The organism is Spongiibacter thalassae (genome assembly GCF_012272835.1).
In the GTDB taxonomy this organism is placed as follows: Bacteria; Pseudomonadota; Gammaproteobacteria; order Pseudomonadales; family Spongiibacteraceae; genus Spongiibacter; species Spongiibacter thalassae.
This window is the reverse complement of the sequence record NZ_JAAWWK010000004.1, coordinates 1-57671: the sequence shown is the minus strand read 5'-3', so window position 1 is coordinate 57671 and position 57671 is coordinate 1. Positions and strand designations below refer to the sequence as shown.

Genomic DNA, 57671 nt, shown 5'->3' with positions numbered 1-57671 from the left:
GTCCTGATATTCATCCACCAGCATGTAGCGGATCTTGTGCTGCCACTTGTCGAGAATCTCCGGGTGATTTTCAAATAGCAGGGCCGGCAGCAGAATCAGGTCGTCGAAATCGAGGGCGTTATAGGCTTTCAGTGCCTTTTGATAGCGCAGGTAGGCTTGGGAACAGAGGATGTCGGCGGGGGTTTCCGCTTCCTGCACCGCCTGTTCCGGCAGAATAAATTCGTTTTTCCAGTGGGAAATGCGGTGCTGAATCTTATCGGCCTGGTCGCCATCGCTACCGTGTTCCTGAATCAGCAGGTCGCGGATCAGCGCCTGGGCATCCTGGGCGTCAAAAATGGAAAACCCGGATTTGTACTTCAGCGCCGCGTACTCCCGGCGCAGAATATTCATGCCCAGGTTATGAAAGGTCGACACCGTCAGGCCGCGGGCTTCCTTGCCCTTTACCAGTGCGCTGACCCGCTCCTTCATCTCCCGGGCCGCTTTGTTGGTAAAGGTCACCGCGGCGATATGGCGTGCGGGTATGCCGCATTTTTCAATCAGGTAGGCCATTTTGCGGGTGATTACACTGGTCTTGCCACTGCCAGCACCGGCCAACACCAGCATGGGGCCGTCGATATAAAGCACCGCTTCGCGCTGTCGGTCGTTCAGTTTGCTCACAAGGGGCCTGCGGGGTGATGGGGATTTCGGGGCGGCAAATTGTACCAGTCGCAGCGGCTAAACAGAACTTGACCCGCAAATAGACAAATAAAGTGTGCCGAATTTTTCGGCGCTTGAGCTAGTCTAAAGGGGAAGCGATCACACAGGTAGTCAAACAGTGAAAATCCCGGAGACCCTTTCATCTATTGCCCCCTTTGACTGGCACGCTATTGGTTCGGCGGTGCTGTGCGGCGCAATCATCGGCCTTGAGCGCCAGCTGCGGGGCAAGCCCGTGGGCATTCGTACCTCGTCGCTGATCGTGCTCGGCACCTATGTGTTTATCGTCATTTCCATGGAGGTCAGCAACGCGGCGGCAGACCCCTCGCGCATTATTGGTCAGGTGGTTACCGGCGTCGGCTTTCTGGGAGCTGGCGTAATGCTTGCAAAAGACGGTGTAGTAGTGGGGGTGACCTCGGCGGCGACCATCTGGGTGCTGGCGGCCATTGGCTGCTGTATTCCGGTGGTTGGCGGGACTGTGGCGATAAAACTGTCCCTGCTGGTGGTGGCAATTCTATGTGGGGTTGATCTGCTGGAAGAGTATTCCACCACTTTTTCCCGTGGTGTGCACGGCCGCTATAGTGACTGGAGGGGCAAGAACTAGCGCCGCGGAGCAATAGCCACCAGAGCAAGAAACAATGGCGCTGTCGCTACCTACTGCGAATTTGATCGTCTGACCATCAACTGCGAGCGCGGCAGCCAGTGAGCTGCGCCAGGAGGCCAAAGCATTATGCTCCCCACGACACCCAAGCCCATGCACCCCAGGGTTATCGAGGTCACCGAACGTATTGCCGATCGCAGTCGCAGCAGTCGCGCCGCCTACCTCGATAAAATTCGCCGTGCTCGCCAGCCGGGTGTGTCTCGTCAGCATTTGTCCTGCGGCAATCTCGCCCATGGTTTTGCCGCCTCAGATGCCCACGACAAGTCGATGCTGGCGGTGGATCGCGCGGCCAACTTCGCCATTGTGTCGTCCTATAACGACATGCTGTCCGCCCATCAGCCCCTGCAAGACTACCCTGCAATTATCAAGCGCGCGGCGCGCGAGATCGGAGCGGTGGCTCAGTTTGCCGGAGGGGTGCCGGCGATGTGTGACGGAGTGACCCAGGGGCGCGAGGGGATGGAGCTGTCGTTGTTCAGTCGCGATACCATCGCAATGGCCACTGCGGTCGCTATGTCCCACGATATGTTTGACGGCATGCTCTGTCTGGGGGTGTGTGACAAAATTGTGCCGGGCCTGTTGATCGGAGCCTTGTCCTTTGGTCATTTGCCCTGTGTGTTTGTGCCTGCCGGGCCGATGCTCAGCGGCCTGTCGAACGCGGAAAAGGTGCGTGTGCGGCAACTCTACGCCGAGGGCAAGGTCGGGCGCGATGCCCTGCTGGAGGCGGAAAGCCAGTCCTACCACAGCCCGGGCACCTGCACCTTTTACGGCACGGCGAACAGCAACCAGATGCTGGTCGAAATAATGGGGCTGCAGCTGCCCGGCAGTTCATTTATCAACCCCGGCACGCCACTGCGGGAGGCGCTTACCGTGGCAGCGGTAGAGCAGCTTGACCGAATATCAACCCTGTCTCCCGGCTACCAGCCTCTGGGGGAAATTATCGACGAAAAAGCCATCGTCAACGGTATTATCGGTTTACTGGCCACGGGGGGCTCAACCAATCACACCATCCACCTGATCGCCATTGCCAGAGCGGCGGGCATCGTTATCGACTGGCAGGACATGGCGGATTTGTCCGATGTTGTGCCCCTGCTGTGCCGGATTTACCCCAATGGTAGTGCCGACGTAAACCATTTTCAGGCGGCCGGGGGCATGGCCTTGTTGATTCGCGAACTGCTGGACAACGGCCTGCTGCACAACGAGGTGCAGACGATTCTCGGCGAGGGTGGGATGCGTCGATTCTGTGAGGAACCCCATCTCGAACAGGGGCGAGCACGCTGGCGCGCTGGCGTGGAGTCGAGCCTGGACGGCGACATTATCAGCACCTGCGCTGCGCCGTTCAGCCGCGAGGGTGGTCTGAAACTATTGCGTGGCAACCTTGGTCGGGCGGTGATTAAAACCTCGGCGGTCAAACCGGAATACCGCAGGGTGTGCGCGCCGGCGGTGGTGTTTGAGCATCAGGATGAAATCAAACAGCGCTTTGATGCCGGTGAGCTGGAGCGGGACTTTATTGCGGTGGTGCGCTTTCAGGGGCCAAAGGCTAACGGCATGCCCGAGCTGCACAAGTTGACCCCGGTACTGGGGGTGTTGCAGGACCGGGGCTTTCACGTTGCGCTGGTCACCGATGGCCGAATGTCCGGGGCCTCGGGTAAGGTGCCCGCTGCGATCCACCTCAGCCCGGAAGCGCTTGATGGTGGTCCGATGGCGTGTATACAGGACGGCGACATGCTGGAGCTGGATGCTGACAAGGGGGTATTGCGGACCCTCAACGTCGAGGCCTTGAACCGAGCGGCGGCGGTATTCTCCGGCTCCGGTCAGCAAGGTATGGGGCGAGAGCTGTTTAGCGGTTTTCGGCAGTTGGTCACCAGCGCGGAGGAGGGGGCAACGGTCTTCCCCCTGGCTACGCAGTAGCGGCCCATGTCAGCTACAACCGGGAGGAAACCTATGGCAGAACCCTTTGATATCGTGATTTTCGGCGGTTCCGGCGACCTGGCCTTTCGCAAGATCGTGCCCGCGCTCTACCGTGCCTTTGGTGAGGCAAAACTGCCTGAGGGTTCGCGGGTGGTGCCCTGCTATCGCGGCGCGCTGACGGCCAGCGAATACATTGCCGAGGCAGATGCTGCGCTGCGCGAACATTTGTTGGAGGGGGAGTACGATCAGGCTCAGGCCAGCGAGTTCAGTAGCTACCTTACTCCGTGCGCACTGGATATCAAAACCGCCGATGCGCGCTGGCAGACCCTGGCAGATTTGCTGAATACCGCAGCTGATCGGGTGAGGGTGTTTTATCTTGCCATTCCTCCGGCGATCTTTGGCGTGTGCTGTCAGCACCTGTCTGAATATGGACTCGTTTCAGCCAACAGCCGTCTGGTGGTGGAAAAACCCCTTGGCTATAACGCGGCCTCCGCGAATGCCATCAACGATGAAATCGCGCGTTACTTCGATGAAACGGCGATCTATCGCATCGACCATTATCTGGGTAAGGAGACGGTGCAGAACCTGATGGCGCTGCGCTTTACCAATGTGATTTTCGAGCAGTTGTGGGACGCTAAATCCATCGATCACGTGCAGATCAGTATATCTGAAACCGTGGGCCTTGAAGGCCGCGCCGGGTTTTATAACGAGGCCGGTGCGCTGCGGGATATGGTGCAGAATCACCTGCTGCAACTGTTGTGTCTGGTGGCGATGGAGTCTCCCCACAAAATGAAGGCGAGCAGCATTCGCGCGGAAAAGGTAAAAGTACTCGAAGCCTTGCGCCCCATGGTGGGGGATGAGGTGTTCAAGCATACCGTTCGGGGGCAGTATGTGGCGGGCAACCACAATGGCAAGCTGGTGCCGGGGTATCTGGAAGAACTGGGGGAGCCCAACTCCTCCACCGAAACCTTTGTGGCCCTGCGCGCCTATGTGGATAACTGGCGTTGGGCGCGGGTGCCGTTTTATCTGCGTACCGGCAAGCGCATGAAGCAGCGCAGCGCCGAAATAGTGATTCAGTTCAAAGGGGTGTCACATCGGGTCTACGAGCCGTCGGCGGGGCCCTTATTGCCGAACCGCCTGGTGATTCGCCTGCAGCCGGAGGAGACCATACAGCTGATAATGATGTCCAAGGACTTGAATACTCTGGACATGCAATTGCAGCCCGCCAGCCTCAACCTGAATTTTTCCGAAAGCTATAAACACGTCAAAAGTGATGCCTATAAGCGCCTGATCCTCGACGCGGTCGCGGCGAATTCCAGCTTGTTTATCCACCGCGATGAAGTGGCCAACGCCTGGGCATGGATCGACCCGATTATCGAAGCCTGGCAGCAGGCCAGTCAGCCACCCCATCTGTATCGGGCCGGAACCTGGGGGCCAGATGAATCCGACGAGCTGCTGGCGGAGGACGGTTTTTCCTGGTTTAACAGTGGCGAGGCGTTGAAATGACAATAACCGAGCAGTTTTTTGCCGATCGTGATGCCATGTTCCAGACCCTGTCGCAAAGCGCAGAGGTACTGCTCAGGGAGGCGTTGAGCAGTGGCTTGCACGCGAGTTTATTGGTGTCGGGAGGCTCGACCCCGGAGCCCCTGTACCGCTCGCTGTCGGCGCTGCCTCTTGATTGGGAAAAGGTGGATGTCGGCCTGGTAGACGAGCGCTGGGTTGCGCCTGACCACCCCGCCAGTAACGAGGCCTTTATTCGTCGTAGCCTGTTGAAGAACAGGGCGGCCACAGCGCGATTTATCGGTATGAAAAATTCGGCGGTCTCGGCGCTGCTTGGCCAACCTGCCTGTAATGAAGCCTACTTCGACCTTAAGCTACCCTACGATCTGACCATACTGGGCATGGGGAGTGATGGCCACACGGCATCCCTGTTTCCCTTCGCTGAAGGCCTGGACACCGCCCTCGACCTCGACAATAGGGCGTTCTGCGCCCCGATTATGGCTCAGCCCAGTGAGGTAACCGGCGACAATCTTGAGCGTATGAGCCTGACGCTGTCGGCACTGCTGCAGTCGCGTCAAATCTGGTTGCTACTGACCGGTGACGACAAGCGTGAGGTTTACGAACGGGCCAAGCTCAACGACAACCGCAGGGCAGTGCCGGTCAGCGCCCTGCTTCACCAGGAGAGAGTCTCCGTTAGTGTATTTTGGGCGCCCTGAGCAGGAGTAACCTATGTGGAATATGGAAAGAGTGATGAGCGCCAGTCCGGTTATACCGGTGATTGTGATCGACGATCTCGACGACGCCGTGCCCATTGCCGAGGCACTGTTGGATGGCGGACTGCATGTGCTGGAGATCACCCTGCGCACGGAGTTTGGTCTGGCCGCCATCAGCATTATCAACCAGACCTTTCCCGAGGCGATTATCGCCGCCGGAACGGTGACGACCCCGGAGGAGGTCGTTAATGCCCAGGCGGCGGGGGCGGAATTTCTGGTCAGCCCCGGGTGCACGCCGCGCCTGCTGGACGCGGCCATTGCGGCGAACCTGCCGTTGCTGCCCGGTGTCAATACCCCCAGCGAGGCTATGTTGTTACGCGAGCGGGGGGTCAAGTATATGAAGTTTTTTCCTGCCGAAGCTGCGGGGGGCGTAGCCATGCTCAAGTCGATGGCCGGGCCCCTGCCCGAGCTGCGCTTTTGTCCGACCGGGGGAGTTAATCTGGATAACGCAGCGGACTATCTCGGCCTGCCCAATGTGCTCTGTGTGGGCGGCAGTTGGATGCTCGACAAAACGGCGATTCGGGAAAAGGACTGGGGGGCGGTCGCAGCGCTGGCTCAGCAGGCGGCGAAACTGGGTAAACGGTGACCGCTATAGACGCAAATACAGGCGCGAAGCTGGTCGCGGATATTGGCGGTACCCACGCGCGGTTTGCCTATTTTGTCGGCGACCAGGGGCCGTTACAGGGGCTTGAAAAATACCGCTGCGACCGCTTTGCAGACCTTGCCGACGCGCTGCGTACCTACATGGCTCAGCATCAATTATTGCGCTTTACCCGAATCTGTCTGGCGGTGGCAGGGCCGGTTGAGCAGAGTGATATTCGCCTGCCGAACAGCACCTGGCGGGTAAATCCGTCGATGCTCAGCCGTGAGTTGACGATTCCGGTGGAGGTTATCAACGATTTCAGTGCGCAGGTGCTCAGTATTGACGGGCTCGGCCCTGATCAATTTCTATGGGTTGGCGATGTTCGCCCCACGATCGTGCGCAGATACCCCCTTGCGGTGCTCGGTGCGGGTACCGGCCTCGGAGTGGCAGCACTCACTCCGGACGGGTACATTCTGCCCTCCGAGGGTGGCCACGTGAGCTTTGCGCCTGCCAATGGCCATCAGGCTCAACTGCTCGAGCAGTTGTGGCAACGCTTTCCCCGTGTGTCCGCAGAGCGACTGCTGTCTGGCATGGGACTTGCGAATTTGTATTGGGCAAATTGCCGATTGGCCGGGGTGCAGGGCGAACTGAGTGCGGCGGAGGTGACGGCCGGGGCGCGAGCGGGGGACCCGCACTGTTTGCGCGCCGTTGCCGACTTCAGTGCGGTAATGGGCGCAGTGGCGGGGGATGCGGCACTGACGTTCGGCGCCTTGGACGGCGTTTATCTCTCCGGGGGCATTTTGCCGCAGATGCTTGATATACTCGACATTAAAGCGCTGTATCGCGGCTTTACCGCCAAGGGGCGCTTTCAGGCTTACTGCGAAAAAATACCCCTTGCGGTAGTGTTGGCTGAGGAACCGGGGCTGATCGGCTGCGCCCGGGCACTGAGCCGTAATTCAATGGCGTAGCGAAAAATCCATCGGCAGGGCACTGAGCGACGTAAAACCCGAGTGCGGATTTGCGAGGCGCGGCTATGGAGCGCCGGAACGCACGAAAAATGAAAATGCCGAGGAATAACGGCTTAAGCACGGACACGCGGCGTGACAGGGCTGCGGAATATAAACAAGGACATCATAATGACGATGGCGAATCTCACTGATTCCACGGTTTGGCAACAGCTTGCCGCCCATCAGCAGGAACTGGCAACACGTACGATGACGGCAATGTTCGCCGAAGACGCGACACGCTTCGACCGTTTTTCCTTACAGGCCTGTGGCCTGTTCCTCGACTACTCGAAAAACCGGTTGGATGAGCGGGGACTGTCGTTGTTGCTGGAACTGGCCCGGAGGACCGGGCTCGAAGCGGGCAGAGATGCCATGTTCGCCGGAGAGGAAATCAACTGCACCGAAAAGCGGGCAGTCTTGCATACCGCCTTGCGCAATGTTTCCGGAAACCCGGTGCGGGTCAATGGCCACGATGTGATGCCTGAGGTGCGTGACGTATTGGCGCGCATGGGGGTGTTCTGCAACGCCGTGCGCAGTGGCGAGTGGCGCGGTCACACCGGCAAGGCAATACGCAGCGTGGTGAATATCGGCATTGGCGGTTCCGACCTCGGCCCGGTCATGGTCACCCGGGCGCTGCAGGCCTACCAGTCGCCAGAGCTGAGCAGCTATTTTATTTCCAATATCGACGGCGCCCACAGCAAGGATATTCTAGCGACCCTCGACCCCGAGACAACGCTGTTCGTCGTCGCCTCGAAAACCTTTACCACCCAGGAAACCCTGACCAATGCCAGAACAGCCCGGCGTTGGTTGTTGGCGGCCTTAAAGGATCAGAGCGCAGTGGCCAGCCATTTTGTTGCGGTGAGCAGCAAGCCTGAGTTGGCGGCGGAATTTGGCATTGATCCGCAGAATGTATTCGGCTTTTGGGACTGGGTTGGTGGGCGCTACTCACTGTGGTCGGCGGTGGGGCTACCGATTGCCCTGGCGGTGGGAATGGATAATTTTACCGCCCTGTTGCAGGGTGCCCACGACATGGATGAGCATTTTCGCACTGCCCCTCTTGAGGAAAACATGCCGGTGCTAATGGCCTTGCTGGGTATTTGGTACCGCAATTTCTTCGGTGCCAACAGCTACGCGATTCTGCCCTACAGCCAACGCCTTGACCGACTGCCTGCCTTTTTGCAGCAGCTCGATATGGAAAGCAATGGTAAATCGGTGCAGCGGGATGGTCGCCCTTGCGATTATGCCACCGGGCCGATTATCTGGGGCGAGCCGGGCACCAATGGCCAACACGCTTTTTACCAGTTGCTGCACCAGAGTCAGGAATTGATTCCCTGCGACTTCCTCGTGGCCGCCCGTGCGGACGACCTCGACCCCGAGCACCATAATATTCTGTTGGCCAATGTCATTGCCCAGAGCGAAGCGTTAATGACCGGTAAATCCGATGAGCAGCTCAGGGCTGAGTTGCAAAGTGCCGGCATCGAAGGAGCGGAACAGGAACGCCTTTTCGCCCATAAAAGCTTTCCCGGCAATCGTCCGAGTAATACCCTGGTCTATGCCTCACTGACTCCCGGAGTACTGGGGAGTCTTATCGCCCTGTACGAGCACAAAGTATTTTGTCAGGGGCATATCTGGAACATCAATTCCTTCGACCAATGGGGTGTGGAGCTGGGTAAGCAGCTGGCATCGCTTATTTTGCCGGAGTTGGCCCCAGGGGCGCCGGTGGGCTGCCACGATGGCTCCACCCAAGGCCTGCTGGCCCTGGTGAAGAGTTTATCGAAGTGAGTGAGCGGGGGGTTACTGGCCCTCCGCTGAAAAATGCTCAAACACCTGTTGCCCGGTCAGCTTTTCGGTCTGGTTGCTAAATTCGTAGTAGGACGGCTTTTCGTCGATGAAAACCTCTGTAGCCAGCTCAAAGCCCTGATCCTGGAACAGGCCTGCGGGTAGAATATAGTCGTTGTTCGGAAGCAAGTGGTAAAACAAGTGGGTGCCGCAGTTAGGGCAAAAACCCCGTTCAGCCCAGTCTGATGAGCTGTACCGAGTGGGAGTGCTTCCGTGAAAGTTTACGTCTGCGCCGCAATGGACCGCGAACATTGGCCCACCAGACCAGCGCCGACACATCGAACAATGGCAAAGGGCCAGATCGGGGGTGTCAGCCGCTTCGACTTCAATATTCCCACACAGACATTTTCCTTTCATGGCTCTCTCCTTGAATGAACATGGGCGAATTACGGTTCGCCGGGTGGCAATGGGTATAGCGTACGCCTTGTTTCCATGTCGTCAAGGTTAACGTGGGGCTCGCCCATATTTGTGTCGGTCGCCTTGCGACCGGGATGTGCTTTCACGGACATCACGCGATCTCCAGATCCCGGTCAATGGCGTTCTCCACATCGCGGTAACTCACCTGGGTGGTGTTGAAGTTGAGATCGACAAATAATCGGCAGTAGTAGTCGCCGTGGCGCCAGGCCATGGCGACGCTGCTGTCGTTGGAATAATTCAATTCAAAGTGGCCATCGAAGGCCGGGTAGCTGCAACGAAAACGCATCAGGGTAAGTAGTCGCTGTACTACCGGGGTTTGCACCGCGTCGGCGACCTCCTGCAAGCTGTAATAGTGACGGTTGATGTCGCGCAGTTCGCCGGTTGCGGCCATAAGTTCGTTGTCGTTACAGCCAGCCAGCAAGCCCACGTAGTACACCTGGGGAATACCGGGGGCGAAAAACTGTATGGCGCGGGCGGCGATATAGGCATCGTCGTTTTGCATCAATGCGTCGTAGAAGGTGCAGGTGAGTTGGTAAATGGCGCCGACACTGTGAATATTTGCCGCCGAACGCCGCAGTATCGGATCGGCACTGCGGGCGTCGATATTGTCGATCAGTATGCGAATCCGGTCGTCGGGTAAGACGCCCTCGACATCGGGAATACAAATGCCATCGTGGGTGTCGAGTACGGTCACCATATTGCGCGGACACATACGCAGCCAGTTTTTCAAATAGACACTGTTGGCATCGAGTAGGGAGTACAGCAGGAGCGGCGGCAGGGCGAAGCCGTAGCAATACATATTGCGTCGGCTGATGGCGTATTGATAGCTGGTGTGGTCGTGAACTTCGGGCAAACACTCGGCACCGTATTTAAAGGCGACTTCGTTGATCCACTCCAGATTTCGATACACCTGAGGCTCGACCAGAAAGCAGCTGGTGCCAATTTCCTTGGTGGTATACCCAAAAGCGTCCAGGCGCAGCAACTTTACCCCGTGGCTGGTTAGCGTGCGTATATAACTTTCAAGCAAAGTGTAGGTTAGCGGTGAGTCGTAATTCAGGTCGATCTGGTTTTCGGTAAAGGTGCACCACACACGGCAACTGCCGCCGCTGGCAAAGTTGACGGTGCGGAAGGGTTCCTTCTCCTTGCGGATATGGATCTTTGCCATGTTGTCGGGGCTGATGTCGCCAAACCTGTCAACGTTGACGAATAGGTCGGCGTATTCCGAAGCAAAGCCCTTGGCGACGAAGTCGCTAAACTCCGGGGACGCATCGGAGATATGGTTCACGGTGAGGTCGGCGCAAATATCATACTTCGCGGCGATGCGTTCGATGTCATCCCAGTCGCCGTAAACGGGATCGACTTCGTGGTGAGTCAGCGGTGAAAAACCCGCGTCGGCGTTTGACGGGTAGAAGGGCAAAATATGCACACCGCCCACGGCGTCGTGAAAATGAGTTTCGAGCACGGTGTAAAGATCCGCCAGATTGTCGCCGAGGCGGTTGGGATAACAGATAAGCTGAATAGTGTTACGCAGTGACATAGTGGCCTCTTTGATGGTGTTGGCAAGGGGCTGTGGCAAGCCCCTTGTCGATACTGTGGCAGGAGCCTGCTCGATCCCCGCGTAGCTTAAGCAACCTGTTTGTTGTTCGTGGCCGCTGGACTGGTGGCGGCGTCGAGGCCATCGGCACAGCGCTGTACCGAGTCGAGAAAGTCGTTGGCCCAATAGGCGATGTCATAGCGTTTTACGATGTCGAAACCCTCGGCCAGTCGGCTTCTGGCCTCATCGCGGCTTATCGACAGCGCGAAATAGCAGGTGTTGGCCAGTTCCCGTGGGTCGTGGGGGTTGGCCAAAATCGCGCCGCGAAGCTCTGCGGCGGCACCGGCGAATTCCGAGAGCACCAACACACCGCACCCCTGGGTAAGGCCCTGTGTGGCGATGTACTCCTTGGCGACCAGATTAAGACCATCCCGCAGGGGGGTAATCCACATCACGTCAGCCATGGCGTAATACGTGACCAGATCATTAAAGGGCAGGGCGCGAAAGAAGAATTGCACTGGCGTCCAGCCCATGGTGGCAAAACGTCCATTGATGCGCCCAACCGTCTGTTCGATCTGCACCTGTAGCTCTTCGTAGATCGTCATGCCCCGGGCGGCGGGAACGCAGATCATCATCAGCGTCACCTTCTCCCTTAATTCGCCGTGGTCGGTGAGCAGGCGTTCAAAGGCCCCCAGCTTTTCCAGTATGCCCTTGGTGAAGTCGAGTCGCTCCACTGACAACACCAGTCGCTTGCCTTGCAGCTCGTTGCGCAGGGTGGACATGCGCTGCTGTGCATCGGGTTGGCCCAATACGTTTTCGACGCGCTGAATGTCCAAGCCGACCGGATGGGCACCGAGGCCGATAATGCGGTCGTTGACCTTGATCCGGGTCGACATTTCGTCGAGACCAACGGCGCAGCCGTAGGTGAAAAAGCGCGGTGCGCAGTTCATGCGCTCCACGATTTCAATGGGCATGACACCCCGGGCAACATCGACAAAATTCTCTGCCTGCCGCGGTATATGAAAGCCAATGTAGTCACATTGCAGCAGGCTGCCGACGATTTCCCGTCGCCAGGGCAGTACATTGAACACATCCGCTGAGGGGAAGTAGGTGTGGTGGAAAAAGGCGATGGTGACGTCGGGGCGAAGCTCGCGCAAATAAGCGGGCACCATCCACAGGTTGTAATCGTGGATCCATACCGTGGCACTCTCGGCGGCTTCTGCGGCGGTGCGTTCGGCGAATTTGCGATTCACCTCCAGAAACACTTCCCAGTGTTCTTCGTGAAAGGTTGCCCGCTCCCAAAAGGTATGCAGTGTCGGCCAGAAGGCTTCCTTGGAAAATTTCTTGTAGAAAATATCCACCTCAGTGGCAGAGAGTGGCACCCGTGCGGCGCTCAAATTGGGGTAGGCATCGCGGTCAACGTCGGTGTGTATTTCAAAGCTGTCTTCGTCAGCATCGTGTTGTGACCAGGCTACCCAGGAGCCCTTTTGGTTGTCAGCGAAAAAACTCAGCAGGGTTGGAATGATGCCGTTGGGGGACCGGGGGCGCCGCCGCCGAATGATGCCCTTGTCGTCGTATTCTTCATAGGGCAGGCGGTGGTATACAATCACCAGGTCGGACTTGCCGGTTTCACTGGCTTCACCTATTTCATTGGCGATGCTGACGGGGCCGAGATAGCCGAAATAGGAAATCGCTTCGAGAATGCCACTGCAACCCGGGCCAGTGGCATGATAGGTGCGGGGCAAGTCGGTAGTGGCGGAAAGTAGCAGCGATTCCGACTCACCCACGCATACGCCGTTAAAATTCTGCTGGAACATGGACAGGTCGTTGAGGGTGTCGCCGGCGACCAGTACCCGTTCGCGCTCGATGTTCAGAAAGTCGACCAGGGCGGTGAGTGTTCGGCCTTTGTTGATGCCCCTGGGCAGCACGTCCAGGTAATGCCCTGCGGAGTAAAGCAGGTCGCAATCGAGATTTTCGACAATGGCGCGTACCTCGTTGGTAACCGCGCCGGGATCACAGAAATAGGAACAACGCCGCTCCTGAGGCACCTCTTGCCGGGAAATATTCGGAATATGTTGCAGGGCTTTTTCTACTACATGTTCACCCGGCCAGCGTTTATCTATGGCAGTGTGCAGTGTGTGGATGGGCTGCAGGCTTTCGCCATCGACAACGGTGCAGCCCACGTCGCAAATGATATAGCTTGGTTTGGGAATAGAGGGGTCGGAGAGCAGTGGCATTACCGACTCCAATCCCCTGCCGGTGACAAATACCAGATCGATTTCCGGGTGCGAGGCGATAAGTTGATACAGTGTGGCGCGGCTGTCGGCGTCCCCTGCGAGAAAAGTACCATCGAGATCGGTGGCGAGTAACATTCATGGCTCCCTGTGGTGATGTGAGCCTCCGGCACAGCGTGATAGCACCAGCCGGATGGCCCTTGATTCTGCGAGATCCAGTGACCCTGACCCAGCAGGGCCACGCTCGCATTGCCAATCAACCACTTCGGAGTGAAGGTTTAGCGTACCGTCCAGGAAACAGCACATGCACTGAAGTGCCTGTTGACGTTTTTTTTCCTGTACTCGAGTGAACGCAAGATGTGTACCAGTGATATTCATCGGCGCGCCAGGGGAGAAAGCACGTGTTGGCCTGTCCTTGTGCACAGCTTTGAGGCCAGTTATTGCCTGATGCACTAAAATGGCGAGAGGGCAGGGTTCACCATGAGGGCAAGCAATAATGAGAAGAAGTGTGGTTGGGTTGGTGTCACTGTTGTTGGCGGGGTGCCTGGGTATGCCTGAGGGTGTCACCCCGGTGAAGGGCTTCGATATTCATCGCTATATGGGCAAGTGGTATGAAATCGCCCGGTTGGATCACTCCTTCGAGCGGGGGCTTGAGCAGGTAACGGCCGAATACACGCTGGGCAGCGGCGGGAGGGTTGAGGTAGTGAATCGCGGCTATTCTGCGGCGGACCAGCAGTGGCAAAGTGCCGAGGGCAAGGCCTTTTTGGTTGATAAGGCCGACGAGGGATATTTGAAAGTGTCCTTCTTCGGCCCGTTCTATGGTTCCTATGTTGTGTTTGAGCTGGAGCGGGAGAACTACGACTACGCTTTTGTCTCCGGGCCAAACACAAATTATTTGTGGCTGTTGTCGCGTACGCCGAGTGTGCCGCCGGAGGTGATCGAACGGTTCAGGATGTCGGCGGGGGAGCTGGGCTTCGATACACGGGGGTTGATTTTTGTCGAGCACAGCAACGCGGCCTTGCACTGACCCGCCGCGCTGCGCATTCATCTGCTAAATAACAGAGGGTCGTTAAATAAATTAGGATGAAAAATTCGTCGGCGGTATGGTGGCCAATGCCCCATTATCATTCGCAAAAGTATCGGGAGTGCTATGTCTGAAAAACGTGTGTTTATAACCGGTGGCGCCTCCGGGCTGGGCAAAGCCCTGGCGGAATGTTTCGCCAAAGAAGGTTACGCCGTATGTATCGGCGATATCAACGACGAGCGCGGCCTGGAGGCCGAAACGGAGTTGTTGCAACTCGGCAAAGCCAAGTATCTCCATTGCAATGTCCAGCAGGAGAGCGACCTGCAAAGTGCCGCTGACTGGCTTAAGCAGGAATGGGGGGGTGTCGATATTGTCATCAACAACGCGGGGGTGGCTACCGCGGGCACTATCGACGGCTTCTCTCTGGATGACTGGCAGTGGGTAATGGATATCAATGTGCTGGGGGTAGTGCGCGGCTGCAAGGTGTTCACCCCGTTATTACGGGAGCAGGGGGGTGGTCAGTTGGTGAATATCGCCTCGTTGGCGGGTTTGATCCATCCGCCAAAGATGTCTTCTTACTGCGCGACCAAGGCCGCAGTTGTGGCCTTGTCGGAAACCCTGAGCATTGAGCTGGATCGCGATAATATCGCTGTGTCGGTGGTCTGTCCGAGTTTTTTCCGCACGAATCTGGCGGAATCGGTGCGGGCTTCGGATGCCGGCAGCGAATTGATGACGCGCAAGCTGGTGAACAAGGCAAAGCTTGGCGCGGAGGAAATTGCTCGCAGAGTTTACAAGGGAGTGGTGCGCAGGGACTTTCATATTCTGCCCCACGCCGATAGTCGTCGGCTGTTTCGACTGAAGCGTTTGTTGCCGTTCCGGCACTATCGGGCACTGATGCTTAAACAGACACAGGGCATGATGCGCGACCGCAGTTGAGGCCGCGCAGCCGGGGGGTTATACCACGGCCAGTAAACCACGCACCGCGAGCACTGTGAGGGCGATGCTGCTGATTAGAAACACACTGAAGCGCGCCATAACAATATTGCTGGTGCAGTGGATCAGGCTGTGGACGACGCGGCAGCCAACGTAGAACCAGGCGAGGTAGAGGTTCAGGCCACTGTCCTGTCCGATGACGATCAGCGCAAGACAGGTGGCATAGAAAATAGTGGGTTGCTCCATCAGGTGGTTATAGTTATCCGCCTTCCACTGTATGCGCTTGTCGAGAAGATTGCCCAGTTCGCTGGTGCGCTCTCCGGCGGTGGGGCCGAGGCGAGCTTTTTTAATGGCCGGTAGTCGCACGGTGGCCATCCAGACCAGTACCACCAGGCTCCAGATAACCAGAGTGAAAATCGGGGCGATCATTGCTGAGTTCGACATGGTGAATCTCCTGCTTTTATTGGTGTGTTGATGCTAGGCGGGATTGGCGATGAAAAGCAACTGGAACACTATTTTTAATAACGGGGAAGACATGTTCAGAAAAGCCATTTATCGCAAGAATATATTAATTACCGGTGCCAGCTCTGGTCTGGGCGAGGGTATGGCCAGAGCCTTTGCCGCCAAGGGCTGCAATCTTGCTCTGTGCGCTCGGCGCACCGACAACCTTCAGCGCATAAAGGCTGACATAGAAGCGGCCCATCCCTCGGTGACGGTGTTGGTAAAGGAATTGGATGTCTGCAATTACGAGCAGGTGTTTCAGGTGTTTGGCGAGTTCCGTGACGAGCTGGGAAGCCTTGATCGGGTGATTGTCAATGCGGGGATGGGTAAGGGGGCGTCTATGGGCACCGGCCACTTCAAAGCCAACCTGCGTACCGCTGAAACCAATTTCGTTGCTGCCCTGGCGCAATGTGAGGCGGCGATGGAGATCCTTCGCGCGCAAAACAGTGGCCACCTGGTCACCATTTCGTCGATGAGTGCCCTGCGCGGTATGCCCCGCTCGATTAATATCTACGCGGCAACCAAGGCGGGTTTGCGCACTCTGACCGAGGGGCTGCGTGCCGACGTCCTCGGCACGCCCATTGCGGTGAGCTGTATGTTGCCCGGCTTTATCCTTACCGACATCAATCGCGATTTAAAGCGCGCGCCGCTGCGGGTTGATCTCGATACCGGTTGTCGAGCGCTGATCAAGGCCATTGAGCGGGAGCCCGGTGAGGCAATGGTACCCGCTTGGCCCTGGGTGCTAATGGGTGGCCTGATGAAAGTCCTGCCGCTGTCGGTGGTGGCCAAAATGACCTGAGCCAGAGGTGCACTACCGCTGAATGAAGCGGTCGATGTACTCGGCAAAACGATCATTGATAATCGCTTCACTCAAGCCAAACTCCTCCAGCGAGTAGCGGTGCACGCCAAAGCGGCCCTGCTCATTGGTATTGTGCCACTGGGCCATTGCCGTGGCCGCCGCGGGCGTTATGTTGCGCCCGGCGCGTTGGTAGACCCGCTCGACGATACTCATAGGATTGCTGCGGACATCTTCGTAGCGGGCATCGACAATGCGCTCATCCAGTTGCAGACGTCGCCGTGAGTCCAGGTATCGATCCATTGCCATTCCCCAGTAGCGCAACACTTCCTGACCCACGCGCTCCTTGTCGATGGGGTCACCGCGCATTGCCCACATTGCGCTGACAAACTTGGCCCAGGAGGGAATGGTTTGCAGCGGGTCGCGATGGGTATGCAGGAGAGTGGCGCGGGGGTAGCAGGCCATCAGTGGCTCCATGTCAGCGAGGTAGCCAACGGCCTTCATCACCCAGGGGCGATCCTGTTTGCCACCATCCTGCCATTGCAGATACTGGAGCAGTGATTTGACATAGGCAAAGGGTTGCTCACGGGGTCGCTGTCGAACCCAGTCGAAGTATTCCGGCATAAACAGCAGTTGGTTCCATATCCAGTCGTCGAAGGTGAGCGTATACAGCAGCCATTCTTCATCGACTTCTTTCTCTTCCATATGGTGGGCGGCGTGAATATTCGGGTCGTCGGTGGCGACCAGATTGGAGGTGCCCGCAGCGGCAATTCGCGGGTCAGCACTGGCTGAGTGCGCATTGTTGCCCGGAAAGCGAGCGGGGTTCCATAAACGCCAAAACAGGGCCTTTTGAACATTGTCGGGGGAGGAAAGAATCTTCTGCATTTTGGTGGTCCCGGAGCGACCGAGGCCCAGCACGATAATGGGATCTTCCACATCCTCGTCGAGAATCTCCGGGTGGGTGGTGAGGTCGGCCTGAAAACGCAGGCGATTGACCAGACAACGGACGATATCTGCCTGGATACTGGCCAGCCCCTCCGGGTGGGGAGTCATCCCAAGGGGTACACACTCCAGCAACTTTTTCAGGGGCTCGTAAAACTCGTTACTGCCGAAATCATTGAGACCTGCCAGTTGCCGGGCCTCGGCGATGAGCGCGTCGGCGCTCAGGGCCTGGGTCAATTCCACCGATGGTGCATTCATAGTCAAACTCCGTTTATGCAATTTCAGGTATTCAATTTCAAGTGAGTGCGCTCGGGCTGAGGGGGCGGTACTTCCACAATTCGGTGATGCCGGGTGCGGCGGCGATAACATCCGGTGTGCGGTTGAACAGGCTGCTGGCCGAGGCCATGTGAGACACCTCGCGGGTGACGCGGACCTCCATGCTGGGCTTGCCTTGAACCTTCCACGCCATGTGCTCGGCTTCACCCTCCTTGAAGTCTCTGTACTCCAGGCAGGCGTTTACGGTAATGCCTTGACGAGTGGCAATGTCCACTTTCATTCGCGTCCCCACTACGGTGCCGGCGCGTAGGGTTTTCTCCAGCCAATGGCTGTAGTGATCCTCGTCCCACACGATGGCTTCCACCTGTTCGTCGATCCGGGTGACCTCCAGTCCAAGGGCATCGACGACACAGAGCGGGGGGATGGTGGCGATGCCGCCCAAACCGCCGGCACCGGCAACGTCGCTGCGGGCAAACTCCTCTAGCGACAGGCCCGCACCGCAAAAGCGAAGCAAGTGCACGCCCTGGCGGCCAATGTCGGTATGAGAGGTATGGGTCATCGACTCGATATGGGTATTGGGGCCGACCGACAGAATGCCCGCCCAGATCCGCGTCATGTCCCAGATGCCTCCGCCGGTGAAGGTCACGCCCTTGGCCAGTGCCAGAGCTTGAATCTGCTGGGCGATCTCTTGGTTGCAGCGAAAGGGGTTACAGGACTCGGCGCCGTGGCAAAGAATGTTGGCACCGCTGCCCATCAAGCGCTGGTAGGCGGGAAGGTTAACCTCCAGCCGGTCAGATACCGCGACAAAGGCGACGTCGGCATTCAGTCGGCTGTAGTCGGCGAGGTCGCAGTCTTCAACCTGTAATCCTATTGCCTCGCGACCCAACAAGCGTCCCAGATCTTGCCCGACTTTGTCTCCGGCGCGGTTATAGGCGCCGACGATCGGCCAGCCGCGGTCCAGCGCAAAGCCGGCCAGTTGCTGGCCGACAAAGCCAAGCCCATAGATGGCGATGCGCGGCGAAATTTCTGATGAATTCATGGTAGTATTTCCCGGTGGTTTTCGTTGATATAACTATTAATAAAAAAGGCTGAAAACAGGCATGTACGACAAAAATGACACCGTTGAACAGCACGAACTGATTCGCCCCAGTGAGGCCATGCGCCGTAGACCCAAGCAGGACAGGTCGAAAAAAGTTGTCGATGCCATTGTCGATGCGGCCCATCAGATTTTGCTGGAGCACGGTCGCAGTGGTCTGTCGACAACCTCTCTTGAACTGGTTTCCGGCATACCCAAGTCGTCTATTTATCAATACTTTCCCAATCTCGATGCCATCGTATTTGAGGTCTATCGAGTGGTTATTCGAGACATGCACATTAAAGGTTATCGGGAATTTCCCGGCGAGCAGGAGCATACGGTCAAGTCCTTTGTGTATTGGCTGCTCGACTGGTCGATAGAGATTCATCGGCGAGTTCTCGAAATTGATCGCACGCTGCTGCTCGAGCACAAGGGCTTCTGGGACGCATGGCAAGAGCTGGATAACAATCTGGCACCGAACGACTCCACTGAAAAATTTATCTACGACAGGCTAAAGTCCTGCTCTGATTTTATTCCGTCTGCGCACGACATGATGCATGTACATGCCCTCGGTCGCGCTGCGCAACTCATGGTGTACTCGCTGGTCTCCGATAATGCCGATTTCATTGACGACGATAGCTTTCGTGAAATGCTGGCAAGAATGTGTTGCGCAATTTTTTCGGTAGAAGGCTAACTCTGCTCATTCTTGTTTTGTATTTATCGATAACTTACTCAATATAAAATCGCAAATCCAGTCGCAAAGTGCCAATGCTTAATGGAAAGCTTCGATTTTTCCGCTTCGGTATCATTAAAAATATAAACGCTGATTTTAATCTCCATAAAAATCGTTTTTATTCAATTGCTTGCGATGATTTTTCGGGGGTTTCAAAGCTGACCTGAATCTCCTTGTTGTCATCGGTATGCTGCTGCAATATTTAGTGGTGTACAGGGACTGAAAGTATTTGCTGACGTAGCGGCGCCAGCGCGCGCCAATAATCCCTGTTTGAATTTTTATAAAAATATTTCCTACTACTAACGATAACGATGGAATTAGCTATGACAAATAATGCTGAACAGGTAGCTGTTGACGCAATGCCGGAACCCATTCCCTTTTACGTTGATGATCTGATGGCGGCGGCCACTGACGCCACCGGGCTCAGCGACTTTGGTGACCTGGGTTTTGTTAATGGATTGGAAGTGCTCGCGGCCTCGTTGCGCGAAGAGGCGAATTTGCACGAAGGCGGTGTCATTGGTCAGTCGCAGGAAATTCTCCGCCTGCTGGTGAACCGACTGCGCTATATCGACGATGTAAAAAAACACCCGGAAATTCGCGATGAAAAAATCGTGGCTCCGATTGTTGTGGTGGGATTACCCCGCACCGGTACCTCCAAGCTGCAGCGAGTGATGTCCGGCGACCCCGGTGTACAGCGTCTGGAAGTCTGGCGCTTGTTGAACCCGGCACCTTTTCCCGATGAAATTCCGGGCAAGCCTGAGGGCCGTATCGCCTTTGCCAAAGTGGTGGAAGACACCTTCAGAACCCAGTTTCCCGGTTGGATGGCCAGACATCCCATGGAAGCGGAAGAGCCGGACGAAGAGCTGTTCATTATGGAGATGTCCTTCGAAAGTTCGGTGTCGGCGATGCTCGCCCGCGCGCCGACCTTCCGTGAATTCTCCATGTCCTGTGATCCTCGGCCCACCTATAAAATTCTGTTTGAAATGATGCAGTACCTGCAGTGGCAGGATGGCGGAGCGCGGGGCCGCCCCTGGATTATGAAATCGCCGGTACATGTTGGCTATCTCGACACCCTGTTTGAGTTCTTCCCCGACGCCACAGTAGTGCATTGCCATCGCGATCCGGTGAAAACGGTGCCGTCCTTTGCAACCACGATTCACGAGCTGCGCCGGACCACCACCGACGAAATCGACCCGGTTGAGGTAGGCCGCGAATGGTTTGACTACTGGGCGCGATTGACCGATCGGTACTTGCAAGTGCGCGACACGCTGCCGCTGGATCAAATCGTTAATGCCACCTTTGAGGAAATCTGTGCTGACCCCATCGCGGTTATTGGCAGAGTTTATGAAAAGGCCGGTCGGGAGCTTACCGAAGATGCGATTGCCGGATGTCGGGATTACGACAATCGACGCCCGGCCAATCACTGGGGGGCCTATGACTACACCCTGGAGGAGTATGGTCTGGAGGCTGGGGAGATCCGTCGGCGCTTTGCCGAATACCTGAAATTGTTCGGTTAACAGGTGGGCTGACCATGACAAACACAATATTGGCGGCGTGGCAGAATACGCCTGCCGTAAGCGGTCACACCCCTGAAATCTGGCGGGCATTGAGTCAGGCGGTCAGCGAGCTGGAAGGCATTGTGTGGGCTGACCCCAGAGTGACTGACGACCTGACCCGCGCCGAAGGTGTGCGCTATTTAACCCGGCTGATCGCCGGGGCGATTCCGATGACGATGGAGTGCTGGGATGTGGAATACCCGACACTGTTCAAATTCCTGTCGTCGCGTATTCAATATGGCCTGCCCGCGGCTGACGCCCTGTATCAGTGGGCGCCGGTTCACGGTGACTATGTTTATCGCATCAAGGGGCGGCGTGGCTCAGCCCATATGCTGGATATTGAAACCCGTGTCGGCCACTTCGCCCATATCGGTGATTGGCAAATTTACGACCGCTGCGGCGATTTTGCCGTCGACGACGATGGCACTATCGAGATCGTCCTGAGCCACCGGGAACAGCCGGGAAACTGGGTAAAAATTCCCCAAGGTTACGGCGATATTATTTTCCGGCAGTACTTCTACGACTGGGCCACGGAATCGCCCGCTGAGGTGATTATCAGCAGGGATCACGCGCGCTATCCGGCGCCACCCTGTACAGCTGAAAGTCTGGCGCTGCGCAGCCGTTTGTTGCTTGACTGGCTGAGAAATTTGCCGGATTTCTTTGCTGAACAGGTGAAGAGTTATTACGCCAATCCCGGCAATACGATGGTCTTTGATGAGGTATCTATCGGTTGGGCTGAACTGCGTTATGGAAAAATGGCCTATGAGTGTGCCGAAGATGAGGCTTTGATCATCGAAGTAGTGCCGCCGAAGGCTGAGTATTGGAGCGTACAGCTATACAGCCATTACTGGGACGCCAGAGACTGGGCTCTGCGCCAGACCTCGATCAACGGCCACCAGGCGGTGCTCGATAGCGAGGGCGTGTTTCGCGCAGTACTTAGCCATCGCGACCCGGGTGTGGACAATTGGCTTGATCTGGCGGGGCATGTGACTGGGCTGCTGTCGGCGCGTTACTTCCGAGCGAAGACGGTACCTGTGCCTAGTGTGAAGCGGGTAAAACTGGCTGACATCGCTGAATATTTTTCCGAACACGAACGGAGCATTTCCGCTGAGCAGCGCAGTGAACAGTTGCGTCGTCGGCACGAGTCGGTGATTCGACGCGGCTGTTTATAAGCAGACTCAATTAATGAGCAGGTAATAAAGTCAGGCCGTGAATAGTCACCGCGGCGACTTCTGCCGAAACACAATAACGTTAAAACCAAAGGAACATGACATGTCATACTTAAACGAACTGTTTAGCAATGAGGGCAAAGTTGCCCTGGTCACCGGGTCTGGTAGTGGAATGGGGGTCGCCTTTGCACACGCACTGGCAAAATCCGGGGCGAAGGTGATTTGCGCCGCGCGGCGTGTTGAGCATATTGAAAAAGTTGCTGCGGAGATTGTGGCGGCGGGCGGAGAGGCGGTTGCTCTGGCGCTGGATATCGGCGACACCGAAAGTGTTCATAATGTGTTTGAACAGGCCGCTGAAATATACGGCGGTGTGGATATTTTGGTGAACAACGCCGGACAGATTCAATTCAAGCCCTTCCCCGATGTCGAGGATGATGAGTGGAATAATCTGGTGAACGTCAACCTCACCGGCACCATGCGCATGTCCAGGGAGTTTGCCAAGCGGCGCATAGCGGCGGGCAAAACCGGCAGCATCGTCAATGTCACCTCCATCACCGGTATGCAGACACTGAAAAATGTGCCCTGTTACGGCAGCGTGAAAGCAGCGCTGAATCAGCTGACCAAGCAAGTTGCCGCGGACCTGTTTGGCACCGGCATTCGCTGCAATGCGATCGCGCCGGGTTATTTTATGACCGAAATGGTGGATTGGTATTTTGAGACGGAGCAGGGCAAGGCGGAAGTAGCGCGGCTACCCTCCCAGCGCATCGGTGATGTCAAAGAGCTTGAGGGGGCGCTGTTGCTGCTGTGCAGTGAGGCCTCAAGTTTTATCAACGGTGCTGTGCTCCCCGTCGATTACGGCCACAATATTATGTTGGCTTAAGCTCAACGGCTCGGACAGCCGGAATGTGACGCCGGTTGCCCGGGCTCGTCGCGGAGAATGTTATCTGCGCAAACACTGGCCGAATGAACAATAAACCGTCATAATTCATACCTATTTAAATGGGTAGGGGTATTTCGGTCATGAATTTGTCGCGCATCGATCTCAATCTTCTGGTTTATCTCGATGTGCTGCTGCGGGAGAAGAATGTGACCCGTGCGGCGGAGCAATTGGGTATTACCCAGCCAGCATTGAGCAACGGCCTGCGCCGACTGCGGGATTTGTTCAATGATCCGCTGTTGGTGCGTACCAGCGAGGGCATGACGCCGACGGAGCGGGCGCTGGAATTGCAGCCCCAGGTCCGCAATATTCTGGCCTCGGTGGAGCAGGCGGTATTGCCGGTGTCGGACTTTGAGGTGACGGAAAGCAGCCGAGTATTTCGCATTATGGCCAGTGACTATGCGGAATCCACGTTATTGACCCGGCTGTTGTTCAAGCTGCGGGACGAGGCCCCCAATATTACCCTGGATATTCTGACCCCTTCCGATGTGACCTTTCAGGACCTGGAGCAGGGCAAAATCGATATGGCGGTGAACCGCTTCGACCGCTTGCCCCAGTCCTTTCACCAGGCCACCGTGTGGCGCGACAGCTTTTCCTGCTTGATGAGCAGCGAGAATAAAGCGCTGGAAAACTTTGATATGGACGCCTTTCTGGCGGCTCCCCATATTTGGGTGAGCAAGACCGGTATGGGTGTAGGTCGCGGTATGAGCCATCGCGACAGCCAGCGCCTGGGTTGGGTGGATGAAGCGCTGGCGGAGGTCGGCCACGAGAGGCAGATTCGCGTGTTTACCCGCCATTATCAGGTGGCGGCGCTGTTGGCGCGCCACCCCGATCTGATCGCGACACTGCCGACTCAGGTGGCCAAACTCTACGTGGACGACCCTCGACTGGCCGTGCGCAAGCCGCCCTTTATGATTATTCCCATCGAGCTGAAACTGGCCTGGAGCCCGCTGTTGCAGCATGATCCGGGGCATATCTGGCTGCGCCGCAGAATCGTCGAGATGGGGCAGGAAATGATCGCCCACGGCTAGGGGCGAAAATCGCGATAATCCGCGTCAATTTCGCCCGCGAACGTGACCTCGTCATATAAAGCTGTCATGCTTACCGGTTCATTTTAACGGGAGGTTCCCATGAATATTGCCAATGATTGCGTGGTGGCGTTTCACTACACCCTAACCGATGACAATGGGGTGGAAATTGATTCGTCCAAAGGCCAGGAGCCTTTGGCGTATCTGCATGGCCACGGCGGCATCATTCCAGGTCTGGAAAACGAGCTGTCGGGCAAAGCCGCAGGCGATGCACTTAAAGTAACCGTTCAGCCAGGTGAAGCCTATGGCGAGCTGAATCCGGAACTGATCCAGGCAGTGCCCCGTGAGGCCTTCCAGGGTGTAGACCAGATCGAAGTGGGTATGCAGTTTCAGGCTCAGGGTCAGGGCGGTCAGGTTCAGATGGTTGTGGTCAAGGAAGTGACCGATGAAACTGTCACTGTTGACGCCAACCACCCTCTGGCGGGTCAGGTGTTGCACTTTGACGTTGCTATTGACTCGGTGCGTGCAGCCAGCGCAGAAGAACTTGAGCACGGCCACGTTCACGGTGCCGGCGGACATCAGCACTGATCGCATAAGTGCTCGATACCCTTAAGGGGTCGTAGACCCCTTAAATATCCCTTACTTATCCCCGTTATTCCTTCCCTCATGCCTGACAGGCATTCTGTCGCCTTCTTCGCGCCATAAGAAATTAGTTACCTGCCGCCGTCGGCGGGATTTTGCTGCTACGCTATTTTTATAGCGCTGAAGCAAAAGCTGCATCGCTTTGCCGCTGAGCCTGTTGGTTTCGGCGGAAAACCTGGGTTGGCAAGAAACCTGCTTACTATAATAAGAGAGTGCTGAGGAGGCTGAAATTGGCCGAAGTAATTGATGGTATTGAAGAATTTCTAGCCGAAGAACGGCTGCCCGCGAGTTATTCCGAGCAGGTCTCGGCGTATTTTCAGCCCTTTATCTCCGCCCTGGAAAAGCCGATGCGCAGTGGTGATTTGCGGGTGCTGGGCATTCACGGTGCCCAGGGAAGCGGAAAATCAACATTGGCGGGGTATTTCGCCTGGTATCTGCGGCGGCGGGGACTGTCGGTGGCGGTGGTGTCTCTGGACGATTTTTATCTGCGCCGCGCCGAGCGCGAGGAGATGGCCGAGCTGGTGCACCCACTATTCGCGACCCGGGGAGTGCCGGGTACCCACGATGTTCGGTTGGGTGTGGAGACCTTGCAGCAGCTGTTGGCTCTGAGGGCAGGCGAGAGCTTGCCGGTGCCCCGCTTCGATAAATTGGCCGACGACCGCTTCGCCGAGGAAAAGTGGAGTCGTCTGCAGGGGCCAGTGGACGTGGTAATTTTTGAAGGCTGGTGCGTTGGCGCGCTGCCGCAGAGTGACGATGAGCTTGTGCCGCCGGTGAATGAACTGGAGCGACTGGAAGACGCTGAGGGGCGCTGGCGCCAGCGGGTGAACGACATGCTGGCCCACGAGTACCAGCGATGGTTCGCCCACATTGACTACCTGTTGATGCTGGAGGCGCCGGGCTTCGCCTGTGTGGCTGAGTGGCGGCTGGAGCAGGAGCAGCGCCTTGCCGCGCGTCGTGGGCAGGCCGCCGCAATGGATGCCGAGGCTGTGGGCCGCTTTGTCAGTTACTATCAGCGGCTGACCGAGCACAGTTTACGTGAGCTGCCGATTACGGCTGACGGTGTGATGAGACTGGATGTTGACCGCAATGTGGTCGAAATGCGAACGCGGCAATAAGGGGTATTGGTGAGCGATTCCTATCTCGTATTTACTGATCTGGATGGCACCCTGCTGGATCACGACACTTATTCCTTCGCGCCCGCTGCCGAGGCCATGCGTCTGCTGGCAGCAAGGGAAATTCCCTGGGTATTCAATACCAGCAAAACCCGGGCGGAGTTGGCGGTACTGCGGGAACAACTGGGCAATCCCCACCCCTTTATTGTCGAAAACGGCGCAGCGGTGTTTTTCCCCGAGGGCTGTGGGAGAAACGATATTGCACTGGAATGGGTCGATGGTATGCGCTGCAAGCGTTTTGCCCCGGAACGGGGCGATATCCTCGCCCTGCTGGCTCGGTGGCGGGAAGTCTACGGGTTTCGTTTTCGGGGATTTGCCGATATGACGGCGCAGGAGCTGAGTGAAGTCTGTGGTCTGCACCAAAATGAAGCGAGCCTGGCCTTGGATCGGCATTTCTCGGAACCAATTCTGTGGCAGGACAGCGACGACAACTGGCAGCGCTTTGCCGAAGGCTTGGCCAATAGCGGTTTACAGGCGCTCAAAGGAGGGCGCTTTATCCATATTATGGGCGCAGCGGACAAAGGCGCCGCGATGCAGTGGCTGGCAGCAGTGCTGGATCCTGAGGGTGAAGCGCTAACGGTGGCACTGGGAGACAGTCACAACGATGTGGCAATGCTACAAGCCGCCGATATTGCCGTGGTGGTGCGTTCGCCACACCATGTTCCGCCGGTCATCAAGTCGCCAAGTGGCGAGGTTATTATCACCGAAGGCTATGGCCCCTCCGGCTGGAATGAGGCGCTGCGGGCCATTTTATCGCCCTGAATATTTGGGCGTTTAACGATCTATAACAATGAATTAAGGAAGCGCAACTGCGATGGGTGATTTCTACCAAAACGGCATTATTACGACACTGCACAATTTGGTCGACCGACCGATTGAGCAGCTTGAGGCGGAGCTGGAGGCTTTTTCGCTGCGGCGACCTATGGCGCTGGTGCTGCCGTCACTGTATTCGGAGCTGGAAGGGCCTGCTCTGAACCATATTATTGATGAGTTGGCCAAGGTCACCTACATCGACGAAATTGTCATCGGTCTGGACCAGGCCAACGAGGAGCAGTATCGACACGCCCTTCACTTTTTCTCGCGGCTTCCCCAGCGTCACCGCGTATTGTGGAACGACGGACCGCGACTCAAGGCGATAGACCAGCGTTTGCAGGAGCGGGGTTTGGCGCCACTGGAGGCCGGCAAGGGGCGCAATGTCTGGTATTGCCTGGGCTATGTGCTGGGTTCGGGCAGAGCCGAGGCTATTGCCCTGCACGACTGCGATATTCTCACCTACGATCGCCGTCTGCTGGCGCAACTGTTTTATCCCATCGCCAACCCCGGTTTTAACTATGAGTTCTGCAAGGGCTATTACTCCCGTGTTGCCGACGGTCGGGTAAACGGTCGGGTGAGTCGCTTGCTGGTGACTCCCCTGATTCGTTCGTTGAAGAAAATCTTTGGCGACCTGGAATATCTGGAGTACCTCGACAGCTATCGCTACCCCCTGTCGGGGGAGTTCTCCATGCGCAAGGATGTATTGAACGATCTGCGAATTCCCAGTGACTGGGGCCTGGAAATCGGCGTGTTGTCGGAAATGTATCGCAACTATTCGACCAACCGTCTGTGCCAGGTGGATATTGCCGACGCTTATGACCACAAGCACCAATCTCTGTCGGCGGGAGACGACAGCGGCGGCCTGTCGAAAATGTCGATTGATATCAGCAAGGCCATTTTTCGCAAGCTGGCGACCAACGGGGTGGTGTTTACCAATGAAACCTTCCGTTCGATCAAAGCCACCTATTATCGCGTGGCGCTGGATTTTATCGAGAGTTACCGCAACGATGCGGTGATGAATGGCCTTGAGCTGGATTTGCACGGCGAGGAACAGGCGGTAGAGCTGTTTGCAGGCAATATCGTCAAGGCCGGTAACACCTTTCTGGACAACCCCATGGAAACCCCTTTTATTCCCAGCTGGAACCGGGTGGCCAGCGCCGAGCCGGGTTTGCAGGACGACCTGATGCTGGCGGTGGCGGCCGACTGTGAAGAGTACAGCCAATGAGTGATGTCGCCGCGCGGGAGCATTTACAGCAACGCCTGGCGGGTCATCTGGCGGTGATATATCCCGCTCAGGACAACGCTGCATTGGTGGATGCTATCGAGCAGATTATGCGACTGGAGCAGCGCTGCTTTCTTCCCGAGGCCCATAAAAATCTGTGGGACGAGAGCGACTGTCTGGTCATTACCTACGGCGACTCATTGATCAAAGAGGGCGAATGGCCGCTGCATACCCTGCATACCTTTTTGCGTGAGGAGCTGAAGGGGCTGGTCAGCGGTGTGCATATACTGCCGTTCTATCCGTGGAGTTCCGACGACGGCTTTTCGGTTATCAACTATGTCGAGGTCAATCCGTCACTGGGTGAGTGGCAGGACATCACCGCTATTTCGCGTGACTTTGATTTGATGGCGGACCTGGTGATTAATCACTGCTCGGCGCGCAGTCAGTGGTTCGAAAATTTCAAACAGCGAAAACACCCAGGGCTGAACTACTTTGTTGAGGAAAGCCCCGACACAGATCTGTCGGCGGTGGTCAGGCCTCGCACCAGTCCGCTGTTGGCGGAAGTGCAAACGCTGGAGGGGAAAAAACATGTCTGGTGTACCTTCAGTCACGATCAGGTCGATCTGAATTTTCGCAATCCGGAGGTGTTACTGGAGTTTATTCGTATTGTGCGCCACTACCTCGACCACGGGGTCAAAATCTTCCGCCTGGATGCGGTGGCATTTCTGTGGAAAGACGTGGGCACCAGTTGTCTTAACCTGGAGCAGACCCACGAGGTGGTGCGCCTGTTGCGCAGCGTGATTGAACACGCGGTACCCGACGCCATCATAATCACCGAGACCAATATTCCCCTGCGCGAAAACCTGGCGTACTTCGGCAATGCCAATGAGGCCCATATGGTCTACAACTTTTCGCTGCCGCCGTTGTTGCTCAACACAATGGTCACGGAGAACTGCCACGCTCTGAAAAACTGGATGATGGGTATGCCGGCGGCGCAGGACGGCACTACTTACTTTAATTTTATCGCCTCCCACGACGGTATTGGTTTGCGCCCGGCGGAGGGCTTGCTGAGCGACGGCGAAATTGACGAGCTGGTGGCATTGATGCAGCAGAGCGGCGGGCGGGTGTCGTGGCGGGCCTTGGGCAATGGCGAAAACCGCCCCTACGAAATCAATATCAGTCTATTCGACGCCATGCGCCGCAGTAATAAGCGGGGAGAGGACGGTTTTCAGGAGGCGCGCTTTGTCTGCGCCCATGCGCTGATGCTGGCAGTGCAGGGCTTGCCTGCCTTTTATATTCACAGCCTGCTCAGCACTGAAAACGATGAAAAGCGGTTGGAACATACCGGCCACAATCGCGCTATCAATCGCCATCAGTGGCAGCTTGATACCTTGCGCGATACTTTGTCGCAGGACAACCATCACCGACGCATTCTGGATGAGCTGAAGGCACTGATTGCGCTTCGAGGCCAACAACCTGCTTTCCATCCCAATGCCGCCCAATACCCTCTGCACCTTGGCGAGCAGGTGTTCGGTATTCGCCGCGAAAGTCGCAGCAAGGATTTGCGCGATCCGCAGACGATTGTCGCGGTATACAACATCAGCGGCGAGCCACAGCGGATATCGCTGTCGGAGCTGAACCTCGACGCGGAGTTGACCTGGACAGAGCTGCTCAGTGGTAGCGAGGTAGTCGGGGAGCAGGGCGTTTTAAATCTGCCCCCCTATGCGTATTGCTGGTTTCAGGCGCGCTATCCCCGCCGCCACTGAGTGCGGCGGAGGGTTTGTTTCTCAGGTATTTTTGCGCTGGGCGATCAGGTCTTCCACCACCGAAGGGTCGGCCAGAGTAGAGGTGTCCCCCAGGGTATCCAGTTCGTTCGCGGCGATCTTGCGTAGAATCCGGCGCATAATTTTACCTGAGCGGGTTTTCGGCAGTCCCGGCGCCCACTGGATCTGGTCGGGTTTGGCAATGGGGCCAATCTCTCTGGTACACAGGGCAATCAACTCGGCGATGAGCGCGTCGTCGCCGTCAACGCCATTCATCAAGGTCACGTAGGCGTAAATTCCCTGGCCCTTGATGTCGTGGGGAAAGCCGACCACAGCCGCTTCGGCGACCTTGTCGTGAAGCACTAACGCACTTTCGACCTCTGCGGTGCCCATGCGGTGGCCGGACACATTGAGTACATCATCGACCCGGCCAGTGATCCAGTAGTCGCCGTCGGCGTCGCGACGGGCGCCGTCACCGGTAAAGTAGTAGCCGGGGTAAGTGCTGAAATAAGTGTCGATCATTCGTTGGTGATCGCCGTAGACGCTGCGAATCTGGCCGGGCCAGGAGCGCTTGATGGCCAGTAGACCCTCGGCGGCACCCTCCAGTTCGTTGCCTTCATTGTCGAGCAGCACCGGCTCCACGCCGAAGAAGGGCTTGGTGGCTGCGCCGGGTTTCATTGCTGTTGCGCCGGGCAGGGGGGTGAGCATATGGGCACCGGTTTCAGTTTGCCACCAGGTGTCGACAATGGGGCAGCGTCCATCGCCCACGACGCGGTGATACCACTCCCAGGCCTCGGGGTTGATGGGCTCGCCTACGGTGCCGAGCAGGCGCAAGCTGCTGCGAGAGCAGCGCTGCACGTAGTCATCGCCGGCGCCCATCAAGGCGCGCAGGGCGGTGGGGGCGGTGTAAAAAATGCTCACGTCGTGTTTGTCCACCACCTGCCAGCAACGGGAGGCGTCAGGGTAGGTTGGCACACCTTCAAACAGCAGGGTGGTCCCGCCGTTTGCCAGCGGGCCGTACACAATGTAGCTATGGCCGGTGATCCAGCCAACGTCGGCGGTACACCAGAAGACTTCGCCGTCCTTGTAGTCGAAAACGTATTTGTGGCTCATTGCCGAGTGCAGCAAATAACCGCCGCTGGTATGCAACACACCCTTGGGCTTGCCGGTGGAGCCGGAGGTGTAGAGGATGAACAGCGGGTGTTCGCTGTCGAAGGCCTCCGCTGGGCAGTCGTTGCTTGCCGCAGCCATTTCCACGTCGTAGCGGAGGTCGCGGCCCTGTTGCCATTCAATGTCGGCGCCGGTGCGGGATACGACCAGGCACTTTTCCACGCTGGGGCATTCGGCCAGCGCGACATCGGCGTTAGCCTTCAGCGGCACTTTTTTACCGCCGCGTATGCCTTCGTCCGCAGTAATCAGTAACTTGCATTCAGCGTTCTGAATACGGTCCTTCAAGGCCTCGGGAGAGAAGCCGCCAAATACGACAGAGTGTATGGCGCCAATGCGGGCACAGGCGAGCATGGCATAGGCGGCTTCAGGGATCATGGGCATGTAGATACATACCCGGTCTCCGGCACCGACGCCCTGGGTTTTCAGCACATTGGCCAGGCGGCATACGGCCTCGTGGAGCTGACGGTAGGTAATGTTGTGGCTGTGGGCGGGGTCGTCGCCCTCCCAGATTATGGCGACTTGATCGGCGCGGGTCGCGAGGTGGCGGTCAATGCAGTTGTAGCTGACATTGAGCTTTGCGCCGTCGAACCAGCGCGCTTCGCCTTTGGGAAAATCGTAGTCACATACGGTGTGCCAGGGGGTGTCCCAGCTCAGAAAGGTCTTCGCCTGCTCTGCCCAGAAATTGTCAGGGTCGTTAAGAGAGCGCTGGTACATGTCGTCATAACGCGCCTTGTCGACATGCGCGTGGCGGGCAAATTCGCTGGGCACGGGGTGGGGCGTGAAGCTTGTCATAGAGCATCCTGTCGCGATTTATGAATTTTGTTGAGGCGCACTGCCAATGGGTGACGCTCAGCATAACGCTGACGACCTTTGGGATAAAGACCGTATCGGCAGGGGGTTGGTTCTGTATCGGGAGGGAGGAGGCGCGACCGGCAAAGCCGGCCGCACTTGCGTCAGGCGACTTGAACGGGAATGGCGTTGCTGGAGTGGCTGACGGTATTGTCGGGGTTCATGTAGATCAAGCGCGGCTTGAAGTTGATCAACTCGGCCTCGGTGTAACTGGCATAGGCGCAGATAATGATCGTGTCATCGACGCCGGCCTTGTGTGCCGCTGCGCCATTGATCGAAATAATCCCGCTGTTGTCTTCGCCGCGAATAGCATAGGTGGTAAACCGCTCGCCATTGGTGACGTTGTAGATCTGGATCTGCTCGAACTCACGGATACCCGACATGTCGAGCAGTTTTCCATCTATGGCGCAGGAGCCTTCATAATCCAATACGGCGTGGGTTACACGAGCTTTATGGAGTTTGGCTTTCAGCATAACGGACTGCATAACGCTGTTCCTTTCTCTTCGGTCTCAGTAGCGGGCTTAATTAGCCGCCAGCATACCCCAGTCTGCGCTGGGATTCATGGTCAGGGTGACATTGTCGATGAGTCTGGTGCTGCCAAGTTTGGCGGCGGCCAGAATCACGACTTCCTCGGTGTCCGGGCTAACTTCGCCAAGACTGCGGGCGTCGCAGATATTGAAGTAGTCGGGCTCAAAGCCGGCGTCCCGCAATACCTGTTCGGCGTGTGCTTCAAGCACGCTGTAACTGTCATAGTCGCAGGCGATGGCCTCGCGAGTCTCTTGCAGAATGCGGTGCAATACCGGTGCAATTTGCCGTTGCTCCTCGCTTAGGTAGCCATTGCGCGAGCTGAGGGCCAGGCCATCTTCGGCACGGGCGGTGGCAACACCAATAATATTGATCGGCATGCACAGGTCTCGGGCCATCTTGCGGATGACGCTGAGTTGCTGGAAATCTTTCTCGCCAAACACGGCAACATCGGGCTGGACGATGTTGAACAGTTTATTGACGATGGTGGCGACGCCGGTGAAGTGGCCGGGTCGGCTGGCTCCGCAATGTTTTTCCGAAATCGCCGGAACTGAAACCTTGCTGTGGCTGTCCATCCCTTCGGGATAGATTTCCTCAACCGGCGGCTGGAATAAAAACTGAACACCCTCGGCAAACAGCTTTTCCTTGTCAGCGGAAAGCGTGCGGGGGTAGGTGCTCAAATCCTCGCTGGCAGAGAATTGCAGCGGGTTGATGAAAATACTGACGACAACGACGTCAGCTTCACGGCGGGCGCGGCGCACAAGTTCAATATGACCTTCGTGGAGATTTCCCATCGTCGGGACGAAGGCAACAGTTTTTCCTGCGCGGCGTGCTGCGGAAATCGCGGCCCGGAGTGCTGTGGCTGTGCTGTATGTTTTCATACCACCCAACTTCCCAATCTCGATCTTCGTTGGAATAACGAAGGCAGTTTGCTGTGAAGTCAGTCCGCTCCATCTGCGGGCTGGCGACCTGTCCACCGATGCTCAAAATGAGTGACAAAATTGGTCATATTCTGAGCAGTTTCTTCAGTGGCGGGCAAGTATGCCCCAATCATAATGGCCGTTCAATGCCTTGGTAACAAAAAATTCACAACTTTGTTACCCGCGAATAAGTGTTTCTACGGGTAACAGTTTCCTCCGATTTTCTGCTCTAGTCAAAGCAGTGCTCGGCTGCGGGGAAGCTTCCGTCGATAACCGATTGACGGTACAGGCAAAGCGCTTCTTCAATGCTGACGCCGTCTGCAGCGAAATTCCGTACAAAGCGCGCGGTTTTCTGGGTAACTCCAAGCAGGTCATGGAGCACCAACACCTGGGCGTCAGTGGCCGGCCCGGCGCCGATGCCGATCACCGGTATTTCCAGTTCGGCGCTGATGTCCGCTGCCAGGGCTGTCGGGACACATTCCAGCACCAACATAGAAGCACCGGCGGCCTGAAGGGCCTTGGCGTCTTTCATGATGACCGCCGCCTGGCTCTCTTCACGACCCTGTACGCGGTAGCCACCGAGGACATTGACCGACTGGGGGGTTAGGCCGAGGTGGCCGCACACGGGGATACCGGCGCGCACCAGTTGCTGAATACTGTCGCACAGCCAGGTGCCTCCTTCGAGTTTGACCATCTGTGCACCGGCGCGCATTAGCTCGGTGGCTCCGTTCAGGCAAGGTTCAAGGCTGTGGTAGCTGCCAAAGGGCATATCGGCAATTACCAGGGGGGCTTTGCAGCCGCGGGCCACCGCGGCGGTGTGGTAGGCCATATCAGCCACGGTTACGGGCAGGGTGGAGTCGTGACCCTGCAACACCATGCCAAGGGAGTCGCCAACCAGGATGGCTTCGATGCCGGCCTTTTCTACCAGTTGGGCGAAACTCGCGTCGTAGCAGGTGACCACGGCGAATTTTTCACCAGCCTGTTTTTTCTGCATCAGGGTGGTAATGCTGACATTGCTCATGCTTTGCCTCGCTGAGACTCAAAAAAATGTGGGGTTAAAATAATGGCGGCCGCCGCGAATATCCAGTAAATACTCGAGAAGTTGCTGATAGTGTTGCTCATTGTGGGCAAAGTCAATTTCCGCCGCGTTAACGATCACCAGGGGACTGGAGTCATAGCGCAAAAAGAACTCGCTGTAGGCTTCATTCAGCGCTTCAAGGTAGTCGCCGCTGATATGACGCTCAAAGCGCACTCCCCGTTGAATCACGCGCTCTCTCAGCACTTTCACCGGTGCCTGTAGATAGATCACCAGATCCACCGGGGGCGGGTTGGGGGCCAGTTGTTCGTAGACCTTTCGGTAGAGGGCCAGCTCATTGCTGTCCAATGTAATGGAGGCAAAGAGCGGATCTTTGGCGAACAGGTAGTCGGCCACATAGCCGCCGCTGAACAGGTCGCCGTCACCCAGGCTGTCGAGTTGCTGCACCCGCTGAAACAGAAAGAACAATTGGGTGGCGAGGGCGCTGTTGGCCTGCTTGCTGTAAAACTGTTCCAGAAACGGATTTTCCTCGGCCTGCTCGAACACCGGGGTGTAATTGAGCGATTCGGCGAGCCGTTTGGCGAGGGTGCTCTTGCCCACGCCGATCGGGCCCTCTATAGCGATATGGCGTGGAGGGGTGTCGCGGGTAAACAGGCGTTCATTCGGCATGGCTGGCGAGCTGGTCCGGGTCGAGGAGCCAAATATCATCGTCGAGGGCGTCGATATCGGCGCTGTCGAGCTTGCTGTGTTGGCGGGCGAGCTCGGCGTCGAGGTCAGCCAGCGGCTGCAATACGAAGCGGCGCTCCCCGAGTCGTGGGTGGGGAATGCTCAGGCGTGGGCTGTCGATGCGATGGTCGCCGTACAGCAGAATATCCAGATCCAGGGTGCGGGGTCCCCAGCGAATATCGCGCTGACGGCCGTGGTGGCTTTCAATGCGCTGCAGGGCTGTGAGCAACTCGTCGGCGCTCAGTGCGGTGTCGATGGCAACGACGGCATTGATGTAATCCTCTTGTTGGCCCGGTCCGACAGCACGGGTGCCGTACAGGCGAGATTGGCCAACGAGGCGACTGCCAGGGAGTCGTTTCAATGCATTAAGGGCGCCATAAATCTGTGCCAGTGGCGACCCCTGGTTGCTGCCAAGCGCGATATAGCTTCGAATCATGTGTCTTTCCGTGGTCCGCGCCGACGGCGGCGGGGGCGCCGTGGTCGATCGTTGTCTTCGCGGGGTCGGCCCATCCCCTCGCGGGTTTCGGGCTGAGCTTCGTAATAGGCTTGCCACCACTGACTGAGGCTGTTGTCGATCTCGCCTGCTTGCTCGCGTAACAATAGAAAGTCGTAGCCGGCGCGGAAATAGCGGTTTTCCACCACTTGGGTGGCGCGTTTACCCGACTGTCGTGCAAAGCGCAGCTGTAATTCCCAGATGTCGCGCATGGGCAGTGAAAAACGCTTGGGGATGGCCACAGTTTGCTGCTGCTTGTGCAGTACCCGCTCCGAGGCCTGGTGGAGTGCGGGTATTTCCGGCACACCTTCGGCAACCAGTTCGGCGTGTATCTCTTTCACCACTGGCCACAGCAGAACCGCATATAAAAACGCAGGAGTGACTGGCTTGTCCTCAGAGATGCGGGCATCAGTATTGGCCAGGCCCTGCTGTATCAGCTCATAGGCGTGGGGTACGCCGCGATCTAGCAATTTCTGGGTGGCGGGGAAAAGGGGGGCAAACAGGCCGTAGCGTTGCATCAGTGCGTAGGTTTGCAGGGCGCGCCCATTCATCAATAGCTTGAGCACTTCGTCGAACATGCGTGCTGCCGCGATATCGCTGAGCAGGGGGCTGAGGTTTTTCAGCGGCGCCTCGGTGGCGGGCTCGATGTCGAAGTCGAGCTTCGCGGCAAAACGCACCACGCGCAGCATTCTCACCGGGTCCTCGCGGTAGCGGGTCTCCGGGTCGCCGATCACGCGTATCAGGCGGCGCTTGAGGTCTTCAAGGCCGTCGGCAAAGTCGTAAATGGCAAAGTCTTTGCTGGAATAATAGAGGGCGTTAATGCTGAGGTCGCGGCGCAGGGCGTCTTCATCCATGCTGCCAAACACATTGTCGCGCAGCAGCATGCCGGATTCATTGCGCGCGGAGCGTTTGCTGCGCGGGTTGGTTTGGGTCTCGGGAGCGTCGTGACTGCCACGGAAGGTGGTGACCTCGATAACGTCCCGGCCAAAGCGCACGTGTACGATGCGAAAGCGCCGCCCGATAATCCGGCTGTTGCGAAACAGGCCGCGCACCTGTTCGGGAGTGGCGTCGGTGGCAACGTCGAAGTCTTTGGGTTGGCCGCCGAGCAGAATGTCGCGTACACCGCCACCCACCAGATAGGCTTGATAGCCGCCCTGGTTGAGTCGGTGCATCACCTTCAACGCGCTATCGCTGATCAGGCTGCGTGAAACGCAGTGGTCATCGCGCTGGATAATTGTTGGCATATGAATGTCTGGCTTGCTCATGTTCAGCTTGCCGGTCAGCTTTTTCCATAGCCCGGAAACAGTATTGGCGCTCATTGGTCTCAGTATCAGCCCAGATTGGCAAATGCGGCATTCTAGCACAAGGGAAATGCTTCGCGGGTCAAAAGGGGGGGTTAGCTCATTTCAGGGGGGCTAAAACGAAGAAGGGGAAAACAATGTCTTCCCCACCCAGGTCTCTTTGCTTCGTCTGTTATTGTTATTGGTCCGATCTCTATTATTTTTATTGTGTGGTTTTATTCTTCTTTTGCCCCTTAGGATTGCATCCCTTGTGCCAACTTTTGAATTTCTATATTTTTCAATGACTTGTTGTGTTTTAGGGGTTTTGGGGGTTGTTGCATTTATGTGTATTGTTACCTATATAAACGCCATGTGTTACGCGAATCATTTTTGGGTAACGGTGTCATAGTGGGCTTAGTTGCTTCCACTGCGCGCTGATTTTTTGCGCGGAATGCCAAGTCGCTGCCGGCGCTCCCACAGGCATTTTCTGCTGACTCCCAGTTTTTGCGCGAGTTCGGTTTCGCTCATGCTGTCCTGGTGTTCGAGAACAAAGCGCTGAAAATAATCCTCCAGTGACAGATCTTCGGCGGGGTCGGCGTTGCGGGTGCGTGGCCGGGATTCCTTGCGCTCGGGAATCTGTTGCTGGGGGTAGCGGGGGCGCGGCTCTGTGCGGCGACCGCGAATTTGGCTGATGTCCACCAGCTCAAGGTCGATATCCAGCAGCTCGTTGTCGATTTCGTCGCCTTCGCAGAGGATGACGGCGCGCTCAATGGCGTTTTCCAGCTCGCGAATATTGCCCGGCCAGATATAGGTGGTGATCGCCTGAATGGCCCTCGGGCTGAGTTTCAGTGGCTCCCGGCCCAAGGCTTCACAGCGGCGCTTGAGCAGGGTTTCGGCAATTTCCAGAATATCTTTACCGCGTTCACGCAGCGGCGGTAGTTCCAGCTTCATGACGTTGATGCGGTAGTACAAATCCTCCCGAAAGCGTCCCTGGTGGGCCATGTCTTTCAGGTCGCGGTGGGTGGCGCAGATCAAGCGGACATCGACCTTGTTGGACTCTACGGCGCCAATGCGGCGGATTTCGTCTTCCTGAATAAAGCGCAGCAGCCGCGCCTGGGCTTCGAGCGGTAGCTCGCCGATTTCGTCGAGGAACAGGGTGCCGCCGTCGGCGGCTTCGATCAGGCCGATTCGGTTGGCGTTGGCGCCGGTGAAGGCGCCCTTTTCGTAGCCGAATAATTCGGACTCAATCAGTGTTTCCGGTATGGCGGCACAGTTTACACAGACGATGTTCTTCGTCGCACGCTTGCTTTGTGAGTGCAGGGCTCGGGCAACCAGTTCCTTGCCGGTGCCGGTTTCGCCGTGGATCAACACGGTGGTGTCGGTGGGCGCCACGCGGCGAATATGGTCGTACAGACGCTGCATGGGTTTGCAGCTGCCGATCATACCATTGCTCGCCGCGGTGTCCCGGCGCTGGCGGCTGCTGCTAAGAGGTGTCGGTGGATCCTGCTCGTGGTTGCTGATGATGCGCGCGACAGTATCGAGCATATCGTCGTGGTCAAAAGGCTTGGCGATGTAGTCGATGGCCCCTTTTTTCATTGAATCGACCGCTGATTTCAAGCTGGCGTAGCTGGTCATGATCAGTACTGGCCGATCGGTCTTGCTGATTAATTCGGTGCCGGGCGCGCCGGGAAGACGCAGGTCACTGATAATCAATGAATAGCTGTCGAGATCGAAGCGGCTGATGGCATCCTGTACCGAGCCTACTTCATCCACTAGATAGTCATTGCGCTCCAGAAGTCGCCGGAGGGCGAGGCGGATAACATCTTCGTCTTCAACGATTAATATTCGCGGCATATTTCGCTCCATCGGATGTCGGCTTGCCGAACACAGCCGGACAACATAACGCGTTAGCGGTCATAATTCCAGAAACGCCCGGTTGCTGCTGGTCGGTAGTGGCGGTTGAATATGGCAGGCCAGCGGTAGTTGCAACTGAAAACAGCTGCCGCTGGCCCCATTGTCGCTGACTGGGCTTTTCACGGAAATATCACCGTTCAGGTCGTTGATAATACGATACACCAGGGCGAGCCCGAGGCCGGTACCCTTGCCCGGTTCCTTGGTGGTGAAAAAGGGCTCGAAGATATGTTCGGCAATGTCGGGAGGGATGCCTTCCCCCTGGTCGACGACGCGGATCAGTGCATTGGTGTCGAGGCTATCCGCGTCGATGCGGATGGTGCTGCCCTCGGGGCTGGCGTCACGGGCGTTGGTCAACAAATTGATAAACACCTGGGTCAGCCGCTGATAGTCGCCGGCAACGGCAATGCACGGGTCGCAGGCATTGTCATAGTGAACTTTTTTGGCTTCCTTGTCGAAGCTCAGCAGTTGAATGGCTTCGTTCACACATTGGGCCACTGAAACGGCTTCCTTCGCCCGGGTGGGATCGTCGCGGCCATTGTGGGCGAAGTTAACCAGACTTTGCACAATGGTGCTGATGCGCCGGGTTTGCTTGACGATCTGCTCGGCGGTTTCCAGTAATGCAGGGTCTTCCGTCTCGTAGCGCAGGTTTTGCGCGAGACTGGCGATGCCGGTGACCGGGTTGCCGATCTCGTGGGCAACGCCGGCGGCGAGGCGACCGATAGAAGCGAGGCGCTCCTGATGTCCCAGCTCCTTTTCCAGTAGTTGGGTGTCGGTGATGTCTTCGATAACCACAATCAGCTCGTTGCGGCCGAGCATTTTCGATTCGGTTTTGTGCAGGTTTAGCCAGCGCGGCGTGCCCTCCAGCTCGAGGCTGTATTTATTCCAGTGGTCGTCGGGGCTGGCGCAGAAGCTGACCAGCAGCTCGCGCCAGGCGTTGGGCAGACCGCCCAGGGCAGAGCCGGTAATCTCGGCACTGTGAATGCCGGTGATGCTCGCCATGCTCTTGTTCCACAGCAGAATTTCCGAGTCGGCACCCAGTGCGCACACCCCGGTAGGCAGGTTTTCCAGTGTTTGTCGGTGGTAGCGGCGCAGGCCGTCGAGGTCGGCGGCAAGACCGGTCAAGTGGGTTTGGTAGCGCTCCAGGCGGTCCTCAATGTAATTGATGTCCTCGCCGTCACCGGCGATGTCGCCAGTGTAGGGTAGGCTGCGATCAATGACTCGGCGGGCATTCGATGGCCCCACCAGCGCCGACAGATTGATTTCTATGCGGTCGCGCAGTCGTCGCAGTGCATAGGGTCGCGTTTCATTGATGCTGAGCTGCAGCTCGTTGAGGGCGCGGTTGACCTCCTGCTTGGCCACAGTGTGGCCAATGGTTTCGGCCAGGCGCGAGCGCATTTCCATGGCGCTTTTCAGGTTAAGTGCCTGGCGGCTGGGGCGATTCAGGTCATCGACGGTGCAGGCTTCGGCAGCGCTGCGCTCCTCTTTGGAGGTTTCGGTGAGCAGGGAAACCCCCACGAAGACGATTCCGTTCAGCGCGAGAGTAATACCTGCGAAACTGAGCCAGGTCTCCGGTGCGCTGGCGTCGAGCAGTGATTGAATAATGGCGGGGGGAGCTAGCCCCAGTATTGGTAGCAGGGTGCCGGTGATCCACAGTGTCAGCCCGGTCAGTAGGCCCGCGATAAAACCGTTGCGGTTGGCATTGGGCCAATACAGGGTGGCAAGTAAGCCGGGCAGCAGCTGCGCGCAGCCTGCGACAGACACCAGGGCAAGGTCGCTGAGGAGCTTGCGGTCGGGAATGATCTCGTAGAGCAGGTAGCTGGTGAAAATTGCGGCCACAATCAGGCACTGGCGGGTCAACAGCAGCCAGTTGTAGATGTTGATGTCCCGTTTTTGCGGTGTTTGCCACGGGAGAACCAGATGGTTAAGCCACATAGAAGCCAGAGCCAGCGTTGACACAATAATCACGCCGCTGGCGGCGGAGATGCCGCCAATAAAGACCAGCAGTGTCAGCGCTGGGCTGTCGAGATGGTTGAGCACGTTTAATGCGGCGTAGTCGCCATTCATATCGGCGCCGATGGCGGCGTTACTCCACAACAAGGGGAGTACCGGCAGGCTGATGAGGAACAGGTAAAGGGGTAGGCCCCAGCTGGCAGAAACCAGATTGCGTGAGCTGGAATTCTCGGCAAACAGCATGTGAAAAACGTGGGGCATGCAGATCGCCGCTGCAAAAAACAGTAACAGCATCATTCTGCCGCTGTCGTTGGCATTTGCCTCAGCCATGCTGGTAATCAGCTGCGGGTTAGCCGCTAACCATGCTTGCATGTCGCTGAAACCGCCGAAAATACTGACAACCGCGACAACGCCCAGGACCAGAAAGGCGATGAGCTTGACCAGAGACTCAAAGGCGAGCGCAGTGACCAAGCCGCGATGGCTGTCCTTGGAGGACAGGCTGCGGGAGCCGAATAAAATCGTGAATACACTGATAATTACGCAAAAGGCGATGCCGGTTAAGCGTCGGAAAATGCTGCCCTCATCGCTCAGGGGATCGGCGGTAGTGAGCGTCGACGCTGCGTTGGAGACGGTCTGGATCTGTACGGCGAGAATGGGGGTAATAGCGAGTCCGCTAATGATCGTGCTGAGGGAGCCAACCCATTGGCTGCGAAAGCGAAAGCTGAGGATATCGGCGATGGAATTCAAGCGGTAGCTTTTACACACATGATGCAATGGTGCGATCAGTACCGGCAGCAGAAACAGGGCAGCGGATATGCCCAGATAATAATTCAGGTAGCTCATGCCATAGGCCTTGGCCAGGCCGGTGACGCCGTAGTAGGCAAAGGCGCTGGCATACACGCCAAGTGACAGCACATATACAGCTGGGTGTTCGATCAGCGCCTGTGGCAGCAGCTGCTTTTCCGTGGCAAAGGCAATGGCGAACAGCAATAACAGGTAAAGAAGCCCGAGAAATAACAGGGTATTGATATCAAACGCCATGGTTGTCCCGCTTTCGTGCTGCCAGGTAGATAAAAATAATAATGGCGAACCACACCAGATGATGGCGGTACCAGGCGGTGCCCGCGGCATCGAGCCACTGGGCCAGTGTAGGGCTGAAAACAAATAGCGAACAAAGCAATAGCAAAAGTGGGGAGCGTGCACTCATGGTCATACCGGGCCCGTGGAGCAGAAGGCCCCATTGTAGCGAGCATTGCCGGTGAATGCGCGGGGTGGGGTCTGTCCCCTCTCGATTATTTAGGGTTAATGGCGATAGGCTGGCTAGGAATACTATTGGGTTGGTAGTGGGCCACCGCCCAGTTCAATGTTTCTGTCAGTGATAGTTCCGGTGGCGGCGATGGCTGGTTGAGATAGCCGAGCACCTGACGGATATTGTGCTCCGGTTGCAGGTCGTCGAGGGGGGGCGCATAACTGCGCTTGCTCAGTTTGTCGCCGTGTTCATCGACGAGCAGTGGCAGGTGCAAATAATGAGGCTGGTGGTAGCCGAGTGCCCGTTGCAGCAGTAGTTGCCAGCCGGTCGAACTGACCAGGTCATAGCCCCTGACAATATCCGTCACCCCCTGGTGCTCGTCGTCGACGACAACCGCGAGCTGGTAGGCAAACAGTCCATCGCGACGGCGCAGCACAACATCGCCATCGTTGGCCGGGTGTTGAGTGATGGGGCCGAGCAGGCGGTCGTGAAAGTGGATGTCGTCGTCGGCCACCCGCAGGCGAATCGCAGCATCGCTGCGGTCGAGGGGGGCAATGCAGTCGCCGCGATGCACGCCGCCAACGGTGCTGAGTTGCGAGCGTGAACAGCTGCAATAGAAGGCCGCGCTGTTGTTCAACAGCTGGTGCAGGGCGTGATTGTAGGCGTCGCTGCGCTGGCTTTGCCAGAGGATTTCGCCGTCCCAGTGCAGCTGGTGGGCCTGCAGCGAGCGAATAATAGCCTCTGCCGCACCGGGTTGTTCCCGTGGCGGGTCGATATTTTCAATGCGGAGTAGCCACTGGCCGCCTTTGGCGCGGGCGTCAAGATAACTGCCGAGTGCCGTGCACAGGGAGCCGAGGTGAAGGGGGCCGGTGGGCGAAGGCGCAAATCGGCCGACATAGATACCGTTGTGGGTCATAGGGAAAGCTGGCGGCACGAGGCCGCCAGTGGGTATCAGCCGCGCTCCTGACGCTCCTTGATTTCATCCAGCGTTTTGCAGTCGATGCAAAGCGTGGCGGTGGGGCGTGCTTCCAGGCGCTTGATGCCGATATCGACGCCACAGGTGTTGCAGTAGCCGTAGTCGTCCTCATCGATAAGATCGAGGGTGGCGTCGATCTTTTTGATGAGTTTGCGCTCGCGGTCACGGGTGCGCAGCTCCAGACTAAACTCTTCTTCCTGTGTCGCTCGGTCAGCGGGGTCGGGGAAATTTGCCGCTTCGTCTTTCATATGGCTGACCGTGCGGTCAACCTCTTCCATGAGCTCAGCCTTCCAGTTGCGCAGAATCTGACGGAAGTGATCCTTCTGCGCATCGTTCATGTACTCTTCACCCTTTTTGGGAACATAAGGGGTGAAGGTTTTCAGACTTTCTGTAGATGTGTCCTTTGCAGGCATGCTTGGCCCTCTTTATTAACAAGCCGTTAACCGCAAACCGCGGATTTGCGGGCGACGCTGTGCCGCCAAACGGGCAAAACTACCAGATAAGTGTAGCTTGTGCCATACAAAAACGCCGCTTCGGCTGTTTATAGGATATGGCGGCCCCTGCCGGCGCTGCTACACTGTCGCCTTTGCTGAGGAATATGGGGGCGCAGTGGGCAATTTGGTGGCGGAGCGACTGGGGGATATCGAGCCCTTTCGCGTAGTAGAGGTACTGACCCGGGCCAACGCCCTGGCGGCTCAGGGGCGGGATATTGTGCATATGGCCGCTGGCGAGCCGGACTTTACCAGTGCCGAGCCGATTGTTCGTGCGGCGCAGGCGGCGCTGGGGCGTGGCGAAACACAATATAGCCCCGCCGCAGGAATACCCGAGTTGCGCCAGGCGATCGCCGACTTTTATCGCAGTGAGCACGGGCTGGAGATTTCACCGAGCCGGATTATGGTTACCCCCGGGGCCAGCGGCGCACTGCTGCTGTTGGCGGGGCTGCTGATAAACCCCGGCGATGGCATGTTGATGACCGATCCCGGCTATCCCTGCAACCGTCACTTTCTGCGTTTGGTTGAGGGCGAGGGGCAGTTGGTGCCGGTGGGGCCGGAGCAGCGATACCAGCTCGATGCCACGCTTGCCGAGGCCCATTGGCAGAGTAACACTCGAGGGGTAATGGTGGCGTCTCCGGCCAATCCCAGTGGTGAAATCCTCAGTGCCGGACAGTTGCGCGATTTGCACGAGCTGTGTGTAGCGCGCAATGGCCATTTGATTGTCGACGAAATTTATCATGGGCTGAGCTACGGCGTCGATGCACCGTCGGTGCTGTCGATCACCGACGAAGCCTTTGTGATTAACAGTTTTTCCAAGTATTTCGGTATGACTGGCTGGCGCCTGGGTTGGTTGGTGGCCCCGGAATGGGCAGTGCCGCTGCTGGAAAAACTCGCGCAAAATTTGTTTATTTCCATGTCTACGATGGGTCAGTACGGGGCATTGGCGGCGTTTACGCCCGAATGTCGGTCGATACTCGACGCGCGTCGGGACGCGTTTGCACAGCGGCGGGATTTTCTGTATCCCGCGCTGACAGAAATGGGCTTTACCATTCCCCATTGTCCGGATGGGGCCCTGTATCTCTACGCAGGTATTGAAAAATTTTCCTCCGACAGCCAGCAGTTTTGCCTACGCCTGCTTGAGGAGCACGGTATTGCGATTACACCCGGTGCAGACTTTGGCCGCTATCGCGCCGATACCCATGTGCGTTTTGCGTATACAACCGGTCTGGATCGGTTGGAATTGGCCGTTGAACGCCTGCGCAAGCTGTATACTTGATGCCGGATTGCAGTGAGTTGGGGAATACGTGACAGAGCGGTTGGAAGAGATAAAACACTACGACCTACAGCGCGTCGGCGAGGCGCTGAAGCATTTTCGGCCCCGCCGCCGCTGGTGGCGACGTTGGGTCAAGCGGTCGTCGGTGGCGTTGATACTGCGCGAGGCAGACGCCGAGTTACAGGTGTTGATGATTAAACGGGCAGATCGGGATGGAGACCCCTGGTCGGGGCATATGGCCTTTCCAGGCGGGCGCATGGACCCTGGTGATAACACTGGAGTGCGCACCGCACAGCGGGAAACCCTGGAAGAATTGTCGATTGACCTGGAGAAGGTGGGCCACTGTATTGGCCGTCTGTCGGATCTGGTGTCGCGGCCCCATTCCGGTCGTCGCCCTATGGTGGTGTCGCCCTATGTGTTTCGCATTCATGGGCCGGTGTCGCCGGTACCCAATCACGAGGTTGCCGAGGCAGTGTGGGTGCCAATCAGCTTTATTGCTGACCACGGCAACCGGGTAACGGTCACCCGAACCCGAGGGCGTTTTTCGCTGGATTTGCCCTGTTACTATTTGGGTAAAAAGGAAATCTGGGGCATGTCACTGGCTATGCTCGATGAGCTCCTCGGCGTCGCGGCTATCCCGCTCAAGCTGCCATAGAAACATCTTGGTGTTGTTGAGCATTTCCCGAGCGGCGCCCTGTGGCCGTGCGGCTTCCGCCAGTGCCGCGTCACTGAGGTCGCCACGCAGCCAGTCAAAAAACAGGGTCAGCAGTACCGGGGTTTTCTTGGGGTCGAGGTACTGCCAGCGGGTCGCATCGAGAATATTGCCGGTGACCCGGCCACCCTTTACTTGCAGCCAGTTCACCCCACAGCTGGACAGGGCATAGTCCCCTTTTCTGCCAAAACTGATATTGGGCTTGAACGGGTTAAAGCCGTTGTCGGGCACCTCGTCGAGACGTTGCAAGGCCAGTATCCACTGACTGCCAGGTGCAAAGTTGCTGACCTCCGGGCGGCAGAGATCGTCGGTTTTCCCCCACACGCGCAGTGATTCGCGAAATTCCTGTCCGTCGAGTTTTTGAATAATGTCGACGTCGAAACTGTTGCCGCGAGTGCTGCTGACCTCTGCGTAGACCAGCAGGTCGCTGTCGGGGTAAACCTCGTTGAAGGGGCCTTGCCAGAGGCAGCTACAGGCCAGTCCAAGGCCGCTGTGAAAAAAAAGTGCAATGGCGAGCAGGCGTCCGTACATAGGGTGTATTCAATCTCTGCGTGGTTGAATGATGGAAATGTACGACGTTGAGAAGTGTGCTTTCAAGGGGCGGGAGGCTAAAAGCAGAAAGCGCAGCACGGGGCTGCGCTTTCTGTGGGGTGACAGACTGTCAGATGTCGATGTTCACGCCGATATACAGGCCGTCAACAGTGATATTGGCTTCGTCGTCATCGTCTTCCAGTGATACGTCAAAGGTGCGGTAACCCAGCTCCAGCGCCACTACCGCAACCTCGTAGCCGAGGCCCACAGTCATATCGCTCACGGTGTTGTCGCCAACGCTGATGACATTGGCCAGGGCGTGGGCGTAAAGACCGGTGAAGGGCAGGTTAAAGCGAGCGTTGCCGTAGAGCATCGGCAGAGGGGCGTCAAATTCCACTGAACCCTCGCCGTTGGCACCGGTAATGCTGATCTCGCCGTCGAACAGGCGCACGCTCAGGCCGACATCCAGGTTGACCCAGTTGTCGAGGATTTCGTAGTACATGGTGGCGTCGGTGTGGCTCAGGTCGGTGCTGGACTGCACTGACTCACCGGCGGAGTAGGTTTTGCCGTCGTAGGTGTAGTCGCGGGTCAGTGTGCCCTGGCCGTCGATTTCCAGCGAGGTGCGCTGCAGGCGCAGATTGGGCAGCAGTGGTACGGGGTGCTCCAGTGCGACATAAAAGCTGGTGCCGTTATCGTCGTCGTAACCGAGGTCGTTGTTAAAGTCGATGGCATTGCCACCGGACTGGACGTCACCGTCCCAGCTTTGCTGCCAGGCGTAGGCGCCGGCGGACGCGCCGATGATGTCGGCCTGAGTGCTAGCGGCGGCGCTGGCAGCGATCATCGCTACGGCCAGAGAAATCTTTTTCATGTTGTGCATCCCCTGTTGTGGTCGTTTTTTCCTGAAGAACAATAAGCCCTGTGTATGACAGGGTAAAGGCCTGTGCTATCTATTGAGTATTATTGCCGCTTCCTTCGCAAAATAGGTCAGTATGCCGTCGGCGCCGGCGCGCTTGAAGGCCAGTAACGATTCCATAATCACCGCCTCGCGGCTCAGCCAGCCATTCTCAAAGGCTGCGCAGTGCATCGCGTATTCACCGCTGACCTGGTAGGCATAGGTGGGTACCGCGAGTTCATCTTTCACTCGCCGCACAATATCCAGATACGGCATGCCGGGCTTGACCATAATCATGTCGGCGCCCTCAGCGAGATCGAGAGCGCACTCGTGCAGCGCCTCGTTGCTGTTGGCCGGGTCCATTTGGTAACCGTATTTATTACTGCCACCGAGGTTACCCGCAGAGCCAACCGCGTCGCGGAAGGGGCCGTAGTAACTGGAGGCATATTTGGCGGCGTAACTCAGAATGCAGGTGTTGATATGGCCCGCCTGTTCGAGGGTCTGCCGTATGGCGCCAATACGACCGTCCATCATATCTGAGGGTGCGACAATATCGGCACCGGCTTCGGCCTGGGCCAATGCCTGCCGACACAGCACTTCAGTGGTGCGGTCGTTCAGCACATAGCCACTTTCGTCGATGATGCCGTCCTGTCCGTGGGTGGTGTAAGGGTCGAGGGCGACATCGGTGATAATACCCAGTTCGGGGGCGGCATCCTTGACGGCTTTGATAGCGCGCTGGGCAAGGCCGTCGGGGTTGTAGGCTTCCTCGGCGTGGAGGGATTTTGCGGCATCGCCAACCACCGGGAACAGGGCAATGGCGGGAATGCCCAAGCGGCTCAGCTCCCGGGCCTCCGCGGCGAGCAGGTCGACGCTGAGTCGTTCGATACCCGGCATTGACGCTATAGCTTCGCGTTTTTGACTGCCTTCGTGGACAAACATCGGATAAATCAGGTCGTTGACGGAGAGCAGGTTCTCCCGACTGAGGCGGCGGGAGAAGTCTGCGGCCCGCAGGCGGCGCATACGGGTGGCGGGGAAGGCGCCGCGTTGCAGGGATGGGCTCATGGCGAAACTCCGTTTATTTCAAGGTGGAGAACACGCGTTCGGCGACATCCAGCGTTTGCTGTATGTCGTCATCGCTGTGGGCCGAGGACAAAAAGCCCGCTTCGTAAGATGCCGGCGCCAGGTAGACTCCGCCCTCGAGCATGCCGTGGAAAAAGCGGTTAAAGCGCTCGGTATTGCAGGCCATGACCTGCTGGTAGTTGGTAATGGTTGCATCGTCGGTGAAGAAGACGCCGAACATGGTGCCGACATGGTTGCAGGTCATTGGAATATTTGCCGCCTGAGCGCGCTCACGCAGGCCGGCGATCAGTGTGTCGGTGTGGGCGAAAGGCTTGTCGTAAAAACCGGGGGCGCTGATCGCGTCCAGCATAGCCAGACCCGCGGCCATCGCCGCAGGGTTACCCGACAGAGTGCCGGCCTGATACACCGGCCCGCTTGGGGCCAGCTGCTCCATGATGTCGCGGCGTCCGCCGAAGGCGGCTACCGGCATGCCGCCGCCAATAACCTTACCCAGACAGGTAATGTCGGCGGTGACGCCGTAGTAGCCCTGAGCTCCTTTCAGGCCAAGGCGAAAGCCGGTCATAACTTCATCGATAATCAGCACGCTCTGATGGGCGTCGCAGCACTCTCGCAGGGCTTCCAGGAAACCCGGAACCGGTGGTACGCAATTCATATTGCCCGCCACAGGTTCAACGATCACACAGGCTACCTCATGGCCGAAGTCGGCAAAGGCGGCTTTTACCCCTTCAATGTCGTTGTAGCTCAGGGTTACGGTGTGTTCGGCGAGGGCTGCAGGTACACCCGGTGAGCTGGGGACGCCAAGGGTGAGGGCGCCGGAGCCGGCCTTTATCAGCAGCGAGTCGGAGTGGCCGTGGTAGCAGCCTTCGAATTTGATGATCTTGTCCCGACCAGTGGCCCCTCGGGCGAGGCGGATGGCGCTCATGGTGGCTTCGGTGCCGGAGTTCACCATGCGCACCATATCCATACCCGGCACAATCGCGCACAGTTTTTCGGCGAGTCGGGTCTCGATTTCGGTGGGAGCGCCGAAACTCAACCCTTTGCGAATCTGTTCGCTCACCGCGTCGACCACAGCGGGGTAGGCGTGGCCGAGGAGCATGGGTCCCCAGGACAGCACGTAATCGATATAGCGTTTGCCGTCGGCATCAAAAATATAGGGGCCTTCTGCCCGCTCGATAAAACGGGGGGTGCCACCTACGGCTTTGAACGCGCGTACGGGACTGTTAACACCACCGGGAATGACGTGGCGTGCCTGATCGAAAAGGGTGTCGGAGCGACTCATAGTAGTGGTGAATTCCTTGCGGGGCCGGTCAGTTGTCTGAACAGCATTATCCAGACTTGATGTGGCTGTCGCCAGTGTTGGCTGCGGTTAGCTCTAAAAAGGCTTCAGCACTGCTAACAATACAATGGCGAACAGGGCGATGACCGGGGCTTCGTTAAACCACCGGTAAAATACATGGCTGCGCTGATTTTGCTGGGCGCCGAAGATCTTCACCAGCTTGCCGCAGTAGAGGTGGTAGGCGATCAGACCGGCAACGAATGCCAGCTTGATCCACAGCCACCCGCTGCCGAGGTAATAGGCTGGAGCCAGCGAGATCATTGCCACGCCGAATGCCACGGTCAGCACCGCGAAGGGGCTGATAAACCGATATAGCTTGTGCTCCATGATCGCGAGATGGGCCTGGGTAGCGGCGTCCTCGGCCATGGCGTGGTAGACAAACAGGCGCGGTAGATAAAAAATGCCGGCAAACCAGCAAACCATTGCAATAATATGTAGCGCTTTCAGCCAGAGCATAGTGGGTCCATTGCGGTCAGAATCTGATTGGCAGATTGTAGTGGTCAGACAGGGCTTCGCGGGTGACGATGCCTTCGTCCGGCGGCCCCTGGCGCTGGTAGGGGCTGCGCACAAACAGGCTGTCCAGTCCTTCCTGGTTCATGGTTTCCAGTGCCTCCATCAACGTGCCGTTAATATCGAAAATTGCCGCCCGGCGTCGATGTTCCAGCTCCGCCAGCAGGTCGAGGGTGGCATCGTCGGTCAGCTCAGCGGTGCTGATCAATGGAAACCAGTGTTCGCGGTGGACAATTATACGCTGGCCCTCGGCATTGGTAATCACCAGCCACCGAGGCGGGGTATCGAGCAGCAGTGCCTGGTCGCTGTGGCCAAGGTGCTGGGGAACGTGGCGAAGATTGCGGTCCATGACCGCGGCGGCACTGGTGCGCAGCAGGGCGAGGGTCAACGGGTTGGCGCGCACGGCCTGCTGCATGGCCTGAAGTGTTGCCTGGTGAGAGGCCTGCAGCCCGAACAGCTCCTTGTGCACTAGATGGGCTGCAGTGACCGCCAGCATTGCGGGAAAAATAATATTGAGGTTGTGGGTTAATTCGATAATGGCCAACAAGGCGGCGAGCGGGGCATTGAGGATCGCGGCCATTACCGCGGCCATGCCGAGCAGTACATAAAAGCTGGGTTCCGCCGCGAGATCTGGAAATAATTGTATCCCCACTCCGCCGATGGCGCCTCCGGCGAAGGCCCCGACCAGCAAACTTGGGCCAATAATGCCGATGGGCATACCCAGCCCGCAGGACACCGCTGTAGCCAGTAATTTCGCCGCCATTAACAGCGCCAGCATGTGCAGGCCGTAGTTGCCTGATAGGGTGTTTTGCAGGCTGTCGTAGCCGATACCCATAACCTCGGGGGCGAACAGAGCGCAGAGGCCTGTGACCAGCCCCGCCAAGGGAAGTCGCAACCAGGGTGGTCGGCTTGCCAGCCGCAGGCACTGTTTCTGGATTATCACAAAGGCGCTGGACAGTCCGCCGGCAATACAGCCGAGCAGGGCGATAAAGGGCAGTTCCCACAGCGATACCATGCTCACTTGGCTCGAGGGTAGAAACACCACCGCGCCGAATACAGCCTGTGACAGGGTAGTGGCTGTTACCGCAGCGAGAATAACCGGTATAAATCCTGCAACGGTGTACTCCAGCATGACCACTTCCATTGCAAAAATGACTCCTGCAATGGGAGTGTTAAACGAAGCGGCAATGGCGGCGGCGGTGCCACAGGCCGCCATCACCCGCAGACTGTTATTGGGCAGGCGCATCAGTGTTCCGCACTGGCTGCTGGCCGCTGCGCCGATATGGACGGCCGGCCCCTCGCGCCCTCCGGACTGGCCGCTAAGCAGGGCAGTAAGACCGCAAACAAATTGCATCAGCACATTCTTTAGCGGCAGTCGTCCCCTGCCATTGTGCAGGGCGGCGATAACGTGGGGGATGCCGGTAAAGCGGTGGACGGGGCGAACCAGGCTGGTGATAAGGCCGAGCAGGAGTCCCCCTGTTACGGGCAGCAGAAAATACCAATGCCGCTCAAGGCCCTCGAAGTTTTCTGATGAGCCGCCGGGCAACCAGTGCTCCAGCGGCAGCTCCAATGCAAGGCGAAAGGCGATCATCAGCACCGCTGTGATTGCGCCAGCGCCAAGCCCCAGAATGGCATAGGGCAGGGCCGCTTCGGGGCTGGCGAGCCGCCGGCGAAAATTGGTGAGGCTGGTTAGCGACATGGCGCCAAGAGCTGGGAGGTAGGGTGCATATCCGCTTCGCGTGCTTCCGGCAAATAACGTATTATAAGGGCCGTGGCGCGATAGACCTAATTGGGGCGATGCGCGGAGAATGTAACGACATGATGAATCTGGCAGGGGACATAACGTGTTAAAGGTTGGGATTGTAGGTGGAACCGGTTATACCGGCGCGGAGCTGTTGCGCTTGATAGCAACACACCCGGAGGCTGAGGTGGCAATGATTACCTCCCGTGCCGAGGATGGGCTGCCGGTAGATGAATTGTTCCCGAGTTTGCGCGGTACGACCAATCTGCGTTTTTCCGTGCCAGAGGTTGATAAGCTGGCCAGCTGTGATGTGGTATTTTTCGCCACCCCCCACAATGTTGCGATGAAGTTGGTTCCCGAGTTGCTGGCTGCGGGCACCCGTGTGGTGGATCTGTCGGCGGATTTCCGTATCCGCGATGCCAAGCTCTGGTCAGAGTGGTATCACGAGGAGCATTTGTGTCCCGACCTGTTGGCCGAGGCGGTTTACGGTTTGCCGGAAACCCATAAAGAAGCCATCACCACTGCACGGCTCGTAGCCTGCGCTGGCTGTTATCCGACGGCGGTCGAGCTGGGCTTTTTGCCCTTGCTGGAAGAGAAACTGGTCAACCCCCAGCAGCTTATCGCCAGCGCTGCCTCCGGTGTGAGTGGCGCCGGGCGTCAGGCCAAGATCGATAATCTGCTGGCTGAGCTGGACGGTAGCTTCAAGGCCTACGGTGTGTCGGGTCACCGCCATTTGCCGGAGATCGAGCAGGAGCTGGCGCTGGCGGCCGGTGGTCCAGTCGGTTTGACTTTCACCCCCCATTTGCTGCCCCAGGTGCGCGGCATCCACGCAACACTTTATTCGCAGATTCTCGACTCGGCGGTGGGCTTGGATGAATTGCAGTTTTTGTTTGAAAAGCGCTTCGCCAATGAGCCTTTTGTGGATGTGATGCCCCTGGGCAGCTTGCCTCAGACCCGCACCGTACGCGGTTCCAATATGTGCCGCATTGCGTTGCACCGGCCCCAGAATCGCGACACCATCGTTGTGCTGTCGGTGATTGATAACCTCGTAAAAGGGGCCTCGGGCCAGGCGATACAGAATATGAACCTGATGTTTGGCCTGCCGGAAACCATGGGACTGGAAGCGGTCGCCCTGCTGCCCTGACGGGTGGCGGGGGTAATTCTTGACTGTTTTGGTCGGATAAGCGGATAATTGACGCCTACCCCTGTGGGCGAAGTAGTGAGGTGAACAATGTCAGCGGTTGAGGAATATACACCGTCAGTATTACAGCTAACCGAAAAGGCCGTAGCCAAGGTTAAGCACCTGATGGAAGACGAGGCAAATAACGAGCTGAAATTGCGCGTATTTGTCACCGGTGGCGGCTGTTCGGGGTTCCAGTACGGCTTTACCTTCGATGAATTGGCCGAGGAAGATGATACCCTGGTGGAGAAAGACGGCGTGGTGGTGCTGGTTGATCCACTGAGCTATCAGTACATCGAAGGTGCCCAGCTGGATTATACTGAAGGTCTTGAGGGCTCACGGTTCGTCGTCACCAACCCCAATGCCACCACTACCTGTGGATGCGGCTCATCGTTCTCGGTGTGAGCCGAAGATCTTCGGCGAAAGCGGTCTGTTCAGCGCCGTTTTCGCTTTCCAGTTTTGATGCTTACTGATTGCCACTCTCGATTCAGCGTTTAGCGCGCCGGATAAATTCCGCCAAGAATTCGCGGCCCGCTGGCGCCTGTCGCAGAGGGCAAGTTGCCGGGCAGGTCGTGCAAGCAACGCATGGCCAGCCAGGCAAAGGCGGCAGCTTCCACCCAGTCGGGGTGGATGCCGAGGGCGTCGGTGTCGTCGACGCTGCCGTTGGTATTCAGTTCTGTCAGGCGCTGGCGCAGTGCGGCATTGGCCGCCCCGCCGCCGCAGAGGTGCCACTGCGACTCTTTCAAGTCTTCCTTTGCAATTGCCTGGGCAATGCTCTGTGCGGTAAATTCAAGTAGTGTTGCCTGCACATCCTCGTCGCTGATATCGCTGAAGTGTGTCAGTGCCTCGCGCACAAAATCCAGATTGAAACACTCGCGCCCAGTGCTTTTCGGGCCGCTTACTGAGAAGAAGGGTGTGTCGAGTAGCTTTGCGAGAAGGGCTTGGTGGCAGCGGCCAGATGCCGCCCAGCGACCATCGCGATCGAAGTTCTCGCCGCGTCTATGCTGTATCCAGGCATCCATCAGGACATTGCCGGGTCCAGTATCGTAACCGTGGGCGGGCCTATTTGCCGGAAGCAGGCTGATGTTTGCCATGCCGCCAATATTAATAATCACCCTGTTTTCATTGGCGCTGCCAAACACTGTCTGGTGGAAGGCCGGCACCAGTGGTGCGCCCTGGCCCCCCGCGGCAATGTCGCGGCGACGAAAGTCTGCGACGGTGGTGATGCCGGTGTGCTCGGCAATGGTGTTGGGGTCACCGATCTGAAGGCTGAATGCGTCGGTAGCCGCCCGCGCACCGTCGGTAGGGCGATGGCGAATGGTCTGGCCGTGGCTGCCAATGGCCGCAATATCACTGGCGGCCAGTCCGGCTACGTGAAGCAATTGATTAACGGCAGTAGCGAGGGCCAGGCCAAGATGGCGGTCGGCGCGGCCCATTCGCTCTATTTCGTCGCTGCCGGGCTGGCAAAGATCAAGCAGCTCGGCACGCAGTGCGTTGGGGAAGGGGAATTCCAGACCTTTTTTAAGAGTGCAGCGATCGTCGTCGATGTGAACCAATGCGGCGTCGATGGCGTCCAGACTAGTGCCTGACATCAGGCCAACGTAATACATCAGCCTTCGCTGCTGTAATTGCGCTGTGCAGCGTAGGTGCGAAGCTGTAACTGCATGCCGCTGATCTGCTGCTGGAACCTGGGCATGTCTTTGCCGCTGACCCGTTTTGGTGGCGGCAGCTTGTCGATAATGGTGGCGGGGTTGCGGTGGACGCCATTCATCAGAAATTCGTAATGCAAGTGGGGGCCAGTGGCGTAGCCGGTCGAACCCACCCAGCCGATGGTTTCCCGCTGTTTAACACGTTCGCCCTTTGATACCGCGCGCTTATGCAGGTGGAGGTATTTGGTCACGTAGGCTTCACCGTGTTTGATGAACACGTAGTTGCCATTGGCTTTTGAATAGCCGGCCTCCAGCACCCTGCCATCGCCCGCAGCGTAAACCGGGGTGCCCCGTGCAGCGGCGTAATCAACCCCGCGGTGGGGACGCACAGTCTTGAAGACGGGGTGCAGACGTTTCGGGTCGAATTTGGAGCTGATGCGGGTAAAGTCCAGGGGCGCCCGCAAAAACGCTTTGCGCATGCTTTCACCGGCCTCGGAAAAGTAGTCTACGTCGCCTTCATCGTTAATATAACGATATGCCTGAAAGCTCTGCCCCTGGTTGTGGTACAAGGCGGCTAGAATCTGTCCGCTGCCCAGGTGCTCGCCATTCAGGTAGAGCTCTTCGTAAATCACAATAAAATGGTCGTTCTTGCGCACGTCATAGACAAAGTCGAGGACGCCGCCGAAGATATTCGCCAGCTCCATAATAATGCTCTGACTGACCCCGGCTTCCTGGGCGGCTTTGTAGAGAGAGCTGGTGATAGTCGCGCTGGCAACCCGCTGGCGAATTTCAGGGGTTTCGGTGACTTCGGTGGTATTGAAGCCGGTCACGCCTCGCTCGAAAACCAGGCTGCTGAGCTTATCGACGCGCAGGCTCATGGCGTCGAGCTTGCCATTGTCGTTGATCTGGAAACTGAGCTTTTGGCCGGGCTTGATGGTGTTCAGTGCCTTCGTCTTTTTGGCGGTGGTAAGCAGCTCGTGCAGGTCTTGAGGGCTGAGTTTGGCGCGGGCAAAGATCGCCGACAGGGAGTCACCGCTGCGCACTTCTATATCCAGCCACTCTTGCTGTGCTTCGACAACCAGCGCGTCTTCTTCCGGTATGGGGCTGATTGGCGTGAGTTCCAGATCCAATGGAATAGCCGTGCGCTTGGCCTGGGCGTCTTCGCCCGGTAGCAATACCAGCGAAACGCCCAAAGCGATTAACGTAGACGCGGCGATAGCCAAATGGCGGCGAGGGAATTGCGCCTTTGACTTGTATTCTGCGTGTCTGCGAGCGGATCGGTTAAACATTTACTGGCCTGGCTGTGGTCGACTGGTTGATTTTTGATCATTATAGCAAGGAACGCCTGTGGCAAAAGTCCGTATTCACCGATAGTTAATGTAGATTCTAGCTTCTGTACGGGGCGCTGTCAGCTGTCTCGCGTTTCATTTTTTTTGGTCATGTTGTATCTTGCGGGGCCTTGACGCTCCTGCGCGACGCTCCGCGTCCATACAGACGCTGAAGCAGGACAAAAATTCCAAAATTACACAAAGGTTGAACTATGACAGGGCTGAATGGCGACTTGCTGGCTGACTTGGAGTCTCGCGGGCTGGTAGCCCAGATGACAGGTGAGAATGGGTTGGCGGATTACCTCAAAGAGGCGCCGCGTACCCTTTATTGTGGGTTTGACCCTACCGCCGACAGCCTGCACATCGGACATCTGGTGCCGTTGTTAGCGCTTCGGCGTTTTCAGCAGGCCGGCCACAAGCCCATTGCTCTGGTCGGTGGTGCTACGGGCTTGATCGGCGACCCCAGTTTCAAGGCCCAGGAGCGCCAGCTAAATACGCCGGATGTGGTAGCCGGTTGGGTAGATAGGTTGAAAGGGCAGGTGTCGCGCTTTATCGATTTTGATTGCGGCGAGAACTCCGCCGTAGTGGCGAATAATCTGGATTGGTTTGGTCCGATGACGGCGCTGGAATTTTTGCGCGACATTGGCAAGCACTTCTCGGTCAACAATATGATTGCCAAGGAGTCGGTCAAGCAGCGTATAGATAGAGAGGGCTCTGGAATATCCTTTACCGAGTTCAGCTACTCGCTGTTGCAAGCACTGGATTTTGCTGAACTGTATAAGCGGCACGACTGTACTTTACAGCTTGGCGGGTCTGACCAGTGGGGGAATATCACCGCTGGTATTGATCTGGCGCGGCGTATGCACGGTGGGGCCGTGCACGGGCTGACCATGCCTCTGGTGACGAAAGCTGATGGCACCAAGTTTGGCAAGACAGAGTCGGGTACGGTATGGCTGGATCCGGCGAAAACGTCACCCTATGCTTTCTATCAATTCTGGCTGCGCACCGCGGACGCGGATGTGTACAAATTTCTTCGCTATTTTACTTTTTTGTCGTTGGAAGAGATTGCTGCGATAGAAGAAGCGGACAGGCAGGGTGGTCGTCCACAGGGGCAGCGCCATCTCGCCGAACAGATGACCGAGCTGATCCATGGGCGCGATGGCCTGGAGGCAGCCCAGCGCATTACCGATGCGTTGTTCTCCGGCGAGCTGGGTGATCTGTCAGAGCAGGATCTTGAGCAGTTGCGGCTTGATGGCTTGCCCTGCGCAGAGCTCCAGCGCTCGCAGCTGGCTGAATTGCCGTTGACCCAGATTTTTGCCGACGTCGGTCTTGCGTCTTCGGGCAAGCAGGTTAAGGATGCCCTGGGTCGTAACGCCGTATGGGTTAATGGTGTTGCCATTGGCGCTGATGCGAATATGAAGGCCGGTGAAGTGTTCGCTGAGCCGAATGCTCGGGCAGGCATTTATTACATTGTCCGTCTTGGAAAGAAAAGCTACCAGATGCTAGTTGTTCGTTAACGTTGTGGGATAACTGGTTGATTTCTAGGCGTATTGGTTGCTATTTGAGCGGTTGAAATAAAACTTACATTTATTTCTCAAGAGTTGTTGACTCTCCATCGGGTGTCTCTATAATGCGCCTCCTCGCTCGGGGAGACAGACCGGTGCGGTTGCTGAGGCAACGGTGCGGTGAGTTGGTGATACGGGTGAGGGAGTTCGGTGTTGCGGTCTTGTAAAAAGACTTTAAAAAAACACCTTGCTCTGGGGGCTGAAGTGTTTATAATACGCCTCCTCGCTAAAGGGGCTGACCTTTTGGCGATATCAAAACCCTGGCGGTTTTGAGTTATTTAACAAGACGAGATTAGATAATTCGTGTGGGTACTTGTTGGTGGATATTGCGACAACAATATTCAGAAACAAGTGACTCGTATAATTCATGAATTTGGTTATATCGATTAACAGTTTCTGAGCCGAGATTTTGGATGATAAAGCAGGTTTTGCGTAATCATCCCATCATGTCGAAAGGCTGATGTAAAAGATTAAACTGAAGAGTTTGATCATGGCTCAGATTGAACGCTGGCGGCAGGCCTAACACATGCAAGTCGAGCGCGAAAGCCCTTCGGGGTGAGTAAA

Annotated in this window: 52 protein-coding genes and 1 rRNA gene (1 of these 53 running past the window's edge); 26 read left to right on the top strand and 27 right to left on the bottom strand. The window is 57.3% G+C overall.

The window, feature by feature from the left end; genetic code table 11:
* Positions 1–657: the 5' end (the start) of a DNA helicase Rep gene (gene rep, locus HCU74_RS11535; RefSeq protein WP_168450570.1), read on the bottom strand. Its footprint begins 1350 nt before the window's first position; the window shows 657 of its 2007 coding nt (coding positions 1–657); the start codon lies at positions 655–657; the stop codon falls past the left edge of the window.
* Positions 658–814: 157 nt separating this feature from the next.
* On the opposite strand from rep, the gene HCU74_RS11530 reads away from it, so the two are divergent.
* From HCU74_RS11530 to pgi, 7 genes are all read left to right on the top strand, one after another.
* Entirely contained in the window at positions 815–1297 is a 483-nt protein-coding gene (locus HCU74_RS11530; protein ID WP_345889686.1) for an MgtC/SapB family protein, read from the top strand.
* 126 nt (positions 1298–1423) lie between these two features.
* On the top strand, positions 1424–3262 hold the full coding sequence (gene edd / locus HCU74_RS11525) for a phosphogluconate dehydratase (protein WP_246864616.1): 1839 nt from the start codon (positions 1424–1426) through the stop codon (positions 3260–3262).
* A 33-nt stretch (positions 3263–3295) separates the two neighbouring features.
* Entirely contained in the window at positions 3296–4768 is a 1473-nt protein-coding gene (gene zwf / locus HCU74_RS11520) for a glucose-6-phosphate dehydrogenase (RefSeq protein ID WP_168450569.1), read from the top strand.
* Entirely contained in the window at positions 4765–5478 is a 714-nt protein-coding gene (pgl, locus tag HCU74_RS11515; protein WP_168450568.1) for a 6-phosphogluconolactonase, read from the top strand. Before zwf ends, pgl begins: the two co-directional genes overlap by 4 nt.
* Before the next feature lie 13 nt (positions 5479–5491).
* Positions 5492–6121: a bifunctional 4-hydroxy-2-oxoglutarate aldolase/2-dehydro-3-deoxy-phosphogluconate aldolase gene (locus tag HCU74_RS11510; protein ID WP_168450567.1), complete on the top strand. Its 630-nt coding sequence runs from the start codon at positions 5492–5494 to the stop codon at positions 6119–6121.
* Entirely contained in the window at positions 6118–7086 is a 969-nt protein-coding gene (glk, locus tag HCU74_RS11505) for a glucokinase (RefSeq protein WP_345889685.1), read from the top strand. Before HCU74_RS11510 ends, glk begins: the two co-directional genes overlap by 4 nt.
* A gap of 174 nt (positions 7087–7260) precedes the next feature.
* Complete coding sequence (gene pgi, locus HCU74_RS11500; protein WP_168450922.1) at positions 7261–8904, top strand: glucose-6-phosphate isomerase; 1644 nt, start codon at positions 7261–7263, stop codon at positions 8902–8904.
* A 12-nt stretch (positions 8905–8916) separates the two neighbouring features.
* Here the strand turns inward: pgi and HCU74_RS11495 are convergent, their stop codons facing one another.
* The 3 genes from HCU74_RS11495 to ggpS form a co-directional block, all read right to left on the bottom strand.
* Positions 8917–9318: a GFA family protein gene (locus tag HCU74_RS11495; RefSeq protein ID WP_168450566.1), complete on the bottom strand. Its 402-nt coding sequence runs from the start codon at positions 9316–9318 to the stop codon at positions 8917–8919.
* Positions 9319–9469: 151 nt separating this feature from the next.
* A complete protein-coding gene (gtfA, locus tag HCU74_RS11490; protein ID WP_168450565.1) occupies positions 9470–10915 on the bottom strand; it encodes a sucrose phosphorylase in 1446 nt (481 codons plus the stop codon).
* Between the two features lie 86 nt (positions 10916–11001).
* Positions 11002–13284: a glucosylglycerol-phosphate synthase gene (ggpS, locus tag HCU74_RS11485; protein WP_168450564.1), complete on the bottom strand. Its 2283-nt coding sequence runs from the start codon at positions 13282–13284 to the stop codon at positions 11002–11004.
* 358 nt (positions 13285–13642) lie between these two features.
* Here ggpS and HCU74_RS11480 point away from each other — a divergent pair, with 358 nt between their 5' ends.
* Positions 13643–14173, top strand: coding sequence for a lipocalin family protein (locus HCU74_RS11480; protein WP_168450563.1), 531 nt, complete (start codon positions 13643–13645; stop codon positions 14171–14173).
* 123 nt (positions 14174–14296) lie between these two features.
* A complete protein-coding gene (locus HCU74_RS11475; protein WP_168450562.1) occupies positions 14297–15106 on the top strand; it encodes an SDR family oxidoreductase in 810 nt (269 codons plus the stop codon).
* Positions 15107–15124: 18 nt separating this feature from the next.
* Here HCU74_RS11475 and HCU74_RS11470 read toward each other — a convergent pair whose 3' ends face one another.
* Positions 15125–15547 carry an MAPEG family protein gene (locus HCU74_RS11470; protein WP_168450561.1) on the bottom strand — a complete coding sequence of 141 codons (423 nt, stop codon included), beginning with the start codon at positions 15545–15547 and terminating at the stop codon, positions 15125–15127.
* A gap of 49 nt (positions 15548–15596) precedes the next feature.
* On the opposite strand from HCU74_RS11470, the gene HCU74_RS11465 reads away from it, so the two are divergent.
* A complete protein-coding gene (locus HCU74_RS11465) occupies positions 15597–16403 on the top strand; it encodes an SDR family oxidoreductase (protein ID WP_246864614.1) in 807 nt (268 codons plus the stop codon).
* Positions 16404–16415: 12 nt separating this feature from the next.
* Here HCU74_RS11465 and HCU74_RS11460 read toward each other — a convergent pair whose 3' ends face one another.
* Together HCU74_RS11460 and HCU74_RS11455 are read right to left on the bottom strand one after the other, a co-directional pair.
* Positions 16416–17600 carry a sulfotransferase family protein gene (locus HCU74_RS11460; protein WP_168450560.1) on the bottom strand — a complete coding sequence of 395 codons (1185 nt, stop codon included), beginning with the start codon at positions 17598–17600 and terminating at the stop codon, positions 16416–16418.
* A 37-nt stretch (positions 17601–17637) separates the two neighbouring features.
* Positions 17638–18657 carry a hypothetical protein gene (locus HCU74_RS11455; protein WP_168450559.1) on the bottom strand — a complete coding sequence of 340 codons (1020 nt, stop codon included), beginning with the start codon at positions 18655–18657 and terminating at the stop codon, positions 17638–17640.
* Positions 18658–18718: 61 nt separating this feature from the next.
* On the opposite strand from HCU74_RS11455, the gene HCU74_RS11450 reads away from it, so the two are divergent.
* The 10 genes from HCU74_RS11450 (at position 18719) to HCU74_RS11405 (ending at position 29731) form a co-directional block, all read left to right on the top strand.
* Positions 18719–19387 (top strand): TetR/AcrR family transcriptional regulator, encoded by a 669-nt coding sequence (locus HCU74_RS11450; RefSeq protein ID WP_168450558.1) that lies wholly within the window; start codon positions 18719–18721, stop codon positions 19385–19387.
* Positions 19388–19749: 362 nt separating this feature from the next.
* Positions 19750–20943 (top strand): sulfotransferase family protein, encoded by a 1194-nt coding sequence (locus HCU74_RS11445; protein WP_168450557.1) that lies wholly within the window; start codon positions 19750–19752, stop codon positions 20941–20943.
* Between the two features lie 14 nt (positions 20944–20957).
* A complete protein-coding gene (locus tag HCU74_RS11440) occupies positions 20958–22154 on the top strand; it encodes a DUF1214 domain-containing protein (protein WP_168450556.1) in 1197 nt (398 codons plus the stop codon).
* 100 nt (positions 22155–22254) lie between these two features.
* Positions 22255–23031 carry an SDR family NAD(P)-dependent oxidoreductase gene (locus HCU74_RS11435; RefSeq protein WP_168450555.1) on the top strand — a complete coding sequence of 259 codons (777 nt, stop codon included), beginning with the start codon at positions 22255–22257 and terminating at the stop codon, positions 23029–23031.
* 140 nt (positions 23032–23171) lie between these two features.
* The gene (locus HCU74_RS11430) at positions 23172–24119 is read left to right on the top strand and encodes a LysR family transcriptional regulator (protein WP_168450554.1); all 948 of its coding nucleotides are present in this window, start codon (positions 23172–23174) and stop codon (positions 24117–24119) included.
* Positions 24120–24218: 99 nt separating this feature from the next.
* Complete coding sequence (locus HCU74_RS11425; RefSeq protein WP_168450553.1) at positions 24219–24704, top strand: FKBP-type peptidyl-prolyl cis-trans isomerase; 486 nt, start codon at positions 24219–24221, stop codon at positions 24702–24704.
* 284 nt (positions 24705–24988) lie between these two features.
* On the top strand, positions 24989–25873 hold the full coding sequence (locus HCU74_RS11420) for a phosphoribulokinase (protein WP_246864613.1): 885 nt from the start codon (positions 24989–24991) through the stop codon (positions 25871–25873).
* Between the two features lie 9 nt (positions 25874–25882).
* On the top strand, positions 25883–26692 hold the full coding sequence (locus tag HCU74_RS11415; RefSeq protein WP_168450552.1) for an HAD hydrolase family protein: 810 nt from the start codon (positions 25883–25885) through the stop codon (positions 26690–26692).
* A 52-nt stretch (positions 26693–26744) separates the two neighbouring features.
* Positions 26745–27968 (top strand): glycosyltransferase family protein, encoded by a 1224-nt coding sequence (locus HCU74_RS11410; protein WP_168450551.1) that lies wholly within the window; start codon positions 26745–26747, stop codon positions 27966–27968.
* Complete coding sequence (locus HCU74_RS11405) at positions 27965–29731, top strand: alpha-amylase family glycosyl hydrolase (RefSeq protein ID WP_168450550.1); 1767 nt, start codon at positions 27965–27967, stop codon at positions 29729–29731. The genes HCU74_RS11410 and HCU74_RS11405 overlap by 4 nt, the downstream gene beginning before the upstream one ends.
* Before the next feature lie 21 nt (positions 29732–29752).
* Here HCU74_RS11405 and acs read toward each other — a convergent pair whose 3' ends face one another.
* The 12 genes from acs to dksA form a co-directional block, all read right to left on the bottom strand.
* Positions 29753–31690, bottom strand: a complete 1938-nt coding sequence (gene acs, locus HCU74_RS11400; RefSeq protein WP_168450549.1) for an acetate--CoA ligase — start codon at positions 31688–31690, stop codon at positions 29753–29755.
* Between the two features lie 161 nt (positions 31691–31851).
* Entirely contained in the window at positions 31852–32232 is a 381-nt protein-coding gene (gene panD / locus HCU74_RS11395; protein ID WP_168450548.1) for an aspartate 1-decarboxylase, read from the bottom strand.
* 36 nt (positions 32233–32268) lie between these two features.
* Entirely contained in the window at positions 32269–33153 is an 885-nt protein-coding gene (gene panC, locus HCU74_RS11390; RefSeq protein WP_168450547.1) for a pantoate--beta-alanine ligase, read from the bottom strand.
* 268 nt (positions 33154–33421) lie between these two features.
* Entirely contained in the window at positions 33422–34213 is a 792-nt protein-coding gene (gene panB, locus HCU74_RS11385) for a 3-methyl-2-oxobutanoate hydroxymethyltransferase (protein ID WP_168450546.1), read from the bottom strand.
* 18 nt (positions 34214–34231) lie between these two features.
* A complete protein-coding gene (locus HCU74_RS11380; protein WP_168450545.1) occupies positions 34232–34897 on the bottom strand; it encodes a deoxynucleoside kinase in 666 nt (221 codons plus the stop codon).
* Positions 34887–35390, bottom strand: coding sequence for a 2-amino-4-hydroxy-6-hydroxymethyldihydropteridine diphosphokinase (gene folK / locus HCU74_RS11375; RefSeq protein ID WP_168450544.1), 504 nt, complete (start codon positions 35388–35390; stop codon positions 34887–34889). Before folK ends, HCU74_RS11380 begins: the two co-directional genes overlap by 11 nt.
* A complete protein-coding gene (gene pcnB / locus HCU74_RS11370) occupies positions 35387–36766 on the bottom strand; it encodes a polynucleotide adenylyltransferase PcnB (RefSeq protein WP_168450543.1) in 1380 nt (459 codons plus the stop codon). Before pcnB ends, folK begins: the two co-directional genes overlap by 4 nt.
* A 375-nt stretch (positions 36767–37141) precedes the next feature.
* On the bottom strand, positions 37142–38581 hold the full coding sequence (locus HCU74_RS11365) for a sigma-54-dependent transcriptional regulator (RefSeq protein WP_168450542.1): 1440 nt from the start codon (positions 38579–38581) through the stop codon (positions 37142–37144).
* A gap of 60 nt (positions 38582–38641) precedes the next feature.
* The gene (locus tag HCU74_RS11360) at positions 38642–41632 is read right to left on the bottom strand and encodes an ATP-binding protein (protein WP_168450541.1); all 2991 of its coding nucleotides are present in this window, start codon (positions 41630–41632) and stop codon (positions 38642–38644) included.
* Positions 41622–41798 carry a hypothetical protein gene (locus HCU74_RS11355; RefSeq protein ID WP_168450540.1) on the bottom strand — a complete coding sequence of 59 codons (177 nt, stop codon included), beginning with the start codon at positions 41796–41798 and terminating at the stop codon, positions 41622–41624. Before HCU74_RS11355 ends, HCU74_RS11360 begins: the two co-directional genes overlap by 11 nt.
* Before the next feature lie 85 nt (positions 41799–41883).
* Positions 41884–42756, bottom strand: coding sequence for a tRNA glutamyl-Q(34) synthetase GluQRS (gene gluQRS / locus HCU74_RS11350; protein ID WP_168450539.1), 873 nt, complete (start codon positions 42754–42756; stop codon positions 41884–41886).
* A 35-nt stretch (positions 42757–42791) separates the two neighbouring features.
* The gene (gene dksA / locus HCU74_RS11345; RefSeq protein WP_168450538.1) at positions 42792–43229 is read right to left on the bottom strand and encodes an RNA polymerase-binding protein DksA; all 438 of its coding nucleotides are present in this window, start codon (positions 43227–43229) and stop codon (positions 42792–42794) included.
* Positions 43230–43425: 196 nt separating this feature from the next.
* Here dksA and HCU74_RS11340 point away from each other — a divergent pair, with 196 nt between their 5' ends.
* Together HCU74_RS11340 and HCU74_RS11335 are read left to right on the top strand one after the other, a co-directional pair.
* Complete coding sequence (locus HCU74_RS11340) at positions 43426–44586, top strand: pyridoxal phosphate-dependent aminotransferase (RefSeq protein WP_168450537.1); 1161 nt, start codon at positions 43426–43428, stop codon at positions 44584–44586.
* A 28-nt stretch (positions 44587–44614) separates the two neighbouring features.
* Positions 44615–45238, top strand: a complete 624-nt coding sequence (locus tag HCU74_RS11335; RefSeq protein ID WP_345889684.1) for an NUDIX hydrolase — start codon at positions 44615–44617, stop codon at positions 45236–45238.
* On the opposite strand, the gene HCU74_RS11330 is transcribed toward HCU74_RS11335, so the two are convergent.
* From HCU74_RS11330 to HCU74_RS11305, 6 genes are all read right to left on the bottom strand, one after another.
* Positions 45179–45826 carry a hypothetical protein gene (locus tag HCU74_RS11330; RefSeq protein ID WP_168450536.1) on the bottom strand — a complete coding sequence of 216 codons (648 nt, stop codon included), beginning with the start codon at positions 45824–45826 and terminating at the stop codon, positions 45179–45181. The two genes, HCU74_RS11335 and HCU74_RS11330, sit on opposite strands and share 60 nt — an antisense overlap.
* A 130-nt stretch (positions 45827–45956) precedes the next feature.
* Positions 45957–46694, bottom strand: a complete 738-nt coding sequence (locus HCU74_RS11325; protein WP_168450535.1) for a TIGR04219 family outer membrane beta-barrel protein — start codon at positions 46692–46694, stop codon at positions 45957–45959.
* 75 nt (positions 46695–46769) lie between these two features.
* Positions 46770–47780, bottom strand: a complete 1011-nt coding sequence (gene hemB / locus HCU74_RS11320) for a porphobilinogen synthase (RefSeq protein ID WP_168450534.1) — start codon at positions 47778–47780, stop codon at positions 46770–46772.
* A 13-nt stretch (positions 47781–47793) separates the two neighbouring features.
* The gene (hemL, locus tag HCU74_RS11315) at positions 47794–49077 is read right to left on the bottom strand and encodes a glutamate-1-semialdehyde 2,1-aminomutase (RefSeq protein ID WP_168450533.1); all 1284 of its coding nucleotides are present in this window, start codon (positions 49075–49077) and stop codon (positions 47794–47796) included.
* Between the two features lie 93 nt (positions 49078–49170).
* Entirely contained in the window at positions 49171–49590 is a 420-nt protein-coding gene (gene hemJ, locus HCU74_RS11310; protein ID WP_168450532.1) for a protoporphyrinogen oxidase HemJ, read from the bottom strand.
* A 16-nt stretch (positions 49591–49606) separates the two neighbouring features.
* On the bottom strand, positions 49607–51343 hold the full coding sequence (locus HCU74_RS11305) for a chloride channel protein (RefSeq protein ID WP_168450531.1): 1737 nt from the start codon (positions 51341–51343) through the stop codon (positions 49607–49609).
* A gap of 145 nt (positions 51344–51488) precedes the next feature.
* Between HCU74_RS11305 and argC the strand changes: the two genes are divergently transcribed.
* Both argC and erpA read left to right on the top strand, forming a co-directional pair.
* A complete protein-coding gene (argC, locus tag HCU74_RS11300) occupies positions 51489–52529 on the top strand; it encodes an N-acetyl-gamma-glutamyl-phosphate reductase (protein ID WP_168450530.1) in 1041 nt (346 codons plus the stop codon).
* 87 nt (positions 52530–52616) lie between these two features.
* The gene (gene erpA / locus HCU74_RS11295; RefSeq protein ID WP_168450529.1) at positions 52617–52970 is read left to right on the top strand and encodes an iron-sulfur cluster insertion protein ErpA; all 354 of its coding nucleotides are present in this window, start codon (positions 52617–52619) and stop codon (positions 52968–52970) included.
* A gap of 89 nt (positions 52971–53059) precedes the next feature.
* Here the strand turns inward: erpA and HCU74_RS11290 are convergent, their stop codons facing one another.
* Positions 53060–54175 carry an anhydro-N-acetylmuramic acid kinase gene (locus HCU74_RS11290; protein ID WP_210425254.1) on the bottom strand — a complete coding sequence of 372 codons (1116 nt, stop codon included), beginning with the start codon at positions 54173–54175 and terminating at the stop codon, positions 53060–53062.
* Positions 54175–55503, bottom strand: coding sequence for a peptidoglycan DD-metalloendopeptidase family protein (locus HCU74_RS11285; protein WP_168450528.1), 1329 nt, complete (start codon positions 55501–55503; stop codon positions 54175–54177). Before HCU74_RS11285 ends, HCU74_RS11290 begins: the two co-directional genes overlap by 1 nt.
* Positions 55504–55754: 251 nt before the next feature.
* Between HCU74_RS11285 and tyrS the strand changes: the two genes are divergently transcribed.
* Positions 55755–57059: a tyrosine--tRNA ligase gene (gene tyrS / locus HCU74_RS11280; protein WP_168450527.1), complete on the top strand. Its 1305-nt coding sequence runs from the start codon at positions 55755–55757 to the stop codon at positions 57057–57059.
* A gap of 520 nt (positions 57060–57579) precedes the next feature.
* A 16S ribosomal RNA gene (locus HCU74_RS11275) occupies positions 57580–57671 on the top strand; the annotation flags it as partial.

Bases quoted from the DNA above. Each gene is read 5' to 3' on its own strand.
- edd (WP_246864616.1), top strand. From the start codon at position 1,424: ATGCTCCCCACGACACCCAAGCCCATGCACCCCAGGGTTATCGAGGTC.
- zwf (WP_168450569.1), top strand. From the start codon at position 3,296: ATGGCAGAACCCTTTGATATCGTGATTTTCGGCGGTTCCGGCGACCTG.
- pgl (WP_168450568.1), top strand. From the start codon at position 4,765: ATGACAATAACCGAGCAGTTTTTTGCCGATCGTGATGCCATGTTCCAG.
- HCU74_RS11510 (WP_168450567.1), top strand. From the start codon at position 5,492: ATGTGGAATATGGAAAGAGTGATGAGCGCCAGTCCGGTTATACCGGTG.
- pgi (WP_168450922.1), top strand. From the start codon at position 7,261: ATGGCGAATCTCACTGATTCCACGGTTTGGCAACAGCTTGCCGCCCAT.
- HCU74_RS11495 (WP_168450566.1), bottom strand. From the start codon at position 9,318: ATGAAAGGAAAATGTCTGTGTGGGAATATTGAAGTCGAAGCGGCTGAC.
- gtfA (WP_168450565.1), bottom strand. From the start codon at position 10,915: ATGTCACTGCGTAACACTATTCAGCTTATCTGTTATCCCAACCGCCTC.
- ggpS (WP_168450564.1), bottom strand. From the start codon at position 13,284: ATGTTACTCGCCACCGATCTCGATGGTACTTTTCTCGCAGGGGACGCC.
- HCU74_RS11480 (WP_168450563.1), top strand. From the start codon at position 13,643: ATGAGAAGAAGTGTGGTTGGGTTGGTGTCACTGTTGTTGGCGGGGTGC.
- HCU74_RS11475 (WP_168450562.1), top strand. From the start codon at position 14,297: ATGTCTGAAAAACGTGTGTTTATAACCGGTGGCGCCTCCGGGCTGGGC.
- HCU74_RS11470 (WP_168450561.1), bottom strand. From the start codon at position 15,547: ATGTCGAACTCAGCAATGATCGCCCCGATTTTCACTCTGGTTATCTGG.
- HCU74_RS11465 (WP_246864614.1), top strand. From the start codon at position 15,597: ATGAAAAGCAACTGGAACACTATTTTTAATAACGGGGAAGACATGTTC.
- HCU74_RS11460 (WP_168450560.1), bottom strand. From the start codon at position 17,600: ATGAATGCACCATCGGTGGAATTGACCCAGGCCCTGAGCGCCGACGCG.
- HCU74_RS11455 (WP_168450559.1), bottom strand. From the start codon at position 18,657: ATGAATTCATCAGAAATTTCGCCGCGCATCGCCATCTATGGGCTTGGC.
- HCU74_RS11450 (WP_168450558.1), top strand. From the start codon at position 18,719: ATGTACGACAAAAATGACACCGTTGAACAGCACGAACTGATTCGCCCC.
- HCU74_RS11445 (WP_168450557.1), top strand. From the start codon at position 19,750: ATGACAAATAATGCTGAACAGGTAGCTGTTGACGCAATGCCGGAACCC.
- HCU74_RS11440 (WP_168450556.1), top strand. From the start codon at position 20,958: ATGACAAACACAATATTGGCGGCGTGGCAGAATACGCCTGCCGTAAGC.
- HCU74_RS11435 (WP_168450555.1), top strand. From the start codon at position 22,255: ATGTCATACTTAAACGAACTGTTTAGCAATGAGGGCAAAGTTGCCCTG.
- HCU74_RS11430 (WP_168450554.1), top strand. From the start codon at position 23,172: ATGAATTTGTCGCGCATCGATCTCAATCTTCTGGTTTATCTCGATGTG.
- HCU74_RS11425 (WP_168450553.1), top strand. From the start codon at position 24,219: ATGAATATTGCCAATGATTGCGTGGTGGCGTTTCACTACACCCTAACC.
- HCU74_RS11410 (WP_168450551.1), top strand. From the start codon at position 26,745: ATGGGTGATTTCTACCAAAACGGCATTATTACGACACTGCACAATTTG.
- HCU74_RS11405 (WP_168450550.1), top strand. From the start codon at position 27,965: ATGAGTGATGTCGCCGCGCGGGAGCATTTACAGCAACGCCTGGCGGGT.
- acs (WP_168450549.1), bottom strand. From the start codon at position 31,690: ATGACAAGCTTCACGCCCCACCCCGTGCCCAGCGAATTTGCCCGCCAC.
- panD (WP_168450548.1), bottom strand. From the start codon at position 32,232: ATGCAGTCCGTTATGCTGAAAGCCAAACTCCATAAAGCTCGTGTAACC.
- panC (WP_168450547.1), bottom strand. From the start codon at position 33,153: ATGAAAACATACAGCACAGCCACAGCACTCCGGGCCGCGATTTCCGCA.
- panB (WP_168450546.1), bottom strand. From the start codon at position 34,213: ATGAGCAATGTCAGCATTACCACCCTGATGCAGAAAAAACAGGCTGGT.
- HCU74_RS11380 (WP_168450545.1), bottom strand. From the start codon at position 34,897: ATGCCGAATGAACGCCTGTTTACCCGCGACACCCCTCCACGCCATATC.
- folK (WP_168450544.1), bottom strand. From the start codon at position 35,390: ATGATTCGAAGCTATATCGCGCTTGGCAGCAACCAGGGGTCGCCACTG.
- pcnB (WP_168450543.1), bottom strand. From the start codon at position 36,766: ATGAGCGCCAATACTGTTTCCGGGCTATGGAAAAAGCTGACCGGCAAG.
- HCU74_RS11365 (WP_168450542.1), bottom strand. From the start codon at position 38,581: ATGCCGCGAATATTAATCGTTGAAGACGAAGATGTTATCCGCCTCGCC.
- HCU74_RS11360 (WP_168450541.1), bottom strand. From the start codon at position 41,632: ATGGCGTTTGATATCAATACCCTGTTATTTCTCGGGCTTCTTTACCTG.
- HCU74_RS11355 (WP_168450540.1), bottom strand. From the start codon at position 41,798: ATGAGTGCACGCTCCCCACTTTTGCTATTGCTTTGTTCGCTATTTGTT.
- gluQRS (WP_168450539.1), bottom strand. From the start codon at position 42,756: ATGACCCACAACGGTATCTATGTCGGCCGATTTGCGCCTTCGCCCACC.
- dksA (WP_168450538.1), bottom strand. From the start codon at position 43,229: ATGCCTGCAAAGGACACATCTACAGAAAGTCTGAAAACCTTCACCCCT.
- HCU74_RS11330 (WP_168450536.1), bottom strand. From the start codon at position 45,826: ATGTACGGACGCCTGCTCGCCATTGCACTTTTTTTTCACAGCGGCCTT.
- HCU74_RS11325 (WP_168450535.1), bottom strand. From the start codon at position 46,694: ATGAAAAAGATTTCTCTGGCCGTAGCGATGATCGCTGCCAGCGCCGCC.
- hemB (WP_168450534.1), bottom strand. From the start codon at position 47,780: ATGAGCCCATCCCTGCAACGCGGCGCCTTCCCCGCCACCCGTATGCGC.
- hemL (WP_168450533.1), bottom strand. From the start codon at position 49,077: ATGAGTCGCTCCGACACCCTTTTCGATCAGGCACGCCACGTCATTCCC.
- hemJ (WP_168450532.1), bottom strand. From the start codon at position 49,590: ATGCTCTGGCTGAAAGCGCTACATATTATTGCAATGGTTTGCTGGTTT.
- HCU74_RS11305 (WP_168450531.1), bottom strand. From the start codon at position 51,343: ATGTCGCTAACCAGCCTCACCAATTTTCGCCGGCGGCTCGCCAGCCCC.
- erpA (WP_168450529.1), top strand. From the start codon at position 52,617: ATGTCAGCGGTTGAGGAATATACACCGTCAGTATTACAGCTAACCGAA.
- HCU74_RS11290 (WP_210425254.1), bottom strand. From the start codon at position 54,175: ATGTATTACGTTGGCCTGATGTCAGGCACTAGTCTGGACGCCATCGAC.
- HCU74_RS11285 (WP_168450528.1), bottom strand. From the start codon at position 55,503: ATGTTTAACCGATCCGCTCGCAGACACGCAGAATACAAGTCAAAGGCG.
- tyrS (WP_168450527.1), top strand. From the start codon at position 55,755: ATGACAGGGCTGAATGGCGACTTGCTGGCTGACTTGGAGTCTCGCGGG.